Source organism: Nocardia sp. NPDC056541 (assembly GCF_042794235.1).
Lineage (GTDB): Bacteria > Actinomycetota > Actinomycetes > Mycobacteriales > Mycobacteriaceae > Nocardia.
In genome coordinates, this window is sequence record NZ_JBHTUD010000011.1 from 1 (window position 1) to 57,671 (window position 57,671).

43 protein-coding genes, 2 rRNA genes and 3 pseudogenes (1 of these 48 running past the window's edge) are annotated in these 57,671 nt (G+C 63.1%); 20 read left to right on the forward strand and 28 right to left on the reverse strand.

Annotated elements, in window-relative coordinates; all coding sequences use genetic code 11:
* From ACFQ9R_RS20190 to ACFQ9R_RS20200, 3 genes are all read left to right on the forward strand, one after another.
* Positions 1-1,028, forward strand: a 23S ribosomal RNA gene (locus ACFQ9R_RS20190); the annotation flags it as partial.
* 133 nt (positions 1,029-1,161) lie between these two features.
* Positions 1,162-1,278 (forward strand): 5S ribosomal RNA (rrf, locus tag ACFQ9R_RS20195).
* A 123-nt stretch (positions 1,279-1,401) separates the two neighbouring features.
* The gene (locus ACFQ9R_RS20200) at positions 1,402-2,109 is read left to right on the forward strand and encodes a hypothetical protein (RefSeq protein ID WP_378992412.1); all 708 of its coding nucleotides are present in this window, start codon (positions 1,402-1,404) and stop codon (positions 2,107-2,109) included.
* A 17-nt stretch (positions 2,110-2,126) separates the two neighbouring features.
* On the opposite strand, the gene ACFQ9R_RS20205 is transcribed toward ACFQ9R_RS20200, so the two are convergent.
* Positions 2,127-3,677, reverse strand: coding sequence for a hypothetical protein (locus ACFQ9R_RS20205; RefSeq protein WP_378992414.1), 1,551 nt, complete (start codon positions 3,675-3,677; stop codon positions 2,127-2,129).
* Positions 3,678-3,695: 18 nt separating this feature from the next.
* Entirely contained in the window at positions 3,696-5,657 is a 1,962-nt protein-coding gene (locus ACFQ9R_RS20210) for a UvrD-helicase domain-containing protein (RefSeq protein WP_378992415.1), read from the reverse strand.
* Between the two features lie 409 nt (positions 5,658-6,066).
* Here ACFQ9R_RS20210 and ACFQ9R_RS20215 point away from each other — a divergent pair, with 409 nt between their 5' ends.
* Both ACFQ9R_RS20215 and ACFQ9R_RS20220 read left to right on the forward strand, forming a co-directional pair.
* The gene (locus ACFQ9R_RS20215) at positions 6,067-6,525 is read left to right on the forward strand and encodes a hypothetical protein (RefSeq protein ID WP_378992417.1); all 459 of its coding nucleotides are present in this window, start codon (positions 6,067-6,069) and stop codon (positions 6,523-6,525) included.
* Positions 6,526-6,627: 102 nt separating this feature from the next.
* Complete coding sequence (locus tag ACFQ9R_RS20220; protein WP_378992419.1) at positions 6,628-8,004, forward strand: DoxX family protein; 1,377 nt, start codon at positions 6,628-6,630, stop codon at positions 8,002-8,004.
* Between the two features lie 31 nt (positions 8,005-8,035).
* Here ACFQ9R_RS20220 and ACFQ9R_RS20225 read toward each other — a convergent pair whose 3' ends face one another.
* Both ACFQ9R_RS20225 and ACFQ9R_RS20230 read right to left on the reverse strand, forming a co-directional pair.
* Positions 8,036-8,308, reverse strand: a complete 273-nt coding sequence (locus ACFQ9R_RS20225) for a MoaD/ThiS family protein (protein WP_378636379.1) — start codon at positions 8,306-8,308, stop codon at positions 8,036-8,038.
* A gap of 4 nt (positions 8,309-8,312) precedes the next feature.
* Complete coding sequence (locus ACFQ9R_RS20230) at positions 8,313-9,410, reverse strand: exo-alpha-sialidase (protein WP_378992420.1); 1,098 nt, start codon at positions 9,408-9,410, stop codon at positions 8,313-8,315.
* A 185-nt stretch (positions 9,411-9,595) separates the two neighbouring features.
* On the opposite strand from ACFQ9R_RS20230, the gene ACFQ9R_RS20235 reads away from it, so the two are divergent.
* A complete protein-coding gene (locus ACFQ9R_RS20235; protein WP_378992421.1) occupies positions 9,596-10,930 on the forward strand; it encodes a hypothetical protein in 1,335 nt (444 codons plus the stop codon).
* Positions 10,927-11,811, forward strand: a complete 885-nt coding sequence (locus tag ACFQ9R_RS20240; RefSeq protein WP_378992423.1) for an EamA family transporter — start codon at positions 10,927-10,929, stop codon at positions 11,809-11,811. The genes ACFQ9R_RS20235 and ACFQ9R_RS20240 overlap by 4 nt, the downstream gene beginning before the upstream one ends.
* On the opposite strand, the gene ACFQ9R_RS20245 is transcribed toward ACFQ9R_RS20240, so the two are convergent.
* Positions 11,756-12,463 (reverse strand): phosphoribosylanthranilate isomerase, encoded by a 708-nt coding sequence (locus ACFQ9R_RS20245; RefSeq protein WP_378992424.1) that lies wholly within the window; start codon positions 12,461-12,463, stop codon positions 11,756-11,758. The genes ACFQ9R_RS20240 and ACFQ9R_RS20245 overlap by 56 nt on opposite strands.
* A 910-nt stretch (positions 12,464-13,373) precedes the next feature.
* Between ACFQ9R_RS20245 and argS the strand changes: the two genes are divergently transcribed.
* On the forward strand, positions 13,374-15,140 hold the full coding sequence (argS, locus tag ACFQ9R_RS20250; RefSeq protein ID WP_378992425.1) for an arginine--tRNA ligase: 1,767 nt from the start codon (positions 13,374-13,376) through the stop codon (positions 15,138-15,140).
* Between the two features lie 37 nt (positions 15,141-15,177).
* Here argS and ACFQ9R_RS20255 read toward each other — a convergent pair whose 3' ends face one another.
* From ACFQ9R_RS20255 to ACFQ9R_RS20265, 3 genes are all read right to left on the reverse strand, one after another.
* On the reverse strand, positions 15,178-15,558 hold the full coding sequence (locus tag ACFQ9R_RS20255; protein ID WP_378992426.1) for a hypothetical protein: 381 nt from the start codon (positions 15,556-15,558) through the stop codon (positions 15,178-15,180).
* 23 nt (positions 15,559-15,581) lie between these two features.
* A complete protein-coding gene (locus ACFQ9R_RS20260) occupies positions 15,582-16,109 on the reverse strand; it encodes a DUF3558 domain-containing protein (protein ID WP_378992428.1) in 528 nt (175 codons plus the stop codon).
* Between the two features lie 568 nt (positions 16,110-16,677).
* Positions 16,678-16,998, reverse strand: coding sequence for a transposase (locus ACFQ9R_RS20265; RefSeq protein ID WP_378992430.1), 321 nt, complete (start codon positions 16,996-16,998; stop codon positions 16,678-16,680).
* A 41-nt stretch (positions 16,999-17,039) separates the two neighbouring features.
* Between ACFQ9R_RS20265 and ACFQ9R_RS20270 the strand changes: the two are divergent.
* Positions 17,040-18,379: pseudogene (locus tag ACFQ9R_RS20270) on the forward strand (IS30 family transposase).
* On the opposite strand, the gene ACFQ9R_RS20275 reads toward ACFQ9R_RS20270, so the two are convergent.
* The 7 genes and pseudogenes from ACFQ9R_RS20275 to ACFQ9R_RS20305 all read right to left on the reverse strand — a co-directional run bounded on the left by ACFQ9R_RS20275 (position 18,312) and on the right by ACFQ9R_RS20305 (position 24,054).
* The gene (locus ACFQ9R_RS20275) at positions 18,312-19,019 is read right to left on the reverse strand and encodes an IS3 family transposase (protein WP_378992431.1); all 708 of its coding nucleotides are present in this window, start codon (positions 19,017-19,019) and stop codon (positions 18,312-18,314) included. The pseudogene ACFQ9R_RS20270 and the gene ACFQ9R_RS20275 sit on opposite strands and share 68 nt — an antisense overlap.
* Positions 19,020-19,021: 2 nt before the next feature.
* Positions 19,022-19,195, reverse strand: coding sequence for a hypothetical protein (locus tag ACFQ9R_RS20280; RefSeq protein ID WP_378992691.1), 174 nt, complete (start codon positions 19,193-19,195; stop codon positions 19,022-19,024).
* Complete coding sequence (locus ACFQ9R_RS20285) at positions 19,114-19,326, reverse strand: transposase (RefSeq protein WP_378992433.1); 213 nt, start codon at positions 19,324-19,326, stop codon at positions 19,114-19,116. The genes ACFQ9R_RS20280 and ACFQ9R_RS20285 overlap by 82 nt, the downstream gene beginning before the upstream one ends.
* 1,397 nt (positions 19,327-20,723) lie before the next feature.
* On the reverse strand, positions 20,724-21,182 hold the full coding sequence (locus tag ACFQ9R_RS20290) for a DDE-type integrase/transposase/recombinase (protein WP_378992435.1): 459 nt from the start codon (positions 21,180-21,182) through the stop codon (positions 20,724-20,726).
* A gap of 285 nt (positions 21,183-21,467) precedes the next feature.
* Entirely contained in the window at positions 21,468-21,722 is a 255-nt protein-coding gene (locus ACFQ9R_RS20295; RefSeq protein WP_378992436.1) for a transposase, read from the reverse strand.
* Between the two features lie 132 nt (positions 21,723-21,854).
* A pseudogene (locus ACFQ9R_RS20300) lies at positions 21,855-22,151 on the reverse strand (transposase family protein); the annotation flags it as partial.
* 76 nt (positions 22,152-22,227) lie between these two features.
* Entirely contained in the window at positions 22,228-24,054 is a 1,827-nt protein-coding gene (locus ACFQ9R_RS20305; RefSeq protein WP_378992437.1) for a hypothetical protein, read from the reverse strand.
* Positions 24,055-24,355: 301 nt separating this feature from the next.
* On the opposite strand from ACFQ9R_RS20305, the pseudogene ACFQ9R_RS20310 reads away from it, so the two are divergent.
* A pseudogene (locus ACFQ9R_RS20310) lies at positions 24,356-25,498 on the forward strand (IS3 family transposase).
* Between the two features lie 341 nt (positions 25,499-25,839).
* On the opposite strand, the gene ACFQ9R_RS20315 reads toward ACFQ9R_RS20310, so the two are convergent.
* Entirely contained in the window at positions 25,840-27,756 is a 1,917-nt protein-coding gene (locus ACFQ9R_RS20315; protein WP_378992439.1) for a DNA/RNA helicase domain-containing protein, read from the reverse strand.
* Between the two features lie 543 nt (positions 27,757-28,299).
* Between ACFQ9R_RS20315 and ACFQ9R_RS20320 the strand changes: the two genes are divergently transcribed.
* The 5 genes from ACFQ9R_RS20320 to ACFQ9R_RS20340 all read left to right on the forward strand — a co-directional run bounded on the left by ACFQ9R_RS20320 (position 28,300) and on the right by ACFQ9R_RS20340 (position 42,773).
* Positions 28,300-31,710 (forward strand): helicase-related protein, encoded by a 3,411-nt coding sequence (locus tag ACFQ9R_RS20320; protein WP_378992440.1) that lies wholly within the window; start codon positions 28,300-28,302, stop codon positions 31,708-31,710.
* Positions 31,711-31,768: 58 nt separating this feature from the next.
* Positions 31,769-34,597 carry a DUF1156 domain-containing protein gene (locus ACFQ9R_RS20325; protein WP_378992441.1) on the forward strand — a complete coding sequence of 943 codons (2,829 nt, stop codon included), beginning with the start codon at positions 31,769-31,771 and terminating at the stop codon, positions 34,595-34,597.
* Between the two features lies 1 nt (position 34,598).
* Positions 34,599-36,440 (forward strand): DUF262 domain-containing protein, encoded by a 1,842-nt coding sequence (locus tag ACFQ9R_RS20330; RefSeq protein WP_378992442.1) that lies wholly within the window; start codon positions 34,599-34,601, stop codon positions 36,438-36,440.
* A gap of 1 nt (position 36,441) precedes the next feature.
* On the forward strand, positions 36,442-39,813 hold the full coding sequence (locus ACFQ9R_RS20335; RefSeq protein ID WP_378992444.1) for a Swt1 family HEPN domain-containing protein: 3,372 nt from the start codon (positions 36,442-36,444) through the stop codon (positions 39,811-39,813).
* Positions 39,814-40,109: 296 nt separating this feature from the next.
* Entirely contained in the window at positions 40,110-42,773 is a 2,664-nt protein-coding gene (locus ACFQ9R_RS20340; RefSeq protein WP_378992445.1) for a DEAD/DEAH box helicase, read from the forward strand.
* On the opposite strand, the gene ACFQ9R_RS20345 is transcribed toward ACFQ9R_RS20340, so the two are convergent.
* The 6 genes from ACFQ9R_RS20345 to ACFQ9R_RS20370 all read right to left on the reverse strand — a co-directional run bounded on the left by ACFQ9R_RS20345 (position 42,712) and on the right by ACFQ9R_RS20370 (position 49,116).
* Entirely contained in the window at positions 42,712-43,266 is a 555-nt protein-coding gene (locus ACFQ9R_RS20345; RefSeq protein WP_378992669.1) for an ATP-grasp domain-containing protein, read from the reverse strand. The genes ACFQ9R_RS20340 and ACFQ9R_RS20345 overlap by 62 nt on opposite strands.
* A complete protein-coding gene (locus tag ACFQ9R_RS20350; protein ID WP_378992447.1) occupies positions 43,149-45,107 on the reverse strand; it encodes a UvrD-helicase domain-containing protein in 1,959 nt (652 codons plus the stop codon). The genes ACFQ9R_RS20345 and ACFQ9R_RS20350 overlap by 118 nt, the downstream gene beginning before the upstream one ends.
* Positions 45,108-45,696: 589 nt before the next feature.
* Complete coding sequence (locus ACFQ9R_RS20355) at positions 45,697-46,779, reverse strand: HigA family addiction module antitoxin (protein ID WP_378992448.1); 1,083 nt, start codon at positions 46,777-46,779, stop codon at positions 45,697-45,699.
* Between the two features lie 27 nt (positions 46,780-46,806).
* Positions 46,807-47,106: a type II toxin-antitoxin system RelE/ParE family toxin gene (locus ACFQ9R_RS20360; RefSeq protein WP_378992449.1), complete on the reverse strand. Its 300-nt coding sequence runs from the start codon at positions 47,104-47,106 to the stop codon at positions 46,807-46,809.
* 292 nt (positions 47,107-47,398) lie between these two features.
* Positions 47,399-48,904, reverse strand: a complete 1,506-nt coding sequence (locus ACFQ9R_RS20365; protein ID WP_378992450.1) for a hypothetical protein — start codon at positions 48,902-48,904, stop codon at positions 47,399-47,401.
* Positions 48,901-49,116 carry a hypothetical protein gene (locus ACFQ9R_RS20370; RefSeq protein ID WP_378992452.1) on the reverse strand — a complete coding sequence of 72 codons (216 nt, stop codon included), beginning with the start codon at positions 49,114-49,116 and terminating at the stop codon, positions 48,901-48,903. Before ACFQ9R_RS20370 ends, ACFQ9R_RS20365 begins: the two co-directional genes overlap by 4 nt.
* Positions 49,117-49,219: 103 nt before the next feature.
* Here ACFQ9R_RS20370 and ACFQ9R_RS20375 point away from each other — a divergent pair, with 103 nt between their 5' ends.
* Complete coding sequence (locus ACFQ9R_RS20375; RefSeq protein WP_378992454.1) at positions 49,220-49,933, forward strand: TetR/AcrR family transcriptional regulator; 714 nt, start codon at positions 49,220-49,222, stop codon at positions 49,931-49,933.
* A 249-nt stretch (positions 49,934-50,182) separates the two neighbouring features.
* Here the strand turns inward: ACFQ9R_RS20375 and ACFQ9R_RS20380 are convergent, their stop codons facing one another.
* The gene (locus ACFQ9R_RS20380) at positions 50,183-51,601 is read right to left on the reverse strand and encodes a WGR domain-containing protein (RefSeq protein WP_378992456.1); all 1,419 of its coding nucleotides are present in this window, start codon (positions 51,599-51,601) and stop codon (positions 50,183-50,185) included.
* Positions 51,602-52,076: 475 nt separating this feature from the next.
* Here ACFQ9R_RS20380 and ACFQ9R_RS20385 point away from each other — a divergent pair, with 475 nt between their 5' ends.
* A complete protein-coding gene (locus tag ACFQ9R_RS20385) occupies positions 52,077-52,703 on the forward strand; it encodes a hypothetical protein (RefSeq protein WP_378636434.1) in 627 nt (208 codons plus the stop codon).
* Positions 52,704-52,713: 10 nt separating this feature from the next.
* Here the strand turns inward: ACFQ9R_RS20385 and ACFQ9R_RS20390 are convergent, their stop codons facing one another.
* Complete coding sequence (locus ACFQ9R_RS20390) at positions 52,714-53,301, reverse strand: TetR/AcrR family transcriptional regulator (RefSeq protein ID WP_378992458.1); 588 nt, start codon at positions 53,299-53,301, stop codon at positions 52,714-52,716.
* Between the two features lie 60 nt (positions 53,302-53,361).
* Between ACFQ9R_RS20390 and ACFQ9R_RS20395 the strand changes: the two genes are divergently transcribed.
* The 3 genes from ACFQ9R_RS20395 to ACFQ9R_RS20405 all read left to right on the forward strand — a co-directional run bounded on the left by ACFQ9R_RS20395 (position 53,362) and on the right by ACFQ9R_RS20405 (position 55,163).
* Positions 53,362-53,775 (forward strand): DUF5360 family protein, encoded by a 414-nt coding sequence (locus tag ACFQ9R_RS20395; RefSeq protein WP_378992459.1) that lies wholly within the window; start codon positions 53,362-53,364, stop codon positions 53,773-53,775.
* 33 nt (positions 53,776-53,808) lie between these two features.
* A complete protein-coding gene (locus ACFQ9R_RS20400) occupies positions 53,809-54,549 on the forward strand; it encodes a glucose 1-dehydrogenase (RefSeq protein WP_358117638.1) in 741 nt (246 codons plus the stop codon).
* Between the two features lie 80 nt (positions 54,550-54,629).
* Positions 54,630-55,163 carry a hypothetical protein gene (locus tag ACFQ9R_RS20405; RefSeq protein ID WP_378992460.1) on the forward strand — a complete coding sequence of 178 codons (534 nt, stop codon included), beginning with the start codon at positions 54,630-54,632 and terminating at the stop codon, positions 55,161-55,163.
* Positions 55,164-55,210: 47 nt separating this feature from the next.
* On the opposite strand, the gene ACFQ9R_RS20410 is transcribed toward ACFQ9R_RS20405, so the two are convergent.
* The 4 genes in view from ACFQ9R_RS20410 to ACFQ9R_RS20425 are tightly spaced (at most 44 nt apart) and all read right to left on the reverse strand, a layout consistent with a single transcriptional unit that may run on beyond the window.
* Positions 55,211-55,522, reverse strand: coding sequence for a pyrimidine/purine nucleoside phosphorylase (locus ACFQ9R_RS20410; protein ID WP_378992461.1), 312 nt, complete (start codon positions 55,520-55,522; stop codon positions 55,211-55,213).
* Positions 55,523-55,560: 38 nt separating this feature from the next.
* On the reverse strand, positions 55,561-56,583 hold the full coding sequence (gene lipA, locus ACFQ9R_RS20415; protein ID WP_358127197.1) for a lipoyl synthase: 1,023 nt from the start codon (positions 56,581-56,583) through the stop codon (positions 55,561-55,563).
* Entirely contained in the window at positions 56,580-57,329 is a 750-nt protein-coding gene (gene lipB, locus ACFQ9R_RS20420) for a lipoyl(octanoyl) transferase LipB (protein ID WP_378992462.1), read from the reverse strand. Before lipB ends, lipA begins: the two co-directional genes overlap by 4 nt.
* A gap of 44 nt (positions 57,330-57,373) precedes the next feature.
* Positions 57,374-57,671: the 3' portion of a GNAT family N-acetyltransferase gene (locus tag ACFQ9R_RS20425; protein WP_378992463.1), read on the reverse strand. It continues 206 nt past the right edge of the window; the window shows 298 of its 504 coding nt (coding positions 207-504); its start codon lies off the right edge, out of view; it ends in the stop codon at positions 57,374-57,376.

Genomic DNA, 57,671 nt, shown 5'->3' on the forward strand with positions numbered 1-57,671 from the left:
GGCGAAGCTGAGAATTTAAGCCCCGGTAAACGGCGGTGGTAACTATAACCATCCTAAGGTAGCGAAATTCCTTGTCGGGTAAGTTCCGACCTGCACGAATGGCGTAACGACTTCTCTGCTGTCTCAACCACAGACTCGGCGAAATTGCATTACGAGTAAAGATGCTCGTTACGCGCGGCAGGACGAAAAGACCCCGGGACCTTCACTATAGCTTGGTATTGGTGTTCGGTACGGTTTGTGTAGGATAGGTGGGAGACTGTGAAAGCGACACGCTAGTGTTGTGGGAGTCGTCGTTGAAATACCACTCTGATCGTATTGGACTTCTAACCTCGGACCATGATCTGGTTCAGGGACAGTGCCTGGTGGGTAGTTTAACTGGGGCGGTTGCCTCCCAAAATGTAACGGAGGCGCCCAAAGGTTCCCTCAGCCTGGTTGGCAATCAGGTGTTGAGTGCAAGTGCACAAGGGAGCTTGACTGTGAGACTGACAGGTCGAGCAGGGACGAAAGTCGGGACTAGTGATCCGGCACCGGCAAGTGGAAGCGGTGTCGCTCAACGGATAAAAGGTACCCCGGGGATAACAGGCTGATCTTCCCCAAGAGTCCATATCGACGGGATGGTTTGGCACCTCGATGTCGGCTCGTCGCATCCTGGGGCTGGAGTAGGTCCCAAGGGTTGGGCTGTTCGCCCATTAAAGCGGCACGCGAGCTGGGTTTAGAACGTCGTGAGACAGTTCGGTCTCTATCCGCCGCGCGCGTAAGAAACTTGAGGAAGGCTGTCCCTAGTACGAGAGGACCGGGACGGACGAACCTCTGGTGTGCCAGTTGTTCCGCCAGGAGCACTGCTGGTTGGCTACGTTCGGAAGGGATAACCGCTGAAAGCATCTAAGCGGGAAGCCTGTTCCAAGATGAGGTTTCTCTCCCACTTGATGGGTTAAGGCCCCCTACAGACCATGGGGTTGATAGGCCAGAATTGGAAGCCAGGTAACTGGTGTAGGTGACTGGTACTAATAGGCCGAGGGCTTACTACGAAGGTGTTACGCGTCCACTGTGCGGTTTCTGAAACAACAGACACTGCAGCAGACATGAGGGGAACTTGTGTCGATCCTTTTCGGGGGGTTGATTCGGGTGACCGTAGTGTCGCGCTATCTGGTTTCATAGAGTTACGGTAGTTATAGCGGTGGGGAAACGCCCGGTCCCATTCCGAACCCGGAAGCTAAGGCCACCTGCGCCGATGGTACTGCACTCGACAGGGTGTGGGAGAGTAGGACACTGCCGGAACATCTTTGCGAAAGGCCCTCCAACTTCGGTTGGAGGGCCTTTTTGCGTTTTCCAGCCGGCCATCCCCGCGGTCAATCTTGGCTTCTCCCAACCTGTCTGGCCGTCTGGGACTAGCCTGTGCGTGTGAGTGCAGAACTCCCGCCCAACGAGGGCGAGCCGAAGGCGCACGTCCATGGTCGTGCCAGCCTCGATGCGCAGAATCGCAGCACCCAGAACGAGTCGTACACCCGCCAAGTGCGTTCCAGTACCAACTTCGGTGTGTGGCGACGTGACGCCGAGGTGAGCAGCAAGGGCACGAAGGAGAAGCGCCGCACCGTGCAATTGGTGGTGGCCGGTGGGTTTCTCGTCGCGGGGGTCGTCGGCGCAGCACTGGTCTTCATGGCGTTTCAACCCGACGCCAGCGGAGATGCGCCGGTGAAAGGCAGTGCCGTGACGTCGGTCGCCCAACCGGCCGCGCCGGTCGATGTCACCACGGCGGTCGTACCTACCGTAGTGAAACCGACTGTGAGTGCGACGATCTCGGCGCGCACGCCGACAGCTCTGCTGACGCAGCCATGCCCCGCCGGCACGGTCTGTTGGTGGGACATGCCCGACTTCAAGGACTTGCTTCACTCGCTACCGCACGGTGAGGTGCCCTCGATCGGACCGGAAAGCTGCCTGGAGTTGGGCGTCGCCAGTCTCGGCCCGCGGGGCGCCGGCTCGGTGGTCAACGGCGGCAGTGTCCCGCAGACATTCTGGGAGAACGGCGACTGCACTGGACGTTCGTTCGTCATGAAGCCCGGAGAACAACTGGCGAAACTGCCGATCTTCCCCTTCTCCGTCAGCGGGTAGCGGCCGCACCCCTGTGCTCAGGGATTGGGTTCGGCGGTGCGCAGGAGTTGCAGCAGACCGTGCACCGCGGCTTCCTGCCCCGCCGACAACGGATCAGTGGCGAAGTGCATCAACTCGTTCCGTACATCGCGCACCTGCTCCACCAACTCCAGGACCTGACTGTGATCGAGGCGCCAGCCGAGCTTGCGCCAGCGAACCGGGTCGCGCAGTAGGTACACATAGCCACCGAAGGTCAGGTGCGCCGCTTCGGTGGTGTGGGCGCGCCTGTTCTTGGGGGCCGCGGCTTTGATGTCGTCGGGATCGAGATGATCGTTGGCGGCGCGGCGCAGCCGGTTCTCTGCCTCCTCGATCAGCACGAAAGGCTTTGCCAGCATGCCGAATTGGTGGGTGAGATCCGATGCGGTGAGGATGCCTGTCACGCGCGCGCGGTCAGGGCTGCGCACGAAGATGAATCCGTTGTCGTAGATGGCGTCGATCTGGTCGAGCAGCGGAGCGTCGTGGTCGACGACGACGGCGGGCACGGTCGCTTCGGCCAGGGTCGGGTGGTCACCGGAGATATGGGCTCGGCCGATAGATTCCCAGGTGATCGCGCCGTGATAGGTCCCGTCCTGATCGATGACGGCGAGTTGCGAGAACTGATGACGCACCATGGTCGTCTTCGCGACGGTCAGGTTCACATGCGAGGGCACCGACGTCAGCGTCGCGGGCAGATCCCCCAGCCGACGGGTCATCGGTTCCGGGTCGGAGACGTTCTCCACCGCGCTGGAATCCCGTTGCCGGACTTCGCTGTCCGCCGTGAGATCGGCGACCGTGTCGGGCTCGGCATCGAGCGGCACGATGGTGACGATGTCGCTGAGCGCACCCTCGGTGAACGGCGGCCGGGTGGTGAGCCCGTTCTCGGCGAGGGCGGATTTGATCACCTCGATCGCCGCCGCGGTCCGCCGCTCGAACTGCCAGTGCTCGAGCAGACTGCGGATGGTGAGTTGACGGGGATTGCCCGCAGCATGGGAACTCGCCTCGGCGAGCAGCTGGACCGAATCGGTGGCCACCTCGTCACTGTCGAATCCGGGATCCGTCCCGAACTCGGCCAGATGGGCGATGCGAGCGGCCGCATGATTGCGGTGGATTCCGCAGACGGTGAGCAACGAGCCGAGACTGGCGCGCAGGTCGGGCCGCAACGCCTCCCACACGATGTCGGTTCGCAGCCAGTCGACCTTCCTGACCTGGCGGAATTCCTCGGGCTCGGCCTCGCGATACTCGTACTGGCCGACCACCCGCCCGATCGCGACATAGCCGGTTTGCAGCTTCAGCGGCATGACAACCAGGTCGTCGTTCGCGATGTCGGTGCCGAATTTCCAGAGTTGCCCAGCCCAGTTGCCGACCACATTGGGGGTAGCGAGGGGATACTTCTCGCGCAGTGCTGCCTTGAGCTCTTCCCAGGTTCGATAGCGGCTGAGGTCGCCCATTTCGTCCCAGCCGACGATGGCCAGGCCCTCGTCGAGTGCGCGGTGTTCGCGCTGGCCGTCACGGCCCGACCGGATGAGCCACGCGCGCGGGTTGTCGTACACAGTTCTGATCCTCCCAGTTCAGTCCGACAGGTAGGCGACCCAGAGATAGTCGCGGGCGCGGCTGGTGGCGACGAGTAGCTGTCTGGCGAGCATCTCGGCTCGATCCCTGGCGCCGCCGGACAGCGCGTCCAGGTCGGTCGGTGGTTCCTCGGTGATATGAAAGACGGCGGCGAAGTCCATCCCTTTCGCGCGGCGTACCGTGCCAACTTTGACCGGTTCGACCTGCGAGCCGTCGTAGTTCTCCAGCGAGACAGCCTTGATGCCCGCCCGGCGCAGCACCCGCAGGTATCGCGTGACCTCGCTCGGCCAGTTGACGATCACGGCGATCTCGGCCCCCGGCGGCAGGTGTGCGTCACGGAGCGCGCGGGGGAGTAGCCCGTCGATGTCGCGACGGGGGATGTGAACGTCGGCTGCCCGGCCGTCCGGCAGCGTGGGATCGCTGTCACGAAGGATGACGCCGGCCCCGCCATCGAGATCATCGACGGTGTTGCCCGCCTCGATACGTTGTGAATACCGCAGCACCGCTTCACGATTGCGGTAGTTCTTCCGCAGCACGCGACCACGCCCACCGGCGAGCGGGATCCCGGCCTCGGACAGGGTGCAACCCCCGGCGTAGACCTGCTGCTGTCCGTCGCCGACCAGCAGCAGCTGTGCGTCGGGGCCGCCGCCCGCTATCTGGTGCACCAGCTGCAGTTGCCGGAGAGTGAAGTCCTGCACTTCGTCGACGACGACCATGGCGTACGCCTCGGTGCTGTCGAGCGGGCGGGCTCGAAGTTCGTCGACGGCGAGGGAGATGACATCGTTGAAGTCGTGGGCATGCCGCGCGTCCAGGACTTCCTGGTAGGGCTGATACCAGTGCTCCCAGACGAATTGACGGCGGGTCGACCGCAGGCTGATTCCCTCGCGACCCACCCGCTGCACGCGCTTGTACGACTCCAGATCGGTGATCCCGCGGCCCTTGATGACCCGATTGATCTCGTCCTGCCAGTAGCCGTGGTCGGTGCCCTCGACCCGCCCCAACACGCCGCGGGCACCTTGCCACGACTTGGCGAACGCGGCATCGACGGCTTTGTCGTTCAACCGGAATGCGACATCGCGGCGGTCCAGGAACGCCATCGCCCACGCATGCAGCCCGGTGAACTCGGCGCGCCCGGCGGCGTGTGGCGCGATCTGCGCGAAGCCTCGCTCATGGTAGGCGGGCAGGCTCTTGACGAATGTCGTGAAGAGCAGTCGCCCAGGGTTGCGCTTGGCGAAGTGCGCCATGCGCTGCAACGCGACGACCGACTTTCCGGTGCCCGCCGGACCGCTGAACCGGGCCGGGCCGGTGAAGGTGGCATGGACGAGCGGCACCTGATCGGGGTCGAGGAACGTCATCCAGTCGCTGAACGGTCTGGCAAGCGCGGAGGATCTCGCGTCCTCGCGGAGGTCCTCCTGGTCGAATAGGCCACCGGCGTCGATGGTCTCGGCCTCGGGGGCATCGTCGGCACAGAGGTAGCGATGCGTGGGGAGCTTCTCCGCAGCGGTCGCCGCGAGCTCGCTGACCCGTTCAGCGCGCATCCGCTTCTCACGGCGGGCCAGCGTCTCGACGAAACCGGCCTCGTCGACGACGAGATAGCGGCCGTCCGAGGTAGCCCGCGCGCCGCGCGGCATGAGCAGCACGACATCGACGGAATGCGGTACGAACTGGGCCCCGCCGACAACGAGCCTGGCGAAGGTCCGTTCGGCCTCGCCGCGGATCTTCAGGACCTCGGCCGAGCTGGGCAGCGCTTCGGTGAACACGAGTGCGAAAACCCCCGTGCGCCCCAGCGCGTACGCCGCGATCCGATCGGGCACGGGCGAACCGCTGTCCACGAGCAGATGCCAGCCACGCACAGTGAGCAGCCCTGCCAGGAACCGACGCTGCCCCGGTGTCAACTGTCGCTGTTCGGCGAGTGTGCGCTCCGCCCACCGTGCTACCCGCTCGCGATGAATATTCGGCATCGATCCCCCTCCGGATGCCGGCTCCGCACAGCTATTGGAGCCGTAATGCGTTGAGTACCAACATAGTTTGACATCGACTGCGCAGGCATGTGGATCGGCGCCCGCGCTGGGGGCGGGCTTTCCTGCTGATCTGTTGCACTGCCGCGAGCCTCGGCCCGACCGCGGTCATGCGATCGACGTATTTCCAGCCGTGTGCTCCGTCGTGCCAAGCTGTCCGGTTCGCTTCCGTACGAGGGGATTCTGTTCATGCAACGTCATCTGGCACCTGTCGCCGTCTTGGCCGTTCTGGCCGGTGTAACCGGGTGCGGGAGCGTCGATTCGCCGACTACACCTGCCGCCACATCCGCGGCATTACCCCGAAATCGTCGCGCTGCAGTTCGTTCCGCTGGTCCAGGACGAAAGCGCCCCGATGGACGCGCCGCGCTTCGTCACCCCGGCACCGGCGAAAGTCACCATTGCGCTCGCGACCGCTCCGGCACCGGTCACCGCCCTGGCACCCGCCACCGCGACCACTACACCCTCGGCCGCCGCTCGACTTCCCGCCACGACGCCGGAGCTCGCGCCCGAAAGCTCCACTACAGCAGTGCCTACCACGGTGCCCACACCGAAGAAGACGACACCCGCAGTCGGTGTCGCGTGCACCCCGCCCGGCGACGACTACGCCACCGCGGTTGACGGAAGCACCCTCAAATGCACCAAAGCCGGGGGCCCGAGCGCGAAATGGGTGCAATCGGTGTCCCTGCTCGGTACTCGCACTCCGGGTGCTCCCTGCGAGGTGGGTTCGGGTGTTGCGACATCGCCCGACGGTGAGGAGATGTTCTGCCTCGGCCAGGGGCCGGACACCAATGTGTGGACCGTTGTGAATTGACGCCTGACCCGAATGCTCGGGGCAACGACTTTGCTGGATTTCCGAGTCACGCCTGCTGCCATAGCGTCTCACCCGCACGGCTTTCGACCGTAGGAGTGACGGATGGTTACAGGGGTGTTGGCTCAGCGGGAGCCCGAGGTCGATGGCATCGAGCGGGAGGCTGTGGCGCGGTGGCATCCGGCGGTCCGCGTGCTCTTCCGGTTCGGGTTCATCGTTGTCGGTGTCGGGATGGCGGGGGTGTGGCTGCTGCACGCGCTGCTGCGCACCCTCGGTGTGCCACAGGAGATGGTGAGCGAGGTCGCCGAATGGACGGCGTTGCATCCGCTCACCGATTGGGTCGGCACCCAGATCTTCGGTGTACCCATCGATTACACGGTCACCGGTAGCGGAGACACAGCGGCGAAATGGGTGGCTGTTTTCACCCTGCTCCTGGTTGCCGTGCCGGTGACCGCCGCCTGGTCGGTCCTCGACCGGCGCCGCCCGAACTACACGCGACTGTACGAGTGGTTCCGGTTGCTGTTGCGAATCTCCCTGGCGAGCGCCCTTGTGCTGTACGGGATGATCAAGGTGCTGCCGTCGCAGATGTCGTTCAATCTCGAGCGACTGGTCGAACCGTTCGGTCAGATGAGCCCGATGGCGGTGCTGTGGGCGCAGTCGTCGCTGTCGGAGCCGTATGAGATGGCACTGGGTGCGGCGGAAGTCGTCGCGGCGCTTCTTCTCATCCTGCCGGTGACCGCGGGGATCGGGTCTGTTCTTGCTGTCATTGTGGCGTTGCAGGTGCTCCTGATGAATCTCACGTTCGATGTGCCGGTGAAGCTGTTCGCCCTGCAATTGTTCTTGTACGCAACAGTATTGGCCGCACCGGATGTGATCCGGATCGTTCGGGCCCTACTCGGCCGCACCGTCGTAGCTCGAACGTCGACACCCTTGCTGTCCACTGCGCGTGGCAACCGAATACTGCTGGCAGCCCAGGTGCTGATGGGAGTGTGGCTGCTCGGTGCCACGACCGTCGAGGCATACGACGGCTGGCGCACCTACGGCAACGCACGGCCCAAGTCGCCGCTCTATGGCATCTGGAACGTCACCGAGTACTCGATCGCGGGCGAGCAGGTGCCCGCACTGGTCGACTTCCGCCGATCACCGTCCAACAGCACAATGCCGAGCGCCACCGAACGATTCCGCCGCATCATCTTCGATATCCCCCAGGGCATGACCGTGCAGCGGCTGGATGATTCGCTGGTCTCCTTCCCCGCTCGAATCGACACCGACCAGCACAGCATCACGCTGTCGAAAGACACGGCACACCAGTGGAAGCTCGCGACATTCAGTTATGTACAGCCACAATCGGATCGGCTGATTCTGGAGGGCATCCTCGGTGGACGTCCGGTACGGATGCAGCTGGACCAGGTCGACCTGACGCAGTTCCCGGCTGTTTCACGGGGGTTCCATTGGGTGCAGGCAACGCCCTATTACCGGTAGCGGGATTCATTGCACCCCAATGGAATAGGCTTCATCCGCCGGCAACCGACGGGATGATCATCACCTCGGTACGTGCGCCGACAGCGGTGTCCTGGCCGTCGAGAAGACGGCATTCGTCACCGTCGATATAGAAGTTCACGTACCGGCGCAAAACCCCGCGTTCATCGCGGAGACGGCGCTCCAAACCGGGTGATCGTTCGCGCAGCGCATCGAGGACCTGTTGCAGAGTCGCACCGTCGACATCGAGTTCCTTGGCGCCGTCGACATAGGTGCGGAGCATGGAGGGCAGGCAGACGCGAGCCATCGCGCTATCCGATGACCGCGGCGCGCACGCACAGCACGTCGGGCAGCTTGTCGGCCACGAGCTGCCAATGGTCGCCTTCGTCCGCGCTGCAATACACTTCGCCGTTGCGGGTGCCGAAATAGATGCCGGTCGGGTCGGCGTCGTCGGCGCACATGGCATCGCGCATGACCGCAGCCCAGAACGGGACCGTGGGAAGGCCGTCGTTCAGCTTCGACCACGTCTCGCCGCCGTCCGCACTGCGATACACCGCGCAGACCGCATCGGGCGGAAAGCGGAAGCGATCCATATCCGCCACCAGCGGGAAGGTGTAGATCACCCCCGGCTTACGCGGATGCGCGACGATCGGGAAGCCGAAATTCGACGGCGGTAACCCACCGTCGATCGACTGCCAGCTCACACCCGCATCGGTGCTCCTGAACACCCCACCGTGGTTCTGCAAATACATAGTGCTCGGCGACTCGGCGTCGAGAGCGACCTTGTGCACGCACTGCCCCCATTCCGGCAATTCGCCGGGCATGAAGTCCGCGGTGACACCCTTGTTCGTCGGCGTCCACGATTCGCCGCCGTCGGCAGTCTGATAAACCCCACCGGTGGACATGGCCACCGCCATCCGCTGCGTATCGACCGGATGCGGCAGCACAGTATGCAAGGCCAACCCACCACCACCCGGTTCCCACTGCGGCCGATGGGGATGGTCCCACAACCCTCTGACCAGCTCGAACGTCCGGCCACGATCAGTTGACCGGAATAGGGCAGACGGCTCGACACCTGCGTACACCACATCCGGCTCGGCCTCGGTAGCAGGCGCAATCTGCCACACGCCGCCCAACGCAGCCCCGGTGTCCTCGGGAAATGCCAGTGGCGCGTCATCCGGCTCGCTCCACGTCTCCCCGAGATCATCACTGACCACCAATGTGGGCCCGAAATGACTGTTCAACACCCCGGCAAGCACCCGTGGCGTCCCCCGCCGGGTATCAATCGCCAGCGCCTTCACGTCAGCCACCGGGAACTGCGGCGGCGACACCGTCCAACTGGCCCGCCCATCCCGGCTACGAGCCAAGAACAAACCCTTACGTGTTCCGATCCCGAGCAGCACGTCCATCGCGAACCTCCGGTTGGTCACCCGCAACGCCGATATGCGTGACACTACGCCGCCCACCGACAGGACCTGCGGGTTCATAGGTCGTTCGCCACGGTGCTCGTGAACTCAATGGGCATCTGGGAGCATCTAGTAAGTGAAAGAACCTGGGCTGGAATGGGTTCGACACAGATCGGTTAGGTGGGGACATGTCCAATCTCGATGAACGCATGAGACTGGCGGTCGAGTGGTTCGAGCGTTACCAATTCTCTGATGGCGCGGGCGGGGCAGGCTGGGGCTGGGTCCATGATGTGCCGCCGAATCCGCAGAACACCGCGGAGGTGGTGTGCGCGCTGACCGCGGCAGGCATTCCCGTTCCGCGGGCAGCCGAGGTGCTGCATCTGGTACGTCGGCAGATGATCGTGCCGCCCACCGCGGGTGCGGGGGAGTTCACGGGTCCGATCGATATCGCGTGGCAACTGCGGGCGATGCACTGCCTCGGGGTGGCCGACGCTGATTCCGACGTCCGCGAGTGCATCAGGACGTTGATCCAGGAACAAGATGCCGAATCGGGCGGGTATCGGATGTCCGGATCTGTCGGCCCCGTGTCCCTGACCGCGACGACTGCCGCGATGCACGCACTCGCCCCGTACGCGGCCGACGACGTGGAAGTGGCGCGGGCGACGCTGCGCGGCGTGACCTTTCTGGCGCTGACGATGCTGTCCGACGACGTCCGCGCCGAACCGCTGTACTCGGCGGCACACATCGCCACGGTGCTGGCCCGTCCCGAGTACGCGTCGGTGGGCGGCAGGCGGGCGCGGCGGGCATCCGAGCTGGCGATCGAACGGATGCTCGACGGGCTCGCCAGCGGTGCCAACTGCAACGGGGACGAGCATTTCCTGCGCGGCGATGTCGCCCACATCTGGACCCACCTCGGGCTGCATGCGGCAGTCGGTGCCGTGCTGGTCGCCGATGGCACGCTGATCTTTCATCCGGCGGTCCGTGCGGCGTTGACCGCGTTGTTCGATTTGCAGGTGATGACTCAGCAACTGCCGAGTCGCGGCGGATTCCGGACATCGAGCGAGGGGTTCATCACCGCATACTCGACGACCCTGGCCGTCGAGGCCATGGTGCACGCGCGAACCGCGGTCGCCGAAACCGTCAACCCCGGCAGGGTTTTCGACCTGATCTGCCAGGTCGACGGCGCGCACCACAGCGATGGCCGGGTGGTGACCGAATGGGGGTCACGCCGGCTGGTGATGAACAGCCATGTGGGCTTCGCGATGTTCGTGCTGGCATCGGCCGCCGGATTGACGATCGTAGGGCTCGGAGCCCTGTTGAAGGCGGGCCTGGCCGAGGAGGCCCCGCTCCCTGAGCGTGCTGCCGCGGGTGGCTTGATCGTGTGGGGCACCTTCGTGCTCGCGTTCGGCACACTCGCCTGGCTGACCAGCCGATTCCCCAACTTCTCCCAGCGGGCTATTGCGGCGGGCGTCTTCGGCGGGTTCACTGCTGTGGTGCTGCCTATCGTGACCTACATTTTTTGACCGCAGTCCGGTCATCGCTCACCCGATCGTCGCCGTGGATCATGCTCGCGGCGACCTTCGTGTGGGGCATGTCGAGCGCCGCGCTGGCGGCGCTCGAGGGTTCCCTCGCCTCCTCGGCGCTGGTCGCTGCCGGGGGCGGGGTGACATTGCTGCTTGTCGCGGGTGCACGCCGCCAAGGTCCGATTCGAACACTGCTGGAATCGCCCGGCCTCTATGTGCGATTGGGCGCGCTCGAGGCAGCCAACTTGCTGCTGTTCGTCGCAGCGTTGAAATGCGGACCGTTGCCCGTGGTGGTGGCGTTGCACCTGATCGCGCCATTGCTGTTGCTCGCCGCCGAGATAGTGCGCGGGCGGCGCCGACCGACGGTGCTCGTCGGCGTCGAGTTCGTGCTGGTCGGTGCCGCGGTGGCAGTGGCGGTACCGGGCAGCTCGGCTGAAATCGGTATGGACAGAGCGCTGTTGGGCTGTGTCCTCGCGGTCGGTAGCGCGGTGTGTGTCGCGCTGCTGGTCAGCCTCATCGCCCGGGAGTCGGCACAGCGACCGACGATCGCGTCGGCGGGATGGCAGTTGGTGGTGGCCAGTGTGCTCGGCGGCGGACTGATCCTGACCGATCCACCGGACGCCCGGACCGCCGGATCGCTCGTCCTGGTCGGGGCGCTACTGCTCGGACCGGGTTTCTGCCTCTATTGGTTGGGCCTACGAGGCCTGGACGCGACAACTGCGAGCATCATCGGACTCAACGAAGCCGTTTTCGCGGCCGTGGTGAGTGCGATCTTCACGAACACGCCGATCACGGTGGGTGCGGTGATCGGCGGGGCGCTGGTGCTCAGTGCTGTTGTGCTGGACGACAAGTCGAGGCGAGCTCCCGGGTCGCGGCTTTGACGAATTCAGCACATGCCGCCTTGGACTTGTTGCCCCCGGCGTCGTCGACGCCGGTGTTGACGTCCACACCATAGGGCTGCACGAGGTCGATTGCCTGACCTACGTTGTCCGGGGTGAGACCACCGGCCAACGCCACATCCTTGCGCCCGGCCATCGCTTCGACGATCTTCTTGCTGATGTTCCAGTCGTGTGTCTGCCCGGTTCCCCCGAGACGGCTGGGCGTGCGCGAGTCCAGAAGGATAACGTCGCAATACTTGGCGACATCCTCGACGGCGGAGAACACACCCTCGTCGGTGACATGAACTGCCCGCAGGATCTCGCGATTGCCCCTGTGCTCGTACACCTTTCGCAAGTTGGCTCGATTCACCAAGCCGTGCACCTGGATAGCCTCGACATCGACCGTCTGCGCAAGCTGCAAAATCGCGTCAGCGTCTTCGAGGTGGGTGACCAGCACACGCTTCACCGAGCGTGCGCCGACTCGGCTCGATACCTGCGCGGACAGGGCGGCGGCCTGCTCCGGTGTGAGCGCGTCCTCGCTGAAGTGCGTGATGCCAGAGATGAACCCCACGGCGTCGGGCCGAGCACTCAACGCCGCAGCGAGGTCGAGTTCGGACCTGATACCACAGATCTTCACCTGGACGCGTTTTTCCATATGGTCAACCCTAGTATCAAGGCGCTTCATGGGTGGGGTACGGAGGGTCTGGTCACAGTAGATGCGGTCTCGCAGATACACGGCGGGGCGCAGGTCTGTTGGCTGTTCTTCCTCGTCCCAGAGGTATGGGCTCTGGAACGGGCGCAGCGACTTTATCGACGACTCCTCACTGCTCCGCTCGACATTGCTCCACCGATTTCACAGCGATGCATTCCATCCACTTGCGTTGAACCTCACCAGAAGTCGGTGCTTCACCACACTGTGTGCCGCACCGCCGATAACCCGGGACCGGAGAGCCATCGGGGTAGGTGCAGTTGGTTCCTTGCGCATCACACTGGTAGTCGCGACCGTGCGGGTCTTCGTTAGCGGTGGGCTGTGGACAGCGTGGGTCCCCGACTACGTACGACTGATCGCTGTATATCGCGGTGCCGTTCTCGCAATACAAGAAGGTCGGCTCTGATTGTTGGATCGCGGGTGAGGATGCGGGTGGTGCTGGTGAGGCGTGCGGCGTCAACTCAGTCGAAGTGGCCTGGGTGGTGGCTTCTGGGAGGCGGGTCGACGACGTCGACGCAGCGGGCCCCTCGAACAAAGGCGCGGACGCCGTCGTCGGCGACACCGACCCCGTAGGTGTTGTCGTCGGCGGATTGCCGTCGCATCCTGCCAACGCCAATGTGGCCGCGGCAATCAATCCGACAGCGAACCGGCCAGCAGTGACGGTCATCAGCACACCCTTCTGGAAAGCGTTGGACTTCGCAGGTCAGCGTACGTCTGTGGGTGACTTGTGCTTGCTACCGAGCCTGCTGCCCGTCCACGCTCAGTGCAGGGAGGCGCGATCTGCTGAGTCGCGGCCGATATTCCGCTTGATGTGCTTGGGACAATGAGTTCACCATCCACGCGAAAGGAACCCAAGGTGAGCTCTGCCGGTGTTGTGCCGCTGCTCGGACGTGTCGCTGCCGCTGTGTCGGAGGCGATCGCCCGAGTCCGTCCGGAAGCGGCGGATGCGGACCCGGTAGTGCGACGTTCCGATCGTGCGGATTTCCAATCCAACGCCGCGCTGCCGTTGGCGAAGCGGGTCGGTGTCCCGCCGACGAAGCTCGGCGCTGAGCTCGTCACTCAGATCGATCTCGCCGATGGTGTGATCGCTGATGTACAAGTGTCAGGCCCAGGGTTCTTGAACATCACCCTGGCCGATACCGCGGTGTGGCAATCCGTCGCAGCGCGCCTGGCCGATGACCGGCTCGGCGTCCCCACCGCCGAAGACGGACAACGGGTCGTCATCGACTACTCGGCGCCGAACGTGGCGAAGGAAATGCACGTGGGGCACCTACGGACCACCATCATCGGCGACAGCCTGGCCCGGGTCTTCGGGTTCCTCGGCGCCGATGTCGTCCGCGCGAACCACCTGGGTGACTGGGGAACACAGTTCGGCATGCTCATCCAATACATCGACGAGCACCCCGAATCCCCCTGGCATACAGAGGAACTCGATAAAGACTCCAGCTCTGTGTCGGCGCTCGACAGTCTGTACAAGGCGGCCAGGAAACAATTCGACTCGGATTCAGGCTTTGCGGACCGGGCCAGGACTCGTGTGGTTGCCCTGCAAGCCGGTGACCCTGACACGGTGTCCCGTTGGCGGGAGATCGTCGCGGAGTCCGAGAAGGCGTTCGGCGCGATCTACGACCGGCTCGGTGTGCTGCTCACTCCGGACGACTACTTCGGTGAGTCGTTCTACAACGACAAGCTCGCCGACACCGTCGCCGAACTACAGGACAAGGGCGTCGCGGTCGAGAGTGACGGTGCGGTCGTCGTGCTGTCCGAACAGGTCAAAGGCCCCGATGATCAGCCGGCGGTCCTGATGGTCCGCAAACGCGACGGTGGCTACGGCTACGACAGCACCGACCTGGCCACCATCCGTTACCGCATCACCTCATTGCACGCAGACCGGCTGCTGTACGTCACCGACTCACGGCAGGCTCTGCATTTCCAGCTGGTGTTCGAGGCGGCAAGGCGGGCAGGTTGGCTCACTGAGTCGATCGAGATCGCTCACGTCGCATACGGCACCATTCTCGGGCCCGAGGGCAAGCCGTTCAAAACCCGTGCGGGCGGAACGGTTCGGTTGATGGATCTGCTCGACGAAGCTGTCGGGCGTGCGCGTGTGGTGGTCGCCGATAAGAACCCGGACCTTTCGTCGGCGGAGCTAGATGCCATCGCCGAGCAGGCGGGAATCGGTGCGGTGAAGTACGCGGATCTGTCGACATCCAGGGTCAAGGACTACACCTTCGACCAGGACCGCATGACCACGCTCAACGGCAACACCGGCGTCTACCTGCAGTACGCCCACGCCCGGGTTTGTTCGATCCTGCGCAAAGCTGATGCCGCAACCTCGGCGATCGTGGATATCGGCGGGCCGATGGAACCAGCGGAGCGGGAACTCGCTCTGTGCCTCGATGGCTACAGCACTGTCCTCGCCGAGGTGGCCGACACGTTGGAGCCACACCGGCTGGCGGGCTATCTATACGAACTGGCCCGCGACTACACCAGCTTCTACGACTCGTGCCCTGTCCTCGCGGCTGACGAACCGATCCGGTCAAATCGAATCGCGTTGTGCCAGTTGAGTGCCCGCACTCTGAAGCTCGGATTGGGTCAGTTGGGAATCGCGGCACCGCAGCAGATGTGACTGCCTGTCGGGTCGACTGGTCAGCGGCAGACGTGGATCAGTAGCCGTTGCCCAACGCGTTTGTTGCCTGCGCTTGGGCTATTTGCTGGTCCTCGTACTTTTTCACAGAGATTTCGATGGTGTCCCGGATCAACGTCAGCACCTCGATGTGCTCTTTGAAGGCGGTGTCGAAATCACGCTCTCCGCCAATGGCCTTCATGCCGAGCATCTTTGCAAGCTCGTCAGCTGCATTGAACCGGCCGAGACCAGACACGGAGGAGACGTACTGTAGGTCGTTCTTCAGTTGGACAAAGAGGTCGATCTGCTTGTTGCTTGCGTCGCGACAACTTGTCGCGACCGAGGGGTCGAGGTAGAGGCGGCCTGCCTTCGCCTCTTCGTTCAGATACTGCCAGCGGGACTTCTCGTCTTCTGAAGTCATGACACCCCCTGATTTCGAAAGTTCTATTTGGGAAAGAGCGGGACGATCGCTTCCGCGATCGGTTGCAGTCGTTGGCATGGCGGCACTGACTTCTCTTTGACGCCGCTGTTGAGCATGTCGAGTTGCGTGAATCCAGTCGACGTCGGAAAGACGATCGAGCAGTCTTCGTTAGCGTCGTAGTGGCTTTGCCGGAACTGCACACCGTCGCGGCCTGCGATCACGACGTCCTTGAACTCGATGTTGGTCGACTTCGCCCGCACTTCGTCGACCGTATGGATCGTTGAAAAGACACCGATGCCAAAGCCGGAGGGGTAGTTAGCGTCATCCCACGCGCAGATCTTCCAGCCTGGCTCTTCTGCCCCGAGGATGCCGGATCGCTTCGACGCCACGTCGAGCCCCAAGCTGGTCAACATCGAGTCCGGGATCTGACTGCACGGATCCCACAGTGCCGCGGCAGCCGCCGCTGGGTCAGCCGAACTCGGCTGTGCGTTCCCGCTCTCGGTGGTGGAACACCCCGACACCGCGAGTACCCCACACACCACCGTGGTCACCACTGCAGACCGTCGCCGCACGAGCATCCTCCGTCTTTCCCGATCACTGAGCCATACCGTCCGGCGGACCCCGCTCCAACCCCACGGCCGCTCCGAGTACTCCCGACACCCGGCCACCCCGTCCTTCCGCATAGCCTACGACACCGCCCCACAATTTCACCCTGGCGAGTTCCCGTCGCTCGTGAGACGCCCACAGTCGAGCCATGCTCCATCGTGTGAGCCCAATGTGCAAAGAAGATGGCACTCCTTCACGTCCTTAGACGCACCGAAGCCCCTTCCGGTTCCATCGATTTCACCGCACGGACCAACCCTGTCGTATCCGCTACGCTCGGCGATTGGCACTGCGTGCCGCAGGTCTTTCCTGCCGGTTCTTTTCGGTGGTTTCGACCTGGTCGATCAGGTTCGACATCGCAGGTCACGGGCCAGGGAGTGCCCGCTGACCCGGGGTGGCATCACACGAGGGGCGGGCACTGAATATGACAAGCGCAGGCGGGGAACTCGGCATTTCCCCGGACAAGATCAAAACCCACGCCACCAATGAGGTTCCCCCGCTAATCCGGAGAGCGGATTATCTGGTTCCAGCAGGAACCCGGTGATGATAGCTGGCTTCGTACTCGTCGGGTGATCGCCAACCGAGCTTCTTCTGGATCCGCTGGGTGTTGTACCAGCCATCGATGTAGGCGAAGAAGGCGTTCTCGGCGTCTTCCCTTGTCCGCCAACTGTTCCGATACACCAACTCGGTCTTCAAGGTTGAGAAGAAGTTCTCCATGAGAGCGTTGTCGTAGCTGTCGCCGACAGACCCCATGGATTGTGCTATTCCGTTGTCGGCCAGGCGGTTAGCGAAACGGATCGCCGTGTAGGCCTCAGGCTCAACCGGTGGACGCAACACCCGAGGTAACGGAGGGTGTTTTGGGACGGCCGTCAGACTGGATGCGAGAAGTCACCGGACGATCACCGATGCGATCGCCGGGTGCTCCTGGGCACCAGCGCTCGATGGAGCGCCTCTTCTGGGACAAGATCGCTGAGGGCCTGTTGCCGACGGAAGCCGGTGTCGCAGTAGGGGTATCGCCTGTCAAAGGGACGCGATGGTTCCGCGATGCTGGTGGGATGTCACCGTATTCCTGGAACCCGCCTGGCGGCCGCTACCTGTCGTTCGCCGAGCGTGAGGAGATCGCGCTGTTGAGAGTGCAGGGCAAGGGTGTACGGCAGATAGCGCAGGCGCGGGTCGCAGCCCGTCGACCATCTCTCGTGAGCTGCGGCGCAACGCAGCGACCCGCAGCGGCAAGCTCGACTACCGCGCCTCGGTGGCTCAATGGAAAGCCGAACTGTTCGCCCGACGCCCAAGGCAGCGAAACTCGTTGAAAACAAACAACTTCGGGACTATGTCCAGCAGCGCCTGGCCGGGCGGATCGCCGATGCGAACGGCCGGGTTGCCGCCGGGCCGGCGACGGGGGACTTGGACCGGCCGCAACAAACCACACCGCGCGGACCGGCAATGGGTCCAGGCATGGAGCCCCGAGCAGATCGCGCGGCGTCTGGAGATCGACTTCCCCGACGACAACTCGATGCGGATCAGCCATGAATCCATCTACCAGGCGCTATACATCGCCGAGCGCGGTGCCCTCGATCGGGAAATGATCCTGACCCTGCGGACCGGCCGGGCACTGCGCATGCCCCGGGCTCGGTCCAAACGCGTCGCCTGGGCCCACATCACTCCCGAGGCGCTGATCGGTAACCGGCCGGCCGAAGCCGAGGACCGCGCGAAACCGGGCCACTGGGAAGGCGACCTCATCATCGGCACCGACCGCTCCGCGATCGGCACCCTCGTCGACCGCTCCACCCGATTCACAGTCTTGGTCCACCTGCCCCGCGAGCGCGGATGGAGGAAGACTGCACCGGTCAAGAACGGCACCCCGCTCAGTGGCTACGGAGCGTCCTCGATGAACAAAGCGCTCCGGGCGGCGTTGACAAAGATTCCCGAGCCGATGCAGAAGACCCTGACATGGGACCGGGGCAAAGAGATGTCGGGCCATGCCGAGTTGACTTCGAAGACCGGCCTCCCGGTCTTCTTCGCCGACCCTCACAGCCCATGGCAGCGCGGAACCAACGAGAACACCAATGGCCTTCTGCGTCAATATTTTCCGAAGGGAACCGACCTATCGCGGTGGACGGGGAAGGACCTCGCAGCCGTCGCGCACACGCTCAACACGCGACCGCGGAAGGTTCTCGGGTGGCGGACTCCGGCCGAGGCAATGGAACAGCATCTATAATCGCTTCAACAACGAAATGTTGCGTCGACCAGTTGAATTCACCGGCCGACCCACGGTCGGAATGATGAACCAGCTGCCCGTCCCGGACATCTCGGGTCCAGACCGCGTACTCGAGAGCTCCGAGGACCAGTTCGGTGTCGCAACGGTCCGAACACTTCCAGCCTACGATCCGGTTCGAGAACGCGTCCCGGACCGCGGCCAGCCAGAACACGCCCTCACCGCAGACGATGCGGGTGGCATCGGCAACCCACAACCGGTCCGGCTCGCCGGCAGTGAAGTCACGATTCACCAGGTCCGGAGCTGGGGTGGCACGCCGATCCTGGCGGGTCGAGCCCAGCCGCCACTTCCTGTGCAAGAACGCGCCCTGCAAACCCGCCCTCGCATCAGTCGCTCGACTCGTTTTGCGTCCGACCGAGAACCCGCGCCGAGCCGGCATCGCGTGGACGCGTGGTGACCCGTAGGTTCCGCCGGAGCGGGTATGGATGTCAACGATCTCGGCCAGCAGCACTTGATCGGCCAGTTGCCGCCGTGACGGCGTCTGCGCCTGCCGCAACCAGCCGTAATAGGTCGAGGACGCGATGCCCAGAACCCGCAATACGAGCTCGACCGGGTGCTGTGGATGTTCGCTGACGAACGCCACGATCACAGTCGGGTCTGGCCGAGCTCCGAGGCGAAATACGCACTCGCGTCACGCAATACGGCATTGACTCGCTCCAGCTTCGCGACCCGCTTCTTCAGGGCTCGGTTCTCGGCCAGCATGTCGGTCGTCGGGCGATCGTCTCGCTCGCCGACATCAGTCTCCGCTGGCGAATCCACAGCCGCAACGCTTCGTGATGCACCCCGAGCTGCGTTGCCAGCTTCCGGATCGTCGGCTTCGGGTCCGACTCCCGATACAGCCGCACGGCCCGCGCCTTCAATTCGTCCGGGTACTTCTTCGGTGCTGCCACGAATGACTCCTTCCGGTCCTATCGGACCACAGTCAGAGCTCTCCGAGAAAGCGGGGGAAGCTCAGATGGCGGCACCGCAACGGATGTGACTCGTGGCCAGACGCTCGCCGCATCGGTGCTGTGTCCGGTCAGTAATTCGTAATCTGTTTGCTTGATGCTTTGCCATACGTGTGTCGGTGGTCACTTGTAATGTCGGGTATGCGCGAAGTGCGCGAGCTGATATTCGGACGAAGCGGGGCCGTGATGGTACGTGACTGGTATGCGAATCGGGCGCACCGAGGCGATCAAGATCCGCGGTTCGATCCGGCAAACAACGATCCGCGCGATCCGCTCTAATTCGGTGCGGTCCAAGAACAGCGCGCAACTGGTGAACCTCGTCGTGGAGGTAGAGCGAAGCGACGTAAGGCCGCGGTAAAGGGGCGGAATGCGCGGGCTATGCGGGGCGGCGATCGGCAGGTTTCGCCACCTGCCAAGGTTCCCTCCGGTGACGAGAGGCGTACTACCGTTGAGGCGATCGTTCTAGGCGTCCTACGCGTGACCCAGAGCCAATCTTAGGGCAGTACCAGCGGGCAGTCCGAGCAGTGGGTTATGAGGAGCTGGACAGGGCGGCTGAGGTCAGAGCAATCTTCCAGCGGATCGCGGCAAAGAGACGCGCCCGCCAGATGCCCGCCAATGTTCAGAAGGGGCGGCCAGCGCGGGTTGCCCGACTGCGGGCGGCTGACAATACGGTGAGAGCGGTGGCCGCGGAACGGTGTCCATCCTGCGATGTCGTACCGGACAGGCTGAGTGGTGCGTGTCGGTGCGGGTGACCGCTGATCACTTGCTGTCACGGTCGGGATAGGAAGGGTCTGAGGCTTCCACGTAGGCGTGGGCGATGTCGAAGTGCTCTACCGCTCCGATGGCCGGATGCACGTCACGGTTGGGTGGCGGAACTGTCGCCGTCGAGATGGAGGAGTTGGCGCGGTTTCCGGCGTGGTAATCGGGCCTCTGTCGTGGTGGTCTGCTGAATAGCCTGTGCTGCAAGACAATCGTGTTGGGCTACACGTGGGATATGATTTTGCTCGTCGTCGAGCTCAAGCGGTGGAGTCAAGCTGAGCTGGCGTACAACAGCGACCGAATCGTGCGGGCGAGTGGGCTGTCGGACGAACAAGCACATCCGATCGACCAGGTGCGCGGCAACTGCAAGTACCTCGCACAGTACGTCGAAGTTTCCACGACCGTCCGGAGGTGGTACACGGCGTCGCCTATCTGCACAACGCGACCGAGAACTCGATCAGCACGCGCAGAGCGCGACAACCGGATCGGTTGGGCCGAATGTTCACCGCTGACGGGCGCGAGGATTTTCTCAGGTTCTTGACCAGCAAGCTCTGATTGGGCCCAAATTGCGGGTCCACCGGCTATGCGAGTTGTAGCGGTTGCTGAAACTCGGTCAAGGAATGGAATACCTCGCACGACAAGAATTCATCGCGGAAATGCCCATTGAACGACTCGCACACGCCGTTCTGCCGCAGTGATCCAGGCTCGATGAACGAGGCATCGAGACCGGTGAACCGGCACCAATCCCACATCGCGTCCACGGTCATCTCGGTGCCGTTATCCATCCGGATATGGGCCCGCACCCGGTCAGTGTCGGCGATGATCCCATCGAGCACACCGACGAGCTGGTCGGCGGTGCAAGATCGAAATGCCCTGATGGCCAACGCCTCCTGTCTGAACTCGTCGATGACGTTGAGGAACCGGACCCGGCGGCCGTCGACGGTGACATCGACCTGGAAATCCAACGCCCATTTGATCAGGCATCGTTGCCCGCAATCGCTGGTTGCGGCCGGGCCCGATCCGCCGCTTCTTCCGAGCATGAGGAGGTCGTTTCAAATGCTTCCTCCCGTCAAAGTCGTTGGGTGCATTGATAGTTAGTGACCAAACCCTCGCCGCAGCACAACGCCTGGGCTTTGCGCCATCCCCACCGCGGATGTTTGGCCGAAATTTCGCGTAGTCGAGCACGCAACATCGTGTCGACCTCGGTGATTGGTGGGTGGTCGGGGTGCACCGACCTGGACTGGCCTACGACCGCGCAGGCGCGCCGTTGTGACCCCGAAACCGTTGCTGCAGAAACTCGACGGCTCTGCGACGTCGGTCCGGGCTCAGAAGTTTCCGATATCGAGAGGGCTTGCTCGGCGACCAGCTCCTTCAGCCGCGCGTTTTCCCGCTCGAGCTCCTTGAGCCGTTTCGCGTCGTCGGACTTCATTGCCGCCGTACTTGGCCCGCCAGCGATGCCAGGAAGCCTCGGAAATCTCGAGGTGCTTGCACACCTCTTCGATCGAGAAGCTCTGCCCGATCAGCTTCTCGCCTTCGCGGAGGTTGCGGATGATCTGCTCGGGGCTGTGTCGTCGTGCCATGTCGTGTCCTGGTCCTCCTGCACCCATTGTGGTGCGTCAAGAACTCTCACATCCACTGGACCTGCTCAGAGGGCTCCAGTCACACCGCCGGACCTGGCCGGTCAACCGTGCGGCGCGTCGCTGATACCGCTACAGCACACCGGGCACCTACTCGCGAAACATACTGCGGCAGTTTACCATTGGGCACAGCCGACGAACCCGTACCTTCACCACCACCGGGCGACCGTCCAGCGGCACGCCCGTCACTGTCCGCTGGTGGTATCCGTGAACCCGCACAGACTCGGCCCCGCAACCTGGGTATTCGGCCGGGCCGTCAGCCGCCCGCGCTCGCACCAAGTCCTGCGTACCCTCATCTATCACTTCCTCTACCACGAGCGGAAGCAACCCCGAAAATGCCACGGCAGCAGGCATATTCACCTCGCACACCATTACATCGTTCCGTCACGAGGGCGTCACCACCGGAATGGGGGCAGAGCCCTCGTTCTTACAGTCCCGGGCGGTTCCATCAATTGGTCTTTGAAGTGGGTAGGTGAGGGCCGATATAGCCGACGTAGATCTTTCCTGAGTGCAGGATGTCATCGAGATAGTGCATGCGTGGGCTGATCATGCCGTATTGGGCGATCTTGAAGTGAGCGCCCATGAAGACGCGTCCATCGGCATTGACGTTGCTGGGCACCGGTAGCATCCGAGGCGTGCGGTACTTCCGGTTGTTGCGCACATCGGCGGATTCGTCACGCGCGTGCTTGTTCGGAGGGAATCCGTGTAGTTCGCCGGGTGTGCCGTTCAGATACGCCTCCACGTTGCCGGTCCAACTCCCGGCCGCACATGAGCGAGCATAGTCACGGAGCGCCAGCAGCGCTTCCCAGCACAGACCCGCCCAAGTGCCGAGGTCGTCGTGGTCGTCGAGCCCGCGTGTTACGGATGTTTTGCCGGTGAACTCCAGGCGTTCGAGCTCTCCGAAGCGTTCCAACAAATCGTCGAATCCTTGTGGCCAGATGTCCTCCGCTGTCGACGGAGGTTCCCAGGCGGTGTCCGCCTTCGCGACGCGGGCGAGTTCGCTACGCAGATGGCGCAGCTGACGATCGCTCTCAGCACGTTCTGTTTCGGCGATCGCACGGTCTTGCTTCTCGTCGTCGAGACTTCGGCGCAGTTGGGCAATCTCATAGTCGCGTAGATCTGCCTCGTTTTCGAGTCTGTGAAGGCGGGTGCGCACAGAGGTCGTGGCTCGCGTGAGCCGATCTACGGCCTCTGCGCGGGCGCCGAGCTCTTTGACGACGGCTACGGACAGCTCGCCCGAGCCGATCACCTCGATGACCACCCGGCGGAGTGCATCGAGAACCACCTCATCGACTGCCGGTGTGATGCGCGTTGTGGTCGCAAGTGGCACCGACGGCACGGGCACTTCTGGAATGGTCTCGACCTGCGTTGCGACGTCGAGGGGAAGATCGGGTCGCCGCGGCGAGGCGTCGAGCTGTTCGAATAGATGGGCGTCGAGCTGCTCGCGCAGGCGCCGATCGAGCCGGATTACCGCACTGGGTAGAGAAGCGGTCAACGACAGTTCACGGGATCGTCGTCCGAGCAAGCTCTGCAGGACCCGCACGTCATCCCTGACGATTCGGCTGGTGCCGAGTACCCGATGCCGGACAGACTCGAGAGGATTGGACAGGTCTGCGCCGGGCTGGAAGGTGCGGACCGTACCGGGATCCACCCGATGCGACTGTGGCGTAAGAGCATTGAACTCGACGGTTGCTTCTGCGTCGAGTACGTAGGAGGCCGCCAGGCCAACGGTCTCTTTCAAAAGCTTTCCGACGTAGCCAGACCACTTGTCCACCGGTAGATCTGGCGACGTACCCGCAATGAACAGATGTCCGCGACGGTCGAGATCCGTGAGTGCATCGATGACGGAGCCGGCTTCGTCTACTCGAACGATGCGCGGTCCAGCACCGAGTAGGTGATTTCCGTCTCGGCCGTGAAGCACCGCGAGCAGGTCGCCCGCGAGGCGTGGTGTCTTTGCCGAAGGACCTTTCTCTGGACTCTCCAGATCGATCCATACCCAGCTGTCGCGCTCCGAGCGGCCCTGGTGGATCGTCAGCTCGGTAACCCAACCTGCGCCCTGAACGAACCGATACCGAGTAGTCCGTGTCCCGTCACGGGGCTCTTCGGACAGTGCGACGCCGACAACCTCCGGGGCGATGTCATTTGCGGCACCGAATCTGAGTGCATCGATGTCCCACTGCTTAGACCGCAACCATGAGTTGAGCTGCTGGGTTGCCAGCTCGAGCAGCCTTGGCTCATCCCGAACGCGAAAGAACGAACGGTACGCGAGTGGCATTGGGTCAGATCTCCTTCAAGCTACGACGGTCCATCTCGGTTGAACTGGGCCATAACAGCTTTCCTTAGATTCACAGCGGGTGCGTGAACTCTATCGCCGGAGTACGACAGGGTTGGCCACGAATGCTCGGACCGAGGCTGACCTGCTGGGTGTCGCAACGCCTGAGAGGGTCCAAAGTCAACGACACAAGGCTGTTGCGGATGCGCGGACTTGCCCGCGACTGGCGTGGCCCCCGTGGATGAGACCACCCGGTTTAGAGTCCTGTTGGCCCCGACGTGGGCTGGAAGGAACACTGAGAGTCATGGCTGGTCGGAAGCGGCATTCCGCGGAGGACATCGTGCGCAAACTACGTCGCGCGGACGAGTTGACCGCGGAAGGCTAACAGGCGAGCAGATCGCCGCTGAGCTGGGCGTATCCGCGGCGACCCTGTACAACTGGCGCCGCCAGTACTCGGGCATAAACACCGACGCCGCCAAAGAACTCAAAGAGCTACGCGAACAGAACGCCCGACTCAAGCGGCTACTTGCCGATGCCGAGCTGGAAAAGGACGCGTTGTGTGAGGTCGCGAAGGGAAAATTCTGAGCCCAGCCGCTAAACGCCGCGCCGTGGACATGCTCAAACACACGTTGAGCATGTCGGAACGGTTGGCGTGCAAGGCCGTTGGGCTCGCTCGATCCACCTACCGGCGGACACCGCTGGCGCAGACTCCCGCCGATCCAGACGCCGATTTGCGGGCCTGGTTACGCCTTTACGCCACCAAACACCCAGGCCACGGATTCCGGCGCGCATGGGCAGCCCTGCGTCATGACGAGGGGCGGGAGGTGAACAAGAAGAAGGTCCACCGGCTCTGGCGTGAGGAAGGCCTACAGATCCGGGCACATTCCCCACGCAAACGAGCCGGCACGTCCTCGGTGCCACAGGTCGATGCTGATGCCCCGAAAGTGGTGTGGGCGTTGGATTTCCATTTCGATTCCACCGTCGATGGCAAGGCGGTGAAGATCGCGTCGATGATCGACGAACACACCAGAGAATCGCTGCTGCACCTGGTCGAGCGGTCGATCACCGCCGACAGGTTGGTCACCGAGCTGGGCAAGGTCTTCGACGCGGCCGGCGGCCCGCCGAAGGTGTTGCGGATGGACAACGGGCCGGAGTTCATTCTGTTGCGCTGCAACAGTTCTGCGCGAGCAGGGTCGGGTTGTCTTATATTTCGCCGGGCACGCCGTGGAACAACGGTCATATCGAATCGTTCAACCGCCGGTTGCGGGTGGAATGTCTCAACCGCAACCACTGGACGAGCTTGCTCGAAGCACGGGTGGTGATCGGCGACTTCAAAACCGAGCACAACTTACGGCACCGTCACTCGGCGCTGGGTTATCTGACCCCGGCCGAGTACGCTGCCCGCTGCAGCCACCGCCACCATCCGGTGGCGTGCGGCATCAACTGATACGGATCGAACACAACCCGGGCTCTACTACCGGGTGGACTCGATATCGGGGACCTGCCACCGGTCACAGCACCGGAGACGGTCATGGGCCTCGCAACAATCCGATCAGACTGAAGGATACCTACATCCACACGATCGACGATCGTGAACCGGCTCTGCTCGCTAGCCCACAGGTTTCTACCGGCGACTCGGGACCTCCCCAGATCTGGTCGGCTCGCGGATTGTGGTGTTCAGACCGCGAGTGAGGCCTGATTCAGGCTCGACCGGTGCAATCCGGGACAAGCCTCGCTGACACCGCCGACGGTGGTGGGTCGTGACCGAACTACAGCATCTCTACACACCTATGAGCCAGCAACCAGTTCCGTGATGAACTGCTGAGTCTCCACGTCGGTCGAGTAGATGACCACACCGCGCATGGCACGCGTCAGCAAGACTCGATATACGTTGCGGATCAACTCGTCGGACCGATCGTCGTGCAGGTTCTTCAACCTCATCGGCTTGTCCAGATTTTTCTCCCTGACGGTAGCCAGTCGGCCATTGCGGAACACCAGGTCCGGCCCGATGATGACGCCGGCCCAGTCATATTCGAAACCCTGGGCGGTGTAGATGCAGCCCACCTGTCCAAAGCCAGCGGGGTTTGTCGCCCAGTACGGGCTCGAAGGTGCACCAGGGAGCTCCCGATTAGCTTTGGAATTCCACGGCATCGACCACGACCCGATCTGAATGTCGTCGACCAACGTGCCATCTGGCTTCGGATCGCTCCACGGCCAGCAGTATCCGGCAGTAATTCGCGCCGTAGCACCCGCTTCGAACTTTGTGCGCAGATAGTCCTGCATTTCTTGCGGCGACTGCGCCACCCGGACCTCGAAATGCTGATCACCAGGCCAGGTGGTCGGCCCGCCTGCCCGCATCCTGAGGAGTCGCCGCACCCACTCGTCGTATTCCTCGCTACCGCCGCACCGAAACTGCCCCGACAGTGAGATGGTATAAACCACGTTTCCCGCGCGTGCGGCATGCGCTTGGATCTCATGATAGGTCCCGACCTCATCCGGGCGGACGACCTGATGCTCGTCCAACAGGAACACCGGGACCCTGGCAGCGTTCATGAGCTCATCGATCTGTGGCCGAGCTTTGCGCTTCTCCCGTTCATCCTTGGGTGTGAAGCGATTTGTCGACACCTCGCGCACGCGGTGCGCCTCATCGCAAATCAGCACATCGAGCTCGTTGTTGCGATAAGACGCGAATGTTCGAAAATAATGGAAGAGGTTCTTCTGCGCTGTTGATCCACGTGCCGGATATTTCCGAAGCGTCTGGGTGAACGCGCTCGATCCGGTCGCATGCAGGACCCTGAACCCACCGCGGCCCAGTTCACCGAGCAATTTCACCGCGATCAGGCTCTTCCCGCTGCCTGGACCGCCCGTCACGATCACGACGCTCTTCCGCGACTGCTCGTGGGCCAAACGCACTTGCTGGAGAACCCGCTCGACGGCCAACTCCTGATTGTCGAGCAGCGAAAGTTCGGACGAATGGCGCAGTTCCGACGCAGTGAACTCGAACAGGTGCGGTCTCGGCAGGACTTTGCTGTTCAGCAGCCGCTGCCCGGCATCGCTCGGCGTCGGCGAGAGTCTGGCCGCGAGAAAGTTCTGAAACTCGACCTGTCCTTCGCCGGTGAAGAGCCTGCCGAATTGGTCGCCGTGCCTGGCTCGCAAGGTGCTGATCGACTTCTCGGTCGCATTGTGCAAGTAGGCGGCACCGTGGAGGGCTTGCGGCCGATCGTGCAGGACCTCGATGTAGCGCGAGAGGTACTGACAGTACCCCCTTACCTGCTCGATCGGATGAAGCTGGTCGTCGCGCACGTAACTCGCGCGGACGATGCGATCGCTGTTGTGGGCCAACTCGGCCTCACTCCACTGCTTCAGCTCCACCACCACATAGCTGTCGGAGCCGGTCATCGGATTGGCACCGGCGAGAATCACGTCAGCGCGCGAACCCGTCGTCGGCAGCCGAAATTCGACCAGCATCTCGACATCGCCCAAACCTGCAGCAACCAGGTCACCGGCAATCTCAGGAAGGCTGGACCGCCACGAATTGGTCTGAGCATTGTTCTGACCCGGCTTCCACCCCTGGCGCTCGATGATCATATCGACGAGCACTGCCTCGAGCGACCACTCCAATACCTCTGCCGCAGTCGTCCGCAGAGCCCTCTCCAACATGCCCAGTACCCCCTGGCAGCACGAAACCTCGTGCAGCAGGGGCATATCCGATCAGCGGAAGCCCGTCGGGCCGCAACCTAACGACCAAGATCGTAGCGCATCTCCGTCGCCACTCCTCGGCGCCGCCTGGGCCGCGCGAACGCCTACGCCAGTGTTGTCACTGTGCCTCGATCTCTCGAATCTGCGACGCCAGTTCGATGACACGACGATCCTGTTCGCCGTAATGGACCGGCATCTGGGTACAGCCGTCGCAGTCGAGTCACGGCGGCCCGCACGTCGCCCATGCGCGCGTCGCAGTTCGCGCGTTGCCATTGGCAGTACATGACCTGCTCGTCGCATGGCCCACGTTCGGTCGTGAGCTCGTCGATAAGTTCGCGGTATCTCTCTGCGGTCCGGGAGAAGCCTCACTGTGATTTCGTAGTTGGCTGCTCAATCAAGAGACCGCGAGGATTGATTGACCGTGTTCGATGTCCCCGAGCTGCCGGCTAGACCCGAACGCTGCAACGATTGCCGACGAAACGGTGGGGATGGCGAAGCTGTCGGTAGTCCCGAGTAACGTTCGTGCGTTGCCAACCAGGAGGTTCATTCGTGCGGCTTGAAGAGCTGAAGCCCGGTCTGCGGATCGACGGGGTCATCCCCGCTGAGGTGATCACTGTCATCGCCGCGCAGTGGCACGGCTCGGATGCACTCGAGCTCACCTACAAGAATGCTGCGGGCGGTCTCGGCCAGCAGGTCGTGTTCCGAAAGGACCAGGACAACCTCAGCGTCGCCCAGAGCGGCAGTCGCGCGTTCGATGCCGCTGCCAGCGACTTCAAGCTCGTTGCTGAGGCCCAGCGCATCTCCCTGGCCGGACTGTTCGACCCGATGCTCGCGGTCGCCACCAGCGACGTTCAACCGCTGCCGCACCAGATTCGCGCGGTGTACGGCGAGCTCCTGCCGCGGACCCCACTCCGGTTCCTCCTTGCCGACGACCCCGGCGCAGGCAAGACGATCATGGCCGGTCTCTACGTCAAGGAGCTGCTGCTTCGCGACGACGTCAAGCAGTGCCTGATCATCGCTCCCGGCGGTTTGGTCGAGCAGTGGCAGGACGAGCTCTTCTTCAAGTTCGGTCTCCGCTTCGATCTGCTGACCAACCAGCTCATCGATGCTCAGGCGAATTTCAACGTCTTCGAGACGAACCCGCTGCTGATTGCGCGGATGGACCAACTCTCGCGCAACGAGCAGCTTCAGGCCAAGCTCAAGGAAACCGAGTGGGACCTGATCATCGTCGATGAGGCACACCGGATGGGGGCGCACTACTTCGGCGGAGAATTGCGTAAGACCAAGCGATTCCTACTCGGCGAGATCCTCGGCCAGATCACCCGCCACCTGCTCCTGATGACCGCGACACCGCACTCGGGCAAGGAGGAAGACTTCCAACTCTTCCTTACCCTGCTCGACCGCGACCGGTTCGAAGGCAAGCAGAAGAAGACTGCCGATGTCAGCGGCATCATGCGCCGCATGGTCAAGGAAGACCTCCTGACTTTCGAGGGCAAGAAACTCTTCCCGGAACGTATCGCAGAGACGGTCCCGTACGAGCTGACGGCGCTCGAATACGACCTCTATGAGAATGTGACCCACTACGTCCGCGAGGGTATGAACCGCGCCGAGCGTGTCGGTGGCAAGCGCAAGAACACAGTCGGCTTCGCATTGACAGTCCTCCAGCGACGCCTCGCGTCCAGCCCGGAGGCGATCTACAAGAGCCTCGTTAGACGCTCCGAGCGCCTGGAGCGCAAGAAGCTCGAGATCCAGAACGGCACCTACCGCGACAGCGAACCGACCATCGACGTCAGCGACATCGATGACGACGAATTCAACGCCGAAGAGCTCGAACAGATGGAGGAGGAGCTCCTCGACACAGCAACCGCCGCCCGTACGGTCGCTGAGCTCAACGCTGAGCTCGTCGAGCTCGGTGACCTGATCAATACCGCGAGACTCGTACGCGAAGCCGGCACCGACCGTAAATGGACCGAGCTGTCGGCCATCCTCCAGGACAACGCGCTCGTCACCGACAAGAACGGTTGGCCGCGGAAGTTCATCATCTTCACCGAGCACCGCGACACACTCGACTACCTAAAGGGCAGGATCGGTTCGCTCCTCGGCAAGCCCGACGCAGTCCGCGCAATCCACGGCGGAGTACGCCGCGCCGAACGCCGTCAGATCACCGAGGAGTTCACCAAGAACCGCGATTGCCAGATCCTGCTGGCCACGGATGCAGCTGGTGAAGGTCTCAACCTCCAGGCCGCGCATCTGATGGTCAACTATGACCTCCCGTGGAACCCGAACCGCATCGAGCAGCGTTTCGGCCGTGTTCACCGCATCGGCCAGGAAGAGGTCTGCCGCCTCTGGAACCTGGTTGCCTCGAACACTCGCGAGGGCGAGGTCTTCACCCGGCTGCTGGAGAAGCTCGAACAGATGCGGCAGGCATACGGCGGTAAGGTCTTCGACGTCCTAGGCGAGGCCTTCACCGACATCCCACTGCGAGATCTGTTGCTGGAGGCCATCCAGTACGGCGAGCGCTCCGATGTGAAAGCCAAGATGCACGAAGTCATTGACGCCTCCGTAGGCGAGGGGCTCAAGGACCTGCTCGATGAGCGAGCCCTCGCCTCCGAGCACCTCGCCGAAGCCGACCTCCACGCGCTGCGGGCCGCGATGGACGAAGCACGCGCGCGCCGACTGCAGCCGCACTACATCGAGCTCGCCTTCAAAGCCGCGTTCACCAAGCTCGGCGGTCGCATTGTCAAGCGTGAACAGGGGCGCTACGAAGTCGCGAACGTCCCGCAGCACATCCGCGCAGCTGGCACTGGGCCGATCGCGACGAAGTACGACCGGGTCACCTTCGATCTCAGCCACGTCCAGTCTGGGGACCTGACCCGAGCCGATCTCCTGGCGCCCGGCCACCCGTTGCACGACGCTGTCATGGGCGAAGCGATCCGCAACTTCGGTGGCGCACTTAGCCAGGGCACGATCCTCGTCTCCGCGACCCTGGAAGAACCCCATCTCCTCGTCGGAGTCGTCGAAGAGGTCGCAGACGCCACGGGTGGGTCGGTCGCGCGGCGCTTCGCCTACGCCTATGTCGACCAGCTCGGCACCGTCGGTCCCGCTGGCCCTGCGCCTTATCTCGACTGCGTGGCCGCACCTGAGGGTCCTGTCGTTGACGCCGCCCGGAGCCTGGCTTGGCTCGGCGACGCCGAGGACAAGGGCATGAGCTGGATCATCGCCAATCAGCTTCCGGAATACCTCGCCGAGGTTCAGCCGCAGCGGCTTGCGGAGCTTGAGAAGGCCCGCTACCTGGTGACAAAGCGACTTAGTTCCGAAAGCGAGCGCCTCCTGCTCGACGCTGCAGTGGCATCGGAGAAGGAGCAGAAGGGCGAGAAGCCCAAGGAATCCTCCGACAGCCTCAACCGGAAGGCCGTCGAACTCGATGTCCGTCTTCGCAAGCGCCTCGCCTTACTTGACCAGCAGCTGCTCATGTCGACAAAGCCGCCACACATCGTCACCGCGGCACTGGTGTTGCCCATCCGGATGCTCGAAGGTGAGATTCCGGACAACGCGCCCATCCACGCGAAGGAGACCAAGGAAGTCGAGCGCCGGGGCGTCGACCTTGTTCTGGCCCGCGAGCGAGAGCTCGGTCGCAGACCGGTTGAACAGGCCTTTAGCAACAAGGGCTTTGACATCCTGTCGACCGATGCCAACGGCGACACCTATCGGGTCGAGGTCAAGGCGCGCATCGAGGGCGCGAAGGACTTCTTCGTCACACACAACGAAGTTATGACGGGCAAGAACGCGGTTCCGCTGTACCGCCTCGCGCTGGTGAGTGTCGACCCTCGCGGTCCGCAGTTCGATGAGGTGAGGTATCTGGGCGACCCCTTCGCGACTACCGACCTCGGCGACTTTGAGGCCACCGGCATCCGCGGCAGCTGGGCGAAAACCTGGGCGAAGGGCACACGGCCCTTCTGATGCTCCGGGCCCCACGAATCACTCGCGCTCCAAGCTGTCGGGACCCACCGGTAAGTTCATGTATACGTCGCGTGCCGCATTGTCGGCGAGGATTCGCCCGTTGTCTCGGGCACGAAGGGTCGAGGAACTAGTGCACAAGCGAAAGCTGATCGAGGTGGCTTTGCCGCTCGAGGCCATCAACCGGGAGTCCGCCAGGGAGAAGGCGATCCGGCATGGTCACCCCTCCACCTTGCATCTGTGGTGGGCCCGGCGTCCGCTTGCAGCCGCGCGCGCAGTTCTCTTCGCCCAGTTGGTCGACGACCCGAGTGCTCGGCCGGGCGAATTTCCGACGGAGGAGCTCCAGCGGAAGGAACGGGACCGGCTGCACTCGATCATCGAGAGACTCGTAGTTTGGGAAAATGTCCGTGACGAAAGATTGCTTGATGAGGCGCGTCAGGAGATTGTGAAGTCGACGGACGGAAATCCACCGCAGATCGTGGACCCATTCGCTGGAGGCGGCACGATTCCCTTAGAGGCCCAGCGGCTCGGGCTTGAAGCTCAAGCGTCCGATCTCAACCCAGTAGCTGTGCTGATCAACAAGGCACTCGTCGAGATCCCGGCAAAGTTTAGGGACCAGGCTCCAGCGTTTCCGGAACTCGCAGGTTCGCAGATCCGGATGTGGAAGGGGGCAGAGGGGCTCGCAGCGGATGTGCGCGCATATGGAACATGGATGCGAGATCAAGCGCAGCAGCGGATTGGCCAGCTCTACCCAACGGCCGTGCTGGCCGACGGCTCGCAAGCTACTGTCATCGCTTGGATCTGGGCCCGGACCGTCAGATGCCCAAACCCAGCATGCGCGATCGACTTGCCGCTTGTGAAGTCGTGGTGGCTCAGTAAGAAGCGGGGAAAGGAAGCATACGTCGCGCCCCAAATCATGGGATCGGCTGACGATCCTCCCGGCCTTCGTGTCGAATTCCAGGTGATTCAGGGGAGCAGTGGCGGCCCCCCAGAAGCAGATGACGGCACGGTCGGGAGAACTGGAGCAACCTGCGTCTCCTGCGGCACCGGGGCGTCACTTGCCTATATTCGTGAAGAAGGACGGGCTAAGAGGCTCGGAAGCCAGTTAATGGCCACGGTTGCTGAGGGGAATCGGCGTCGCCATTACGTTAGTCCGACAGCGGACCACGAGCACGCAGCAGAGGTCGATGCGCCATCCGACTCGGTCGCTGGAAGCCTCGGCTACTACCCGAGGGACCTGAAGGCGCCGACTTATGGTTTCACCGATTTCTCCGATCTGTTCACGCCGCGTCAACTAACCGCCCTCTGCACCTTCAGTGAGTTGGTAGGGGAGGCGCGGTCGCGGGTAGAAGCCGATAGCGGGTCAGCCGCTTATGCAGATGCTATCGTTACCTATCTCGCCTTGTCGGTTTCACGTTGTGCCGATTACTGGTCTTCCATTTGTAGTTGGCATAACACAGGCGAGAAGCTTCGCAATGTATTTGGTCGCCAGGCGATCCCGATGTCTTGGGACTATGCCGAAGTAATGCCATTCTCTGAATCATCCGGTGGCTATTCAGGGCAGTTGAATTGGGTGGCAAAGGTGGTTGATTGGCTGCCTGCGACCAGATCGGCCGTGGTCTGCCAAGTGGACGCGGCGACCAATGCTGCGGTTGGTGTGATCTCCACGGATCCGCCCTACTACGACAACATCGGATACTCAGATCTCTCTGACTTCTTCTATGTGTGGCAGCGTAAAATGTTGCGCTCCATCTATCCTGAGTTATTCGCAACCCTTCTCGTTCCGAAAGCCGAGGAGCTCGTTGCGAACCCCTATCGTCATCACGGCAAGTTGGGCGCACAGGAGTTCTTCGAGACCGGTTTTCAGCAGGTGTTTGCGTCGGCGCGCAAGTCAGCTTCTTCTGACTGGCCGATTACTGTCTACTACGCCTTCAAACAGAGTGACGCTGACGAGGCAGGCCAGGCCTCAACCGGCTGGGAGACTCTTCTTGAAGGCATGATCGGATCCGGTTGGGAGATCACATCGACTTGGCCGATGCGCACTGAGTCGAGCGTTCGGCTGATCGGCAACAAAAAGAACGCGCTGGCATCGTCGATCGTCCTATCGCTTCGCCCGCGCCCCATCGACGCCCCGACCACAGATCGGCGCGGTTTCATCCAGAAACTGGAAGCCGAACTGCCTGAGGCACTCCGGAAACTGCAGCAGGGCCAGATTGCACCCGTCGACTTGCCTCAAGCAGCGATCGGGCCGGGGATGGCTGTTTTCAGCAGGTACGCAGCTGTCCTTGAGCCCGACGGCAAGAAAATGACGGTTCGCTCAGCGTTGGCGCGCATCAACGAGATTCTTGATCAGGTGCTCAATGAGCAGGAGGGTGACTTCGACTCGACTTCACGGTTCGCCATCGCCTGGTACCGCCAACGCGGATACACCGTCGGCCCATACGGCGAGGCGCAGAGTCTGGCAAATGCCAGAAATACCAATGTCGAGAGCATGGATCGCGATGAGATCCTTACGAGTCGTGCGGGGAACGCCCAGTTGATCAAACCCGCTGACCTGTCCTGGAACTATGACGTCCTCAAAGACATGCACACCAGCAACTGGGAGGCGCTGCACCACCTGATCAAGGTGCTGGAGCGTGACGGCATCGCGCCGGCGGGCGACTTCTTGAAGGCTGCGTTGAGTCGCCCAGACGGTGCTGTCGACGCCGACCTGGTGAAGGAACTTGCCCACCTGTTGTTCCGCATTGCGGAGGGCAATGGTTGGACGAAGGATGCGCTGAGTTTCAACACGCTCGTCACGAGCTGGCCCGAGATCCTTGAAGTTGCCCGGTCCGTGAAGAAGCCAGTCGCACAGCAGGATGTGTTCGACTTCGACGAGGAAGACGATTGACATGGGCTTTCTCGCTCCGATGTACGAGCTTGGCGAATATCTGACGTGGACGCGGTCCGGTGAGATCCAGCTCCCTGACTTCCAGCGTGGTTACAAGTGGGAAGACGAGCGAATCCGGCAGCTGCTGGTGACAGTTCTGCGCGGTCATCCCCTGGGGGCCGTCATGTTGCTCAAGACGGGCAACACGCAGGTTCGCTTCAAGCCGCGCGCGATCGAGGGCGTCGACCTTGCCCCGGGCACCGAAGCGAAGTTCCTCCTGCTCGATGGCCAGCAGCGCCTGACGTCGCTCACTCAAGCGCTCAGCGGCGATGGCGCGGTAGCCACCAAAGACAGCCGCGGCAAGCTGCTTGACCGTCGCTACCACGTGCACATGGAAACCGCACTCGTCGACTCGAACCGGGTCGACGAGGCACTCATCAGCATCCCCACGAGCGGAGTGGTCCGGACGAACTTCGGCAAGGACGTGGTCCTTGACCTGAGCGACCACGACAAGCAGCGTGAGCACGGCTACTTCCCGCTTCACCTCCTATACGGCGACTACATGAGCTGGATTCTTGAGCTTGACGACCGGGAACTCGGCAAACGTTTCCACGAGCGGTTCATCAAGCCGGCAGCGACCTACGACATTCCAGCAATCGTTCTCGACGAGAGCACGGACAAGGCAGCCGTCGCGACCGTCTTCGAAAAGGTCAACATCGGCGGCCTGCCACTGAACGTCTTTGAGCTGCTCACGGCTGTCTTCGCGGGAGACGCCGGCTACTACGAGACGTCGGGTGAGGACTTCCGCTTGAACGACGACTGGAAGGAGACCCAGCTCAGATGGTCGTCCTTTCCGGTGCTCGCTGCGGTAGAGAACACCGACTTCCTGCAGGCCCTCACGATGCTTACCACCCGCAAGAGGAACCTCGCGGACCCAACTGACCGCCCGCCGGCGATCTCTGCCAAGCGCGAGGACGTCCTCAAGCTCACGTTGGCTGATTATCTCGAATGGCGTGACCAGCTCCGGGATGCGTTCGTCTGGGCGGCCACATTCCTCGCCGATCGCCATATCTTTGCTCCTCGTGATGTGCCTTACCCGAAACAGCTGGTCCCTCTGGCTGCAGTCAAGGTCGTTCTTGGCAAGGATGCCAACCTCATCAGTGTGAGCGAGAGGCTCATCCGCTGGTACTGGTGTGGCGTGCTCGGAGAGCTGTACGGCTCGGCGATTGAGAGTCGGTTCGCACGCGATATCGAGATGGTCCCGGCGTGGGCGCAAGACGAGTCAAAGGTGGTCCCGCGAACAGTTCAGGACGCGAATTTCACCGAGTCGCGTCTTCACTCGCTTCGGACCAGGAATGCCGCGGCGTACAAGGGCATCGCAGCGCTCATCCTCGCGGGTGGTGCGCGCGACTGGATGGAGGACAAGGCGCTCGACAAGGTGCAGTACGTTGACCTCGCAGTCGACATCCACCACATTTTCCCGCAGAAGTGGTGCAACGACACCGGAATCGATGACGAACACCGCGAGAGCATCGTCAACAAGACGACAATCAGCGCACGAACCAACCGAACGATCGGCGGCGTCGCACCGTCCTCGTATCTGAAGGTGATCGAGTCTCGCGCCCAGCTGGAGTCACCGCGCCTTGATGCGCTGCTCGCGATGCATCTCGTACCGGCCCATCTGCTGCGGACGGACGATTTCGTAGCCTTCTTCAAGACTCGCCGCGAGAGCCTGTGCAGGCTCGTTGAGGCCGCCATCGGTAAGAACGTCCAGCGCGATATTGATCATGGCTTCGCCGAGGAAGACTCGGCACACTTTGAGCCGGACGAGCTCAAAGATGACACCGTCACGGAGAACGATTGACATGGCACTGAGTAACCGCGACCGTATCGACCGCATGTTCCAAGTACTGGCGCCAGCACTCGATGATTTCATCTCCACTGTCGTCGGTCAGGGAGATCCGTCATTGGGAGCGGTCTGGACCAAGCTAGTGCAGGCAAAAGACAGCAAGAACGGCGCTCCGTCGACGAAGGCGTACGACGCACTGGACCCGCAGGTGCAATTCAGGATTTTGACCGAAGGCAACATCACCACCGGGTTCAAGCCGGGGTGGCGTCCGTTTAATCAAGCTATCGGCCGGAGCGGGGAGACCTTTGCAAACGAACTTCGCGAGGTGCGCAACCAATGGGCGCACAACGGCACGTTCACAGACGACGACGCATACCGTGCACTCGACACGGGCGAACGGCTCCTCAAACTGATCGGCGCCGGCAAAGATGCAGATGAAGTCCGGCTGATCCGCTTAAACCTGCGTCGCGTCACCGCCGACAAGGACGACAAGAAGGTACTTAAGGCCGCCGTCGACAACCCGGAGGCAGCTGGTCTTCGGCCCTGGCGCGAGGTGCTCCAGCCCCACGATGATGTGGCAACTGGCAATTTTCACGCATCGGAGTTCGCGGCCGACCTCTACAAGGTTGCCACCGGAGGCGAGGTCGATTCCGACTACGCGGACCCGGTCGAATTCTTCCGCCGTACCTACCTGACCGAAGGTCTCCGCAGCCTCATCGGCCGAGCTGTGCGCCGCCTCGCAGGCGACGACAACGCGTCTCCAGTCATCAACCTGCAGACCAACTTCGGTGGCGGCAAGACCCATTCGATGCTCTCGCTGTGGCACATTGCCGCAGGCCTGCCCGTTGGTAACTTTCCGCAAGAGACCCAGGAACTCCTGACTGTCAACGGCTACTCAGCCACCAAGGTCAATCGCGTTGCCATCGTTGGCAACCACTTCAGCCCGTCCGGAGTCACAAAGGACTGCGGCACCCATGTGAACACCATCTGGGGCGAGCTCGCTTGGCAGCTCGGTGGGTCAGAAGGCTATGCGGTCGTGGCCAAAGCCGACCGCGACAGGACCCACCCAGGCGAGGCTCTCCACCAGCTGCTGGCCAATTACGCACCGGCGGTCATCCTGATCGACGAGTGGGTTGCCTACGCGAGGTCACTGGTCGGTCGTGACGACCTTGCAGGAGGGACGTTCGACGACCAGTTTACGTTCGCACAGTCGCTCACCGAGGCTGCTAAAGGTACCAAAGGCGTATTGCTCGCGATATCGATTCCGGCGTCGGAGACCGGGGACGCCAACGACAAGATCGTTGCGGGCAACGCCGAGGAAGTTGGCGGGCAGAACGGCTTGGAGGCAGTCAAACGCCTCCAGAACGTCGTCCGCCGTGTCGCGGACCAGTGGCGCCCCGCCTCGTCGACCGAGGCCTACCACATCGTCAAGCAGCGACTTTTCAAGCAGCCGGATGCAGCAGCGCTCGCGGCCATTGGCGCAACCGCCCGCGCGTACGTCGAGATGTATCGCAAATTCTCCGACGACTTCCCGCGGGAGGCTCGTGACACCGCATACGAGAACCGGATTAAGCGGACATATCCAATTCACCCGGAGCTGTTTGACACCCTCTACGAGGAATGGTCGTCGCTAGAGCGATTCCAACAAACGCGTGGTGTCCTGTGTCTGATGAGCACGGTTATCCACGCGCTCTGGACCGGCGAAGATCAGTCGCCGATGATTATGCCCGCGTCGATCCCGCTCGCCACGTCGAACGTGAACTCTCAGCTCACGCAGTACCTCCACGACTCATGGAAGGCGATCATCGACGCCGATGTCGATGGCTCGAATTCCGAGCCGGCTCGTATTGATAAGGAGAAGCCGCTCTTCGGTCAGCGGGCGTTGACCAAACGCCTCGCGCGGACAGTCTTCTTCGGCGCAGCCCCGACGATCGCACCTGGGTCAGTCCACAAGGGCATCGGTGCCCAGCGGGTCTTCCTCGGGACCGCGATCCCTGGCGATATACCGGGAAACTTCCACTCCGCATTGACTCAGCTCGGCGACCGTGCGACGTACTTTTACTCCGGCTCGGGCAAGTACTGGTACGATGTCCAGCCCAATATCTCTCGGGCCGCTAAGGATCAGGCCGAGCGTCTTCACAAGGAAGATGTGTGGGCCGAGATCGTCCGACGACTCCAAGACCAGGGACGCAAGCGCGGCGACTTCGTCGGCGTCCACGTCTGCCCCGAGTCGAACGCGGACATCCCTGATACCGACGAGGCTCGACTGGTCATCTTGCACCCGAAGGTCGCCCACAAGAGGGGTGCGGACACAGCCGCAAAGGCGTTCGCCCACCAGGCCACTGAGCACCGCGGAAGCTCGAACCGGACACATCGCAATTCGCTCGTTTACCTCGCAGCGGACGAAGCGCGACTCGAAGAGCTAAACAGCGCGACCCGCGACTACCTGGGCTGGAAGCACGTACTTGCCAATGAGACCGATCTCGATCTGACCCAGAACCAGAAGAACCAGGCCTCGCAGCGGGCCACTCAGGCTGACCAGACAGTTACTGCACGTTTGCTTCAGAGCTTTACCTGGGCCTTGGTTCCTGCGCAACCTGATCCCGGCGCGCCGTTCTTGATCAAGGAGACCAAAGTCGAGGGTCAGTCTGACGCTCTTGCGGACCGCGTTTCGCGACGGCTGGGGAACGATGGTGACCTTTCGACGAGGCAGGCCGCGGCGACGATCCGTCTCGCGATCGGCAAGATTCCGCAGATCTGGAAGGATGGCCACGTCTCGTTGGGTTCACTGTGGGGGCTGTACGCCCAGTATCCCTATATGCCGCGCCTACGTGACCGGTCCGTTCTCGACGTTGGAATCCTCGATTTGCCGATGATCTGGCAGACGGACGCGTTCGCCCTCGCAGCCGGCTACGATGCGGACTCTGGGCGGTACATCGGACTCTGGACCCCGGAGGACAAGGAGAATGCTCCGGTCGCAACCGACTCGCTACTTCTCGTCCGTCCTGATGTCGCGCAGAAGCAGCGCGCGGACGAACCCGGGCCGGCACCGACACCGGAATCCGACCACGAGCAGGGTCCGGGCCCAGGCCCGTCGCAGGTCCTAAAGCCGAATAGTGGCTCGTCACAGACGCCGACGTTCGACATCGCCTGGCCGTCGCGGTTTTACGGGGTGAAGACCCTGAACTCCGACAAGATCGCGCTGGAGTTCAAGAACATTGCCGACGAGGTGCTTGCGCACCTTCGTTCTGGTGAGAACACCAGCGTCACGGTGCGGATCGAGATCGAGGCGACTGACTCCGAGGGCTTCAACGAGAGCCGGGTTCGAACCGTGTCTGAGAACGCGAGGACGCTCAAGTTCGATCAGTCCGGGTTCGAGGAATCCTGAGCCAGCAGGCCACGGGGCAGGTTGACCTTCAGGAGGTCATGATGCTGGCGACCTACACGCTCACCGGTACTCGTGCCCCGATGCACCAGTACCGGTGGGGGTGTAGCGGTGTCTCGGATGTGCGCCACTTTCGCGCGAGAATGCCGTCATACGGCGGAGCAACAAGGCGACATCCGACACCGCCTAGATTGCGGTATCGTTGCCGCCTGGGGTCATCGACCTGAACTGCGCCAACCGATCTGGTCGTGTTCGCTTGGTCCGGCACCGGAATGGGACCAGAGCGAGTTGGCAGGCAGATGAACAAGGATCAACGGACACAGCTCGCCGGAGTCACGCACGCGGTGGCGGGGTGGGTTAGTCAAGCGCGAACCATTATTGAGTATCATGATCAGGTCGCTCGTCTGGCGTCGGAGGCCGTCGCCGCGCTGCGGCGTGAGTGCTGCGCCATTCGCCTCGAAGGCAAAACGGCGTGGCGGGTCATCCCGCTCACCAGCTCACATGGCCACCTTCTTGGCTCGCTCGCGCAATTCCACAATCTGCGGAAGCTGACCGAGTTCGAGCAGCATCTTCTACGTCGGCAGCTGATTGTCGAGGCCGACCAAGCAATTCGTGAGGTGCAGAGTGCATCCGGGTTTCGAAGGTTCTTGCGCAGCAGTGGCAAGCGTGAGGCAAGCCGAAAGTCCGCGGATTTCCTCAACGAGTTCTACGAGTGGGCGGTCCTGAACAATGTCGCATCCCAGCTCGAATCGCTGACGCCGAAGCTCAACACGGTGACAACCGTGCCCATAGCCGACGCACTCGCCGACTGGGTCGGCCTGAGCAGGCAACTCCAAGAGGTCGGAGTCGCGCCACAGCTGTTAGCAGCAAGTTCCGCAGCGGGACTAGCTGCGACCATTTCGACAATTCAGACCGCTGATCAAAGGACACAGGCGCTTCGAGGCAACGCGGTCAATGCCGGTAACAACGTTCGCCAGGCAGAAACCAGGTGCCTGGTAGCGGAGATGCCTGTAGATCGGCTACGAGAGGCAACCCGAGAACGCCTCCAAATCGCCCCGCTGGATAAGGCAGGCATCAAGACTGTCCTTCAGGTTCGAGAGCAGGGGCGTCTTATCGAACGCATACCGGGTGTTGGATCGATGAGCGCGACCCGGATTCTCGGTGCAGCCGAAACCCTGTGGAAGACAACTCTTGATGAAACGCCACCGCGGATCGATCTCAAGACTCGGCCGACCGAAGCAACCCAACTGCTTCGTGCTCTCGCAGTATGGGACGGCATGCGCCGAGGTGCGCCGACGGCCTTAGAGATTGCAGCAGCAAACGCACTGATTCCGCTCGGCCGGACCGTGAATGACCAGACCAGTCATCTGCTCGTCTTCCCGACGAGCCCACACACAGTAGCGGCTCTCGGCGACTTGTTCGTCGATCTTGGACGTCGTGCTCGAGGACTGAGCGCCACCGATGCGCTGGCGGGAACCGGCGTCGGAGGCAGGGCAGTCGGAGACCCATGGGGCGACTTTCAATCTCGTCCTGCAGATTACTTCGCGTTGCTTTCAGAGCTCGGATTCCTAACGGAAGATGAGCGGAAGACGCGAGGTGACCTCCCCGAGGTAATTGTCGAGTCCATTCGAAAATTTGAACTCAATATCGAGTACCTGCTCGCATCGCTACGCGGGTATCAAAGCTTCGGCGCACGGTTTGCGCTTGTGCAGCGGAAGGTTATTATCGGCGACGAGATGGGCCTCGGAAAGACAATTGAAGCACTTGCGGTTCTTGCGCATCTGCGCGCCAAGGGTGATCACCACGCAGTCGTTGTCTGCCCTGCGGCTGTTGTGACGAACTGGGTGAGGGAGATCGCGTCGAAGTCGAGGTTGCGACCGCATCGGATTCATGGCGCGGGTAGGGAAAGTGCAGCACGTAGCTGGATCAATTCTGGCGGTGTTGCCGTTACAACCTACGAAACTTTGGCGTGGTTTGACAGCCGTTTAGCCCAGGTTGGCAAGATCGGATGTGTTGTTGTTGACGAAGCCCACTATATAAAGAACCCGGCGGCGAAAAGGTCACAACGCACGTCCAATCTGATTTCTGCCGCTGACCGGGCGATCCTCCTCACAGGAACGCCGCTGGAGAATCGACTCGATGAGTTCCGCCATCTTGTGGGGTACGTCAGGCCAGAGCTCATCGTCGACGCGGACGAGTTCACGCCATCACGTTTCCGCAAGCAGGTTGCGCCCGCCTACTTGCGCCGAAACCAAGAAGACGTACTTGTGGAGCTTCCTGATCTCGTCGAAGTCAACGAGTGGGTTCCGACCTCGGACGACGACCGCTTGACGTATCGGGCGGCGGTCACGGCTGGAAATTTCATGGCCATGCGGCAAGCCGCGATGTCACAGCGCGGCTCGGGCAAAGTGCAACGGCTTATCGAAATCGTGAGGGAAGCTGAGGAAAACAATCGTAGAGTGCTCGTATTCTCGCACTTCCGCGCGGTATTGGACCTGGTCGCGGCGGCTCTTCCAGGCAAGGTCTACGGGCCTCTCACTGGTTCAGTACCCGCGCGGGCTCGGCAGACGATGGTCGATCAGTTCCAGAAGGCCAAGCACGGATCAGTATTAGTGGCACAGATCGTGGCCGGCGGAGTTGGTCTGAATATCCAGGCGGCATCGGTAGTAGTCATATGCGAGCCACAGCTGAAGCCGACGATCGAATGGCAGGCTATCGCGCGTGCGCACCGAATGGGGCAACTGGAGTCTGTTCAGGTTCATCGGTTGCTCTCGGAAGAAGGCGTCGACCTGCGGATCACCGAGATCTTGGCCCACAAACGCGCGATGTTCGAAGAGTTCGCCAAGAGGAGCGAGACTGCAGGAAGCGCACCAGAGGCATACGACGTCTCGGAAGCCGACCTCACCCGGGACGTGATAGCCAGCGAGCGAGAACGGTTGTTCTCGGCGGGCGCGAAAGTCTGAAACAATCAACTCGTTGCCGGAACTTGTAGACAGCACATGAATACTTCGACGTCGCTAGCATCAGCGGCCCGATCAACTGCATCGGATACACCCCGGCAGGCAGGTCGCTGACCTGCCCATCCCCCACTTCGATCACACGCCACTTCCCATCCACACGACGTGCGATATCAGTCGTGACGAAGCGGCACCCGAGCCGCGAAACGGCCGTGTGCACCGAGGTAAGGTCGGGCTCGGGCCGCGCGCCCGGGTCGTCCGGATGCGGTCCGACCAGTATCGGCTCCCCATCGAGCCACCACACGCGCGCCTCCGATGAGTGATCGCGTGTGCTGGAGCGGGTGATCTCTGTGGCCTGATAGCGCTGACAAACGGCGGTGCTCAGTGGTCGGTGATGTAGGCGAGCCAGGCGTAGTCGCGGGCGCGGGTGATCGCGACCAGTTTCTGCCGTGCGGCCAGTTCCGCGTGATCGCGGGTGGCGCCCCGGACGGTCGCGAATGTCGCTGGTTCGGTAGTGATGTGGAAGACGGCCGCGAAGTCCATGCCTTTGGCGCGGTGGACGGTGCCGACCTTGATCTCCTTCAGCTGTGTGCCGTCGTAATCGTCGAGAGGCATCGTCGGTAGTCCTGCCACCTGCAGTACCTCGCGCAGGTGCTTGGCGTCTTTGTGGGTGTCGACGATGACGGCGATGTCGCCTGGGGGGACGCCGCACTCTTCGACGGCCTGTAAGAAGGCCGTGTCGAGTTCGCCACGGCGTAGATGCAGTTCCACGGTGTGGCCGTCGGGCAGGGTCCCATTGCTTTCGCGCAGGATGAATCCGCGGCCGCCGTCGAGGTCGTCGACTGTGTTGCCCGCCTGGAACTTCTTGGCAAGATCCAGTACGGCGGCGCGGTTTCGGTAGTTCGTTCGCAGCACGCGGCCGCGGCCACCCGCCAAGGGAATCCCGGCGTCGGACAACCGCCAGCCACCGGGGTAGACCTGTTGCTGGCCGTCGCCGACGAGGAGTAGTTGGTCGGAGTCGGTGCCGCCGGCGATCTGATGGACCAATCGCAATTCCATCAGGGTGCAGTCCTGCACCTCGTCGACGACGACCATCGAGAAGCGTTCGCTGTCATCGAGCGGCCGCAGCCGGATCTCATCGATCGCCAGCGCGATGATGTCGTTGAAGTCGTGTAGGTGACGTTTCCGTAGTCGTGACTGGTAGGGGAGGTACAGGTTTTCCCAGATATAGGCCCGCTGGCGGCTGTCGAGGCGGACTCCGTCGCGTCCGGATCGCGCGATGGCCTGGTATTCGTCCAGCGAGGTCAGGCCGCGTCCCTTGATGACTCGCTTGATCTCGTCGGCCCAGTAGTTGTGGTTGGTGGCCTCGTAGCCGTCGAGTCTATGGCGGACACCGATCCACGCGCGCGCCATCGCGTCTTCGGCCGCCTCTACCCCCAGGTTGAAGACGACTTCGCGGGAATTGAGGAAGGCGGTGGTCCATGCGTGCAGACCGAGGAAGGTCGCCCGGTCGGCGACAATCGGGGCGATCCGGGCGAAGCTGGACTGGTGGTAGGTGGGCAGGGTGCGCACGAAGGTTGTGAACAGTAGGCGTCCCGGGTTGCGTTTGGCGAAATGCGCCATCCGGTGCAGTGCCACCACGGATTTGCCGGTTCCGGCGGGGCCACTGAAGCGGGCCGGGCCGGTGAACTTTGCGTGCACAAGGGCGAGCTGGTCGGGGTCGAGGAAGGTGACCCAGTCGCGAAACTGGCGCGTCAGGGAGTTCGACCGGGAGTCCTCGTCCAGGCTCGCGCGATCGAAGAGGCCTTCGCTGGATACCGGATCCGGTGTCGGCGCGTCATCGGTGCAGATCCAAGTGCCCGTACCTATCCGTGCCGCGACCGTGGCGGCAATGGCGCCGGCCCGGTGGCGGGTCAGCAGCCGGTCGCGTGCCAGCACGGTGTCGCGGATCGTGGATTCGTCTGCGGTGATGAAAGAATCGTGGGCCTCGGTGGTGATTCGATGCGGCATGAGCAGTACCACCTCGAGGGTGTGCGGGACGAACTGACCGCGTTCGACCAGCAGGCTGGCGAAGAGCTCCTCGGCGGTCCGGCGGATCTCACGCAGAATCCGGGCGGTCGGCACGTTCTCGGCGAAGACCAGGACGAACACGCCGGTTCGGCCGATCGCGACAGCCGCCGACCGGTCCGGGCGGGGTGTCGCCGGATCGAGTAGCAGATGCCAGCCTTGTTCGATCAAGATGACCGAGAGGAAGCGGCGTTGTGAGGCGGTGAGCTGTGGGTGCGCGGCGAGTTGCTCGGCAGCCCATTCGGCACGGCGTTGTCTGCTGATGTCGGACATGATTCCCCCGATTCGTCCGCGACACAGTGTGTAATCCCTTGTCTGCCAACATAGTTGATAGCCAGGCCGGATCGCAGAGGATTCGCGTGGCGTGATACGCGCTGGACATGACGAAGATGGCGATCTGGGCGGGATCACCACTGTGTTGCGGTCGGATCAGTCGAAGTGGCAGGCGTGGTGCATGACTGCGATCGCGAATGAGCTCCACCCCGGGGTTTGCGGCCGTTGCTGCGATTCTTCCTCTCGATTGCTCCGATTGCGCTGCGCCGATGTCGCTTCGCGAAGGACCCGCGTTCGAAGAAGGAAATCTAATAGCCTTGGTGGTGCCCGAAGGCGAAACCAGTCATTTGGGCCAAGGTCCTCACCGGCGATGTCTATGGCCGCGTCACTGGAATCAAGCATCGGGCCGAAAGGTATGGGGTGCTCCGGAATAGGTTGATCAGCTCCATCGCCCGCCTGCTCATCGACCCCCGAAATGGCTATGAGCAAGACCGACAAGGTTGCTGTTTGAGCTGCCGTACGGTCGCATCGTCAGTTCCTGCGGATGCTGATGGGTGCCGTGCTCGTGCGGTTGTGGCAAGACCGTCACCTACGACCACGCGCTGAGGTATCCGCGCACGTTCGGCGTCAACTCACGTAGGTGCGTCCAGGGCAAGATCTGCTGGTATTGCAGTCTTCCCACGATCAGACCCGGATGAACGCCCATTTCTGATGCACGCTGGACCACGGCTCGTTTGGAAATCGGCGGGAAGAGATCGATTCTATCCGGCAGGGCCCAGCGCATCGCGGTACGGTCTGCGTCGCGTTCTGCTTGGTTTTCTGTGGCCGCACAGACATCAGAATCCAATGTAATGCCCTCGGCCAAATGATCGAGATGTAGATGTGCAAGTTCGTGGAGAAGCGTGAATACCACGCTGTCAATGCGCTGAATGCGACCTGAAATACCGATTACGGGAGTACCCGAGTCGTCGAGGTAGGCGCCGCCGTCTATTTTGCCCGATTTGAAAGGTTGAACGTAGAGCAAGCGAATACCGAATTGTGCGAATAGTTCTGGCAATCGGACCAAGCTGGCTGGATCCTGCGCTCGCCGGACCACCTCCGAAGCAAGCGCGGAAACATCACCGACTTCGGGCAGTGGGGATGTACGTCGCAGTGCCTCCCGGCGTACACACGCGATCCATGCCAGTTGCGGCGGTGAGATCGGTGCGGTCTCCTCGGAACGGCGTGCGGCGAGCGTGATGGGTGGCGGGGCTTCGAGGTCCGTCGCCTGCAGGAGGTCGAGGACCGCAGCTTCCTCTGCGTCGAGGTCGGCCCCGGCTGGGATGATTCCTCGCCTGCGCAACTCGGGCATCGGGACAAGTTTGGCGAGGCGGGCGCGGCGCGAAACCGCCGTTGTGCCTACCTGGTTCGGGATCCTTGACAGTTGCCACAGTCGATAGGTGTTCTGGAGTCGGAGCCAGGTGCTTGCCTCGGTGTCGGTCGCGGCGGCGATCTCGAGTGCGGTTTCCGCGGTGATCTCTTTACGTCCGTTGAGGATCTCGGAGATCGCCTGCTGGGGGCGCCCGACAATCTGCGCAAACTCGGAAACGGTCCAGCCCCGAGCTTCGATTTCGTCCCGGAGGTAGTCACCCGCAGGGAATGCCTGCGCAGGTAGCCCTCTGTATTCGTTCATGGTTTTCAGGCCTCCCCTCGCGGCGGATCAGTGGTAGTCGCACAGTTCGAGGATCAAAACTGTGCGTCCTATGTCATCAGTCTCGAACTGTAGGATCAGTCGCCATTTTCGCGTCAGTCTGATCGAGTACTGCCCCTGCCGATCGCCCTTGAGCTTCTCTAGATTCAACGAGCGGAAGTTCCGTAGTTCCAGTTCGCTGGACGCAGCCTCGAGCAGTTGAACCTTCCTCCGGAAGGCTGTCACTGCCTCGGGGGCTAGCCCGTTGATTCGGAATGTCTCGCTTTCCCATAGGGAACGAAGTTCAGCTTTCGCGAACTCGAGTCGCACTCCGCTCCTCCTTCATCACCCTACAGGTGATGGCGACTCTACACGCGTGGTTTGCTGACATGAAATCGAATCTTGACCTCGACGGACTCGCCGCGCTGGCTGTTGCGTCGGCTCCGGCGTGCCACCATGCGCAGTCGGCACAGGGCACCAGTGCGTTCGGTCGCCGGCGGCGCGGCTACTCCGTGGAGTGCGGGACAGCGAGCGGCTTCGCTGATGGCTGACCGCTCGTCACGCAGGGTGGCAAGGGGCGCCGGCCGGTGTTGCCCGCGCTGGATTTCGCTCGAACGCAATTTCAGGTTGCGAGTTGGGTGCTGATTGTGCGGAGTCCGCAGAGGGTCGCTTGTTCTGCCAGCGAGGTGCGCAGGTCGGCGGAGAGCTCGGTTCGGATGTGGGACAGGGCTTCCCACGTTGGTAGATCGGCGGTGGTGAGGGTGGCTATCAGGGACTCGAGGTCGGGGATCGTCTCGATGAGGGCGAACGAGCGGGCTCGATCGGGGGCGGGCTGGCGGATGACGAGATCCAGGAGGGTTGTGGGGGAAGCGGTGGTGCTGGCGCGGACCGCGGCGCGGAATTCATCGTCGGTAAGGGTGGTGATGACGGTGGCAAGGGTGTCGTGCGTTGCGGTTGGGAGAGCGGAGAGAAGGGGGAGGGCTTCGGGCCAGAGGTTGTGGGTGGCGGTGGCTTCTATGGCGGCTGTGAGGTAGGCGGGGCGGTGCATTACTGGGAGGGAGGCCAGGCGTTTGCGGTCCGGGGTGGAGAGGGCGAGGGCTACTGGGAGGAGGGTGGGCCAGTGGTTTTCGGTGTGGGCTTGTTCTATGAGGGTGGTTAGGGAGTCGTCGGGTTCTGTGGCTACTCGGGCGGCGACGGTGTGGAGTTGGGTGGGGGAGAGGTGGGTGGCTAGGGGGAGTAGGGAGAGCCAGAGGTTTTGGGTTAGGGCAAGGTCGGCGATTTTGGTGAGGAGGGTGGGGTTTTGCATGGCTGGGCGTTGGGCCAGGCGTTGGAGGGGTTCTGGGGCCATGCCTGCTGCTACGGGGAGGAGGGTGTCCCAGGCGTCGACTTCTTCTACTGCGGCGAGTAGGCCGTCGATGACTTCGTCGTCTTGGGCGGCTACGACGTTGGCGAGTTTGGAGCGTTCGGTGGGGCCGAGGAGGGCTAGCAGGGTGATTGCTTTGGGCCATTCGTCGGCGTCGTGGGTTGCGCGGATGACGCCGGGGACTCGATCGGTGACGATGGTGAGGAGGCGGTCGGCTGCTGAGGTTTCCTCGAGGTAGTAGCCGACCTGGAGGATGTCGAGGTCGGAGGCGTGGGGGAGGGCTGCGCGCAGGACCGAGTCGGGGACTGAGCCTGCGAGGTTGCCCATTGTCAGGTAGTCGCCGCGGCTGATCAATTCGCTGGCGACGGCTGCTGCCATCGGGCCGGGTACCTGGGCGATCAGTTCGACTGCTCGGCGGGGGTCGAGGGTGAGGGTGGCGTCGGCCAGGAAACTGGGGGAGAGGGCGCTGGCGATGGCTACGGCGCGGGTTGGGTCGACGGAGCCGGCGAGTGCGGCGGCGAGGACGGGGCCGAAGGCGGCTTCGGTGATCTTGGCGGCGATGGGGGCGGGGACCAGTTTGGCGGCGGCGCCGACTCGCTGCATGCGGCGGGCTTCGCGGCGGGCGGTGAGATCGGTGATCTGGTCGCGGAATTCGCGGAGGGCCGCGGGTGGGAGGGTGGCGAGGAAGGCCAGGTCGGCGGGGTCTCGGTCGAGGACGCGGGCCAGTTTGGCTAGTTCGACGGTGGTGTGGTGGGTCGCGGTCATAGTCCGAGCACCTTCTTCACGGCGGGGCGGGCCAGGCGGGGGATGAGGCGCATGCCGGTGTCGAGGGCGTCGTCGAGGGCGGCCTTGCGGTGGTCGAGGGCGGCGCGGACGTAGTTGTCGAGGAGTGCCAGCTCGTCGGGGGTGAGGGCGGCGAAGTCGGGTGGCGGTGGGGCGCCGAGTGTTGCGGTGAGTTGGCGCAGGGCATCCGACACGGACCGTCTCCTTCGATGCGATGTCCGGAAGTTCGTACTGCCGGTACGAACAACGATACTGCCGGTACGCGGTGCCTTCTGTAAAGAGCAGTTCACCTGTGTTGTGTGGAAAAACCCGATCGTACTGCTGGTACGTGTATCGTTCTCGACCGTGACCCGCGCCAGTCGACGACCTCCGCCGGTGAGCCGGGATGTCATCGTCGACGCCGCGATTCGCGTGCTCGATCGAGACGGGCCTCATCCGAGTATGGATGCGTTCGCGGTCGAGGCCGGGATCACGAAGCCGCGGCTGTATCGGCAGTTCACCGACAAAGGTGACCTCTATGCGGCCATCGGTGCTCGATTCGCCGACTCCGCGTTCGCCGCGACGGGAACCGATCTGACCCTGCTGTTGCAGCCGCCCAACGTCGCTATCGATCGCGCGCTCTCTGACTATGCCGTCGGAATTCTGGCCCACCCCAATGTTTTCCGTTTCCTGACGCAGACTAGTGCGAATCGTGAGGGCGCGACAGGCCAGTACGACCTCGCCAGTGCGGTGGCGGGTCGCTTCGCGGAAAGGGCTCGGGCGGTGGCGGATTCGATTCCCCTGGATGCCGAGGGAATCGAATATCTGGCGCGGGCGATCGTCGGTGTGATGATCGTGCTGACCGATCTGTGGCTGAGTGACGCGAAACCGGATTCCGCAGAATTCATCAGCAGGGTGCACGAATTGGTGTGGGGGATGATCGATGCGTTTCTGCGCGGGCGGGGGATCACGGCGGAACCGGGGGTGCCGATCTTCGTCACTTTGGCGGCATTGAGCCCGGACGAAGCCTGAGACACGCGACACGAGACCGGACACAACCGGCGGCATCGGCACTCGGTGTTGTAGCTGACCGGTCCGACTACGCAGCCCGCCGCCGGCCACAGCCGTCACCTCGTGACTGGCGGACGATAGTCGTTCGTGGCTGGCGGTGAGGCTGCGACGTCGGGCGTGTGTTCCGATTCGGTGATCGGAGTCCAGGTCATCGTCGTCGGCTAGTCGATGGGATGGGTGGTGACCTGTCGGGTTGGGCCGCTGGGGGACTCAGCCCAGGCGGCGGATGTCGCCGCGGACTCGGTAGAAGCCGCCGCGGGCGGATTCGGAGACCGCGTCGACGACGTAGCGGGCGCCGGCGAGGCGGATGTCGCGGGGGAATTGGACGTTCCAGCCGGGGTCGTAGCCGGGGGAGATGACGTGGACGCGCAGGGAGTCGCCGTGTTGGAGGCATTCGACGATGACTCCGGTGCCGACGTCGGTGGTGAGTTCGAGGGTGGTGCTGGGGGCTACGGCGGAGAATTCGGGGGCTTTCACCGAGCGGGTGGTGGGCAGGACGCCCTGGTCGGCGTCGCGGATGGCGGATTCGCTGACGTCTAGGCAGGACAGGGCGCCGGAGGTGGTGACCAGGTAGAGCTTCTCGTCGTGGTACTGCATGGAGTAGGCGGAGCCGCAGCCGGTGGCGAGTTTCCACAGGCGGGTGCCGGTGGCGTCGAAGCAGTAGACCGAGGAGTGGGAGTCGCCCGCGAAGACATAGCGGCCGTCGGGGGAGGCGGCGCAGGAGAAGACGGCGGCGTCGCACTGGTAGGTGCGGGTGGCGGTGCCCTGCTTGGTGATTTCCTCGACCTGGTTGTGGGAGGTGCCCGCGTAGACGGTGTCGGATTCCTGCCAGCCGAACAGGACCGCGCCGCGGGTGGACGAATTCCACTGGGAGCGGCCGGTTTCCAGGTGGTACTTGGTGACGCCGGCGCTGTGGCCGTGGTAGACGCCGGTGGGGTCGACGCGGACCATCCAGCCGGAGTTGCCCTTGCTGCGCGCGGACCAGAGGGATTCCTCTTCGTGGTCGATGACGGTCAGGCCGCCCGCGGAGTCGGAGGCGGCGAGGATGCCGTCGTGGATGTCGAGCCAGTAGACGTCGTCGGCGGAGACGTCGTAGGCGGCGCGGGGGACCTTGCCGGACAGGTCGTAGACGCGGCCGTCGTCGCAGCCCGCGTAGATCCAGAAGTCGTCGGCGACGATGCATTTGACCGCGTCGGGCAGTCTGTAGCTGTTGGTGACGACGCCGGCGGGGGAGAGGGTGAAGACCTCGCCGTCCTCGTTGCCGACCCAGCAGCGCTGCTCGTCGACGAAGATGCCGAAGGCGGCGGCGCCGGAATCGAAACGCCACAGCACGGGGGCCGACTTGGCGGTGGAGCGCTGGCTGGTGATGCTGCGGCGGGTGACGGTGCGGCGTTCGCGCGCGCCCATGACGGCGGGGGCGTAGCCCTTGCGAACCTTCTCACCGATCTTTTTCTGCGCGGCCGACTTCGCCTTGTCCTCGGTGGCGAAGGAGCTCGCTTTGGACTGACCCTGCTCGCCGATGCGTCCGTAGCGGATATTGACGTTCGTTCCGGTGACGACTACCTCGTAGAACTTGTGCGAGGAGCCCGCGTCGTCGGACAGTTCGAGATAGGTGGTTTCGGCGGTCATGCGTCCTCGCTGAGCTCGTGGAGATCGAATGCACGAAAAGTAGCAAGGGGCACCGACATTCGGTGTGGTGCTCGTCAGAGGTGGTATATCCGGCAGCCGGTGGGGTGGACGGATGCAGTCCGAGTGCGCTGGACCGCTGCCCGGCGAACAAGCCGATAGCGCGCGTCGGCAGTTCGACCCGACTACAGAATCCGGCTCCCAGATGGTGGGATCGAAGGGTTTCCACGCAGACGCGGGATCGCGGAGGACCTCGCGATGCCGATCCTTGACGGGTTGGTCCCGGAGAGGTGCGAAACCACTGCGCCGATCATCGCGACAGGCCGTCTTTGTAACGACACGCGGCGAAAGGATTGCGGGATCGCGCTGGGTGATAGATGCTGGTCCAACTGTTGGTGCGTATCTGGGCGTGACTTTTCCGCGACCATTTCGTAATCTTACGGTGACCTGCTCTCGACAATGACTGGTGATAGACAACGTGACTGCTTCGCATCGCAAACCGTCGGCTCCCAAGAGTCGGCTGCCGCTGGCCGTATGCAGTCTCGCGGCGACTGTTCCCGGCATGTTGATGATGGTGATGCGGCCGGGTGCGCAGGTCGAGGCGGTGGCTTCGGTCGAACCGCTGTCGACGTCGGCCATCGAGGTCGACCCGATCGCCGCCGCGCCGACGCACGATGCGCCGCAGCCGGGGCCGATCGTCCGGGCGGATGACGAGATGGCGGCGTTGTCGGCACTGAAGGTGAAGGTGTTGTGCGGGACGGAGTTCAACGGGACTCTGCCGCATGTGGCGCAGGTCGGTAACCTGCTGCAGAAGATGTTCGGGGTCTCCGACATCGGTGGTGCGCACGGTCGCTATGACGGTGACCATGGCGCGGGGCAAGCACTCGATGTGATGACGGGCAACCTTGCTCTGGGCAACACCATCGCCGACTTCGTGCTGGCCAACAAGGCGCGCTTCGGTGTCACCTACGTGATCTGGCAGCAGCGATACAACGACGGCAACGGCTGGTCCTACATGGAGGATCGCGGCAGCCCGACGCAGAACCACTATGACCACGTGCACATTTCGTTCGAGTCGTCGGGCGCGACCAACATCGCCTGCTGATTGCGCGAAGTCAGGATTTCATCTCGAGCACGGCCAGAATCGGTTCGGCCTGGTTTCGCAGGAGTTCCAGCTGACGGTCCGGGGGGAATCGTTCGGGGTCGAAGACTGCCTGGATACCGATGCCGTCGATGAGGATCGTGAGGGATTCGGCCGCGTTGCCGAGGTCGGGGCCCGGCCGGTAGCCGACGGAGGTCAGGACCAGTTCGAGTGCCTCGCGCCAGGCTCGGTAACGCGCGCGTTGTTCGCCGGCGAGCTCGGGGTCGTGGGTGGCCCAGTCCCAGAAGGCGATCCACACCTGCCATTCGACGCGACGGGTTCGGTCCATCGGCAGGCACTGGCTCAGTAGCTCGTACAGATCGGCGGACTCGGGGGCCATGCGGGTCACACGGTCCGCGACAGCGGTGGATGCCGCGCCGAGCGCCGCCCGCAGCACAGCGCGTTTGTCCGCGAAGTAGTGCACGACCATGCCGGTGGTGCATCCGGCCTCGGCCGCGATGTCGCGGACGGTGGTGTGCGCCAAGCCTTTGGTGGCGATGACCTGGCACGCCGCAGCGCTGATCGCGCGGCGACGCTCTTCGTGATCGACGATTTTCGGCATTGACACGAGAGTTTACATACCCGGTATTATGTAACCGTGGTTATGCAAAAACTGCGAGTCGTGAAGCGAGTGATGTTGGTGACCGACCTGGGCTTCCTCGCCTACTGGGTCGTCACCGCGCTGGGGCTGATCAGTGTCGGGTCGGATGAGTTTCTCCAGCAGTGGAACTGGTCGTTTCTCGGACTCGATGCCGCGGCGATCGGGTTGGGGCTGGCCGGGCTCGCGCTCGGCAGGCGCTCGGCCTACTCGATCCCGCTGATCATCGTGTCGTTGTCGCTGACCTCCGCCGCAGGGCTGATGGCGCTGAACTTCTACGTGATTCGGGGCGAGTACAGCCTGATGTGGTGGATTCCCAACCTCTGGCTGTTTCTGTTTCCGGTCGTGGCGCTCGCCGGGATCGTCCGCGCAGGAAGCGAAATTGGAACGCGTTCTAGCAATACTGTCCGTCGGGTGGGCTGTCCTCCTACGGTGTGAGGAGGTTCGGTTTCTACGAAGGAGAATGCGGATATGGGACGGTTGGCCGGCAAGGTTGCGGTGATCAGTGGTGGTGCGCGCGGGATGGGGGCGGCGCATGCTCGGCGGTTCGTCGCCGAGGGGGCCTCGGTGGTGATCGGGGACGTGCTCGATGACGAAGGCGCCACGGTGGCAAAGGAACTCGGGGACGCGGTGGCCTATCGCCATCTCGATGTTCGTGAGCCGGAGCAGTGGGCGGGGATCGTGGCTGCCGCGGTCGAGGAGTTCGGTGGGCTGCATGTGCTGGTGAACAATGCGGGGATCGTCAATGGGAATCTGCTGGTGGACTTCGCGTTGGACGAGTGGCAGCGGATCATCGATATCAATCTGACCGGGACGTTTCTCGGGATGCAGGCGGCCGTTCCGGCGATGAAGGAAGCCGGTGGCGGGTCGATTGTGAACATCTCCTCGGTCGAGGGGATGCGGGGAAGTCCTGGTCTGCACGGGTACACGGCGACGAAGTTCGCGGTGCGTGGGCTCACCAAGTCGGCGGCGCTGGAGCTCGCGCCGCAGGGAATTCGGGTGAATTCGGTGCATCCGGGCCTGATTTCCACGCCGATGACCGAGGGGATCCCGGCGGACTTCCTGCAGATTCCGCTCGCGCGGGCGGCCGAGCCGGATGAGGTGTCGGCGCTGGTGGCGTATCTGGCCTCCGACGAGTCCTCGTATTCGACCGGCGCGGAGTTCGTAGTGGACGGCGGTCTCACTGTCGGCGTACCGCACAAAAGCTTCTGACCTGGCGCGCAGAGCGTTACGGGCGATCTACTCGCCCGAACGGGTGATTTCGGCGCGCGAAAGCGAGGAAGATGGAAGGTATGGCCCCCAACAGTGCGAAATATCTGATCAGCAACGGCACCGACGACCGGGTGTCGCTTTTCGATGACGGGCGCGTGAAGGTCTGGTCGACCACCCATTTGTGGACCGAAGAAGCTCGCGTGCGGCACAACGCCCTCGGCGAGACCGTGCTGCTCGGCATCGGGCGCACCCTCGGTGAGCCCGGCCCCGTGGATCGGCGCCAGCAGTGTGACGCGGAGTTCGAGCTCGACCCGGAGAAGGGTCACACGGTGGCTGCCACCGTCGGCGCGGACAACGGGACGTTCGTGCAGTTCTTCCATGACGGCAAGATCGCGGTCGGCAACGACGGCCGCGATGTGGCGACGGTGTTCAACGCCGGCCGGGAAACGACGTCGGCTCGCGGGACGACCGGTGTCGGTGGGTCGGTGATGGTCACCTTCGGTGGCAGCTACCGACCGAGGACCAAGCGCGAGAGTGACTTTCAGGTGGAATTGAGCGAGGCCACGGCCCCGCGGCCCAACCGGCTGTACAAGGACGAGTTCCTGGTGAAGTAGATCCGGCGAACCGGGGCGACCGATCTGGTCGCCCCGGCTCCGGTTCGTCAGCCGTAGTAGCAGACGTAGTGCAGGGTGTCGACGACCTCGATGTCGAACGAGCTGTCGCCGGGGACCTTGAACGACTCGCCCGCACGGTAGGTGATGGGCTCGGTCGTACCGGCCAAGGTCACGTTGGCCTCACCCGCGACCAGCTCCATGATCTCCGGAGCATTGGTGGTGAAGGTGAGCGACGACGGCTGGATCACGCCGACCGACACCGAGGCGCCATCGGGCAACTCGAGGCTGTAGCTGACGCACTTGCCGTCGAAGTAGACGTTGGCCTTCTTGCTGACGGAGACGTTCTCGAACTTCGACATGGGTCCTTCCGAGGGGGTGAGGGGACCCTTAGTCTAGGTCAGCTGCCGAAGCGGGCCAGGACCGAGCTGGCTTCCTGAGAAGCGGTGCCTTCCTTGGCGAGGTGGGCCATCGCTTCGGGGATCTCGCGGCCGTGGTGGGCCATCGCCTGGGCGTAGAGACGGCCTGCCCGGTACGAGGAGCGCACCAGCGGGCCCGCCATCACACCGGCGAAGCCGAGTTCTTCGGCGACCTTGGAATGCTCGACGAATTCCTCCGGCTTCACCCAGCGGTCGACCGGGTGGTGGCGGGGGCTCGGACGCAGGTACTGGGTGATGGTGAGGATGTCGCAGCCCGCTTCGTGCAGGTCGCGCATCGCCTCGGTGACCTCTTCGGGGGTTTCGCCCATGCCGAGGATGAGGTTGGACTTGGTGACCAGACCCGCCTCGCGGGCGGCGGTGATCACGGCGAGGGAGCGCTCGTAGCGGAAGGCGGGGCGGATGCGCTTGAAGATGCGCGGCACCGTTTCCAGGTTGTGCGCGAGGACCTCGGGGCGCGAGGAGAAGACCTCGGCGAGCTGGGCCGGGTCGGCGTTGAAGTCGGGGATGAGGAGTTCGACGCCGGTAGCCGGGTTGCTCGCCTTGATGGCGCGTACGGTCTCGGCGTAGAGCCAGGCGCCGCCGTCGTCGAGGTCGTCGCGGGCGACGCCGGTGATGGTGGAGTAGCGCAGGCCCATCGACTGGACGCTCTCGGCGACGCGGCGGGGCTCGTCGCGGTCGAGGGCGGCGGGCTTGCCGGTGTCGATCTGGCAGAAATCGCAGCGGCGGGTGCACTGCTCACCGCCGATGAGGAAGGTGGCCTCGCGGTCTTCCCAGCATTCGAAGATGTTGGGGCAGCCCGCTTCTTCGCAGACGGTGTGCAGGCCCTCGGACTTCACCAGGCTCTTGAGCTCGGTGTATTCGGGGCCCATGGTGGCGCGGGTGCGAATCCACTTGGGTTTGCGTTCGATCGGTGTCTCCGCGTTGCGCGCTTCGATGCGCAGCAGCTTGCGTCCGGCGGGGGCAGAGGCGTCGACGGAAGTCACCGGACCGACTCTACGCTCGGGGCCTGTGCGTTCGCCGGGGCGGTGGTGCGATCAATGTCATGGGGCTGAACGGGAATTTCACCGTCGAGCGCGGCAACAATCGCGGCGGACACGAGGGGCTTGAGCTCGGCGACGGTGACTTCGCGGCCGAGTTCGCGGGTCAGCGTGGTGACGCCGGCGTCCTTGATGCCGCAGGGCACGATCGCCTGGAAGCCGTCGAGGGCGGAATTGCAGTTCAGGGAGATGCCGTGCAGGGCGACACCGCGCTGCACGCGCACCCCGATCGCGGCGATCTTGCGCTCGGCGAGCAGTTCGGTGGCGGGCAGCCACACCCCGGAGCGGCCGTCGATGCGGCCGCAGGTGATGCCGAGCCCGGACACGACCTGGATCAGGGCCTCTTCCAGGCGCCGGACGTAGTGGACGACATCGACGGGCTCGGCGAGGCGGATGATCGGATAGCCGACCAGCTGGCCGGGCCCGTGCCAGGTGATCTTGCCGCCGCGGTCGACCTGCACCACCGGGCTGCCGTCGATCGGCAGATCCTCGGTCTCGGTGCGGCGGCCCGCGGTGTAGACCGACGGGTGCTCGAGCACGAACAGCCGGTCGGAACCTTCGCCTGCGGCGCGCTGATCGGCGGTCTGCCGTTGCAGTTCCCAGGCGGCGTGATAGTCGATGAGTCCGAGATCCTCGACCACGATCGGGGTCGTATCGAATCGAGCGGACGCGGTGGGGCGCGTGTCGTTCACCGTTCTGACGTTACGCCGGGGGTCCGGTGCGGCCAAAGAGGGTCTCAGGGTTCGACCGGGAAGTTGCGCTGCATCAGAGTCAGGTCCATCCAGCGGCCGAATTTGTGGCCGACCTCGGGGAGTTCACCGACGGTGTGGAAACCGAAGCGTTCGTGCAGGACTATCGACGCGCTGTTGGTGGACTCGATGGCGGCGATCATGGCGTGCACGCGACCGGAATCGATGGCGCGCGCGATCAATTCGGTGAGCAGGGTGGTGGCTACGCCGCGGCGCTGGAAACCGCTGTCGACGTAGACCGAGTTCTCGACGGTGAAGCGGTAGCCGGACTTGGGACGCCATTGG

What these genes read in the sequence shown, in the direction of transcription:
- ACFQ9R_RS20210 (WP_378992415.1), bottom strand. Translation starts at nt 5,657, where the DNA reads ATGCCGAATATTCATCGCGAGCGGGTAGCACGGTGGGCGGAGCGCACA.
- ACFQ9R_RS20215 (WP_378992417.1), top strand. Translation starts at nt 6,067, where the DNA reads ATGGACGCGCCGCGCTTCGTCACCCCGGCACCGGCGAAAGTCACCATT.
- ACFQ9R_RS20220 (WP_378992419.1), top strand. Translation starts at nt 6,628, where the DNA reads ATGGTTACAGGGGTGTTGGCTCAGCGGGAGCCCGAGGTCGATGGCATC.
- ACFQ9R_RS20225 (WP_378636379.1), bottom strand. Translation starts at nt 8,308, where the DNA reads ATGGCTCGCGTCTGCCTGCCCTCCATGCTCCGCACCTATGTCGACGGC.
- ACFQ9R_RS20230 (WP_378992420.1), bottom strand. Translation starts at nt 9,410, where the DNA reads ATGGACGTGCTGCTCGGGATCGGAACACGTAAGGGTTTGTTCTTGGCT.
- ACFQ9R_RS20235 (WP_378992421.1), top strand. Translation starts at nt 9,596, where the DNA reads ATGTCCAATCTCGATGAACGCATGAGACTGGCGGTCGAGTGGTTCGAG.
- ACFQ9R_RS20245 (WP_378992424.1), bottom strand. Translation starts at nt 12,463, where the DNA reads ATGGAAAAACGCGTCCAGGTGAAGATCTGTGGTATCAGGTCCGAACTC.
- ACFQ9R_RS20255 (WP_378992426.1), bottom strand. Translation starts at nt 15,558, where the DNA reads ATGACTTCAGAAGACGAGAAGTCCCGCTGGCAGTATCTGAACGAAGAG.
- ACFQ9R_RS20290 (WP_378992435.1), bottom strand. Translation starts at nt 21,182, where the DNA reads ATGCTCGGAAGAAGCGGCGGATCGGGCCCGGCCGCAACCAGCGATTGC.
- ACFQ9R_RS20295 (WP_378992436.1), bottom strand. Translation starts at nt 21,722, where the DNA reads ATGGCACGACGACACAGCCCCGAGCAGATCATCCGCAACCTCCGCGAA.
- ACFQ9R_RS20305 (WP_378992437.1), bottom strand. Translation starts at nt 24,054, where the DNA reads ATGCCACTCGCGTACCGTTCGTTCTTTCGCGTTCGGGATGAGCCAAGG.
- ACFQ9R_RS20315 (WP_378992439.1), bottom strand. Translation starts at nt 27,756, where the DNA reads ATGCCCCTGCTGCACGAGGTTTCGTGCTGCCAGGGGGTACTGGGCATG.
- ACFQ9R_RS20325 (WP_378992441.1), top strand. Translation starts at nt 31,769, where the DNA reads ATGTATACGTCGCGTGCCGCATTGTCGGCGAGGATTCGCCCGTTGTCT.
- ACFQ9R_RS20330 (WP_378992442.1), top strand. Translation starts at nt 34,599, where the DNA reads ATGGGCTTTCTCGCTCCGATGTACGAGCTTGGCGAATATCTGACGTGG.
- ACFQ9R_RS20335 (WP_378992444.1), top strand. Translation starts at nt 36,442, where the DNA reads ATGGCACTGAGTAACCGCGACCGTATCGACCGCATGTTCCAAGTACTG.
- ACFQ9R_RS20340 (WP_378992445.1), top strand. Translation starts at nt 40,110, where the DNA reads ATGAACAAGGATCAACGGACACAGCTCGCCGGAGTCACGCACGCGGTG.
- ACFQ9R_RS20350 (WP_378992447.1), bottom strand. Translation starts at nt 45,107, where the DNA reads ATGTCCGACATCAGCAGACAACGCCGTGCCGAATGGGCTGCCGAGCAA.
- ACFQ9R_RS20355 (WP_378992448.1), bottom strand. Translation starts at nt 46,779, where the DNA reads ATGAACGAATACAGAGGGCTACCTGCGCAGGCATTCCCTGCGGGTGAC.
- ACFQ9R_RS20365 (WP_378992450.1), bottom strand. Translation starts at nt 48,904, where the DNA reads ATGACCGCGACCCACCACACCACCGTCGAACTAGCCAAACTGGCCCGC.
- ACFQ9R_RS20380 (WP_378992456.1), bottom strand. Translation starts at nt 51,601, where the DNA reads ATGACCGCCGAAACCACCTATCTCGAACTGTCCGACGACGCGGGCTCC.
- ACFQ9R_RS20390 (WP_378992458.1), bottom strand. Translation starts at nt 53,301, where the DNA reads ATGCCGAAAATCGTCGATCACGAAGAGCGTCGCCGCGCGATCAGCGCT.
- ACFQ9R_RS20400 (WP_358117638.1), top strand. Translation starts at nt 53,809, where the DNA reads ATGGGACGGTTGGCCGGCAAGGTTGCGGTGATCAGTGGTGGTGCGCGC.
- ACFQ9R_RS20405 (WP_378992460.1), top strand. Translation starts at nt 54,630, where the DNA reads ATGGCCCCCAACAGTGCGAAATATCTGATCAGCAACGGCACCGACGAC.
- ACFQ9R_RS20410 (WP_378992461.1), bottom strand. Translation starts at nt 55,522, where the DNA reads ATGTCGAAGTTCGAGAACGTCTCCGTCAGCAAGAAGGCCAACGTCTAC.